Raw genomic sequence first — 57428 nt, 5'->3', positions numbered from 1 at the left:
CAATGTAGACATACCCAGCATCCATCAAGGCCGACATGGAGTCAGCCAGCATGGTGATTTTGGAAGAAGCCGTAGGAATTTCTGTGGATGAAATACGGCGCTGAGGCTTGAAGCGCTCTGGCAGATGAGCATAGGCGTAAAGCGCTATGCGATCTGGCCTGAGTTGATTGACTTGGGCGAGGGTGCGCTTGACCGACTCTGGTGTTTGCTCTGGGAGACCGTAAATCAAATCAACGTTGATGGATTCGAATCCGCGCTGGCGAGCTGCATCGACCAACGCAAAAACCTGTTCGGCAGGTTGCACGCGGTGGACAGCTTTTTGAACAGCCGGATCAAAGTCTTGCACGCCAAAGCTCAAACGGTTAAAGCCTAAGTCTGCCAAAGTGTCTAACCGGTTGGCGTCAATCGTGCGAGGGTCAATCTCTATCGAATACTCGCCCCCTGGCGTGAAACTGAAGTTTTGCTTGAGCAGCGCCATAAGTTCGCACAATTCAGCATCCGACATGAAGGTGGGAGAGCCTCCACCCAAATGCAATTGCGAAACCACCTGACCAAGTCCCATGTGCTTCGTGTGCAAAGCAACCTCAAGCGCCAAATATTTCAAATAGGCGGCCGAGCGATCATGGTGCTTGGTGATGATTTTGTTGCAAGCGCAGTAATAGCAAAGTGATTCGCAAAACGGGATATGAATGTAAAGCGACAACGGAAGCACCATGGCAGCAGCCCCAGAGCGGCGTTGCTCAAGCGCTTGAATGTAGTCCTCAGAGGTGAAGGCTTCTACAAAACGGTCTGCTGTTGGATAAGACGTGTACCTGGGGCCGGAAACATCGTACTGTCGAATAAGACTCTCAGAGATGGGCTCGGCTGTACTCTCGATCATGAATGTTCCTTAACAATGCGTATCACTGTGCCTAAACGACAAAATATGAGTCTTGATCTTAATCAACTAAATCAAGAAATGTAGCCAAGCAAAATTGACTTAAATCAGATGATGCTGAAAAACAATGTCAAAATCTAAAGCATGAACCATGAAACGATCAAAATTGCCTGTACAGACTGCAACATGCGAGAGATTTGCATGCCCGTGGGCTTGTCCAATGAAGAACTCAATCGAATTGACAACATCATCGGTTCACGTCGAAAAATCAAACGTGGCGAGCGAGTTTTTCATAATGGCGATAGGTTCACTAACCTTTATGCCATTCGAACCGGTTTTTTCAAAACCTGCATCACCTCTGAGGATGGAAGAGATCAGGTGACAGGTTTCCAGATGGCCGGTGAGATCATTGGACTCGATGGCATAGTCCATGACCACCACACCTGCGATGCCATTGCGCTTGAAGACGGTGAAATTTGCGCGATGCCTTTTGCACAAATTGAAAATTTGTCAAGAGAAGTCAACGCGCTGCAACACCATGTTCACAAAATCATGAGTCGTGAAATTGTGCGTGAGCATGGTGTCATGCTGTTGCTGGGTAGCATGCGCGCTGAAGAACGCCTAGCTGCTTTCCTTTTGAATCTGGCTCAAAGACTTCATGCGCGAGGTTTTTCACAATCTGAACTTATTTTGCGAATGACCCGTGAGGAAATTGGCAGCTACTTAGGCCTGAAACTAGAAACCATCAGTCGCACTTTTTCAAAATTTGTCGATGATGGCGTGGTAGATGTCAAGCAAAGGCATGTTCACATCCTCAACACCGATGCCTTGCAAGCCATTGTCAACCCACGATAAGTTCAAATCCTATTTGGTTACTGGCACCACACCAGTGGTCGCATGATTACGACCCTCTAGCGCAGGAGCTTCGCCACTTTCCCTGCGTCGAGCTTCAATGCTCTGATCAGATTGCCTTTGAGGTTTGTAGGCATCATTGCTGACAATCTCGTTGGGGCGACTCGTCGCCAAATAATAGGTCACAAAACTAGCTACCACCACAATGGCAGGACCGGCAATGACCATCCAGACGAAACCATGCTTCCACCAAGGAGTAGATGATTCGTTGATCGTTTCGGTTGAAATGCTCATGAGTTTCTCTTAGTTTCTCTTAGTTTCTCGGGACGATAAATGTAGATTTTTCGGAATCATGATCTTCCATGTCAATCGAAAAAATACGGAATTTGATTCTATGTGAGCCAGGTTCTGCGGCATCTGCTGGCAACAATGCACGCAACACCATCCAACGCGATTCAGCTGGACCGACTTCCAAATGATTGTCTGAAACGACTTCTAAACCATCCAAACCAGATACTGTCACGCTGTAATGCTGGATTTGTTCGGTTGCGTTCATGATCTGCAATCTGTAAACATTTTCGATTTTCCCGCCTTCAACAACCCGTGCCATTACACCACGGTCGCGAACAACATCCACTTTGAAAGGCTTGCGATCATTCAAGCTGTAAATTAATCCACCGACGATAAGCGCCAGTAGCCCGGTATAAATCAAAACTCTAGGTCTGAAGATTCTTTTCCAAATTTGCTGTTTAGACCAACCACTCAACATGGAGTTTTCAGTAGCGTATTTAATTAAACCACGCTCATAACCCATTTTGTCCATCACAGTGTCACAAACATCAGCGCAAGCACCGCAACCAATACACTCGTACTGCAAGCCGTTTCTGATATCAATGCCAGTTGGACACACCTGAACACACAAATTGCAATCAACACAGGAACCTAAATTCAATTGCGCAGGATCAGCCTTCCGTGAACGAGCACCTCTTGGGTCGCCGCGTGCTAGGTCATACGCCACTACCAGCGTATCTTTGTCAAACATGGCACTTTGAAACCGTGCATAAGGGCACATGTGTTTGCAAATTTGTTCACGCAAAAAACCAGCATTGCCGTAAGTTGCGAGTCCGTAAAAGAACACCCAAAAAACTTCCCATGCACCTAAATTTAACTGATAGATTTCAATAGTAAGCTCTTTGATGGGTGTGAAGTACCCTACAAAAGTAAACCCGGTGTACAAAGAAAAAGAAATCCAAAGAAAATGTTTGAGTCCTTTTCGCGATATTTTCTTAAATGACCAGGATTCAGCATCGTTGCGCATGTGCGCTGATCGATCCCCACAAACTTGTTTTTCTATCCAAAGAAAAATTTCAGTGTAGACAGTTTGCGGGCATGAATATCCACACCACAAACGACCAGCTACAGCAGTAAATAAAAATAATGAAAAAGCTGAAATGATCAATAACGATGCGAAATAAATCAAATCTTGTGGGTATAAAACCAAACCAAAAATGTAAAAACGACGCGTACCCAAATCAAACAAAACGGCCTGACGCTGCCCCCACGCCAACCAAGGTAAACCATAAAAAATGATTTGTGTCACCCAAACCATGATCCATCTGATATTAGAAAAATAACCTGATACGCTGCGTGGATAGATTTTTTTTTCAGGCGCATACATGGCAATCGTCTCCCTATCATCCTCTATGGGTGTGATGGGAATGATTTTTTTCTCAGATGAATCTTTGTTGGTCACAACATCTCCAATGATAAAAACGAAAAAAGACCTGATCTCAGCTTTCGCGAGACCAAGTCTTTAACCAGTCAAAACAAAATTATTTGTTTGACAAACCCCAAATGTAAGAAGTCAACACGTGAATTTGAGCTTCAGTCAAACGCTGACCTTGAGCGGGCATTACATTCACTTTGCCATTGTTGACCATTTCAAGAATGGCTTTTTCTCCAAAACCATGCAACCAAATGTTGTCAGTCAGATTAGCAGAACCCACCACTTGCATCCCCTTGCCATCTGCACCATGGCAGGCTGCACAGACTGCAAATTTTTCTTGACCAAGTGCTGCACGAGCTGAGTCATGTGGGCTACCAGAGAGACTCAAGACGTATTGAGCTACGTTTTTAACATCTTCAGCAGTGCCTACAGCTGCCGCCATCGGTGGCATGTTGCCATTTCGACCACCCGTAATGGTTTCTTTGATTTTCTCTGGGGTGCCGCCGTGGAGCCAATCACCATCAGTTAAGTTGGGGAAACCTTTGTTACCGCGTGCATCGGATGCGTGGCATTGCGCACAATTGTTGCCATACAACCGCTCACCAATTGCCATCGCTTGCGCATCTTTGGCCACCTCTTCAGGTTTCATTGACATGAACTTGGCATAAATCGGTGCAATTTCAGCATTTCCCTTTGCAACTTCATCCGCATGCAGTTTTGCAGAAGTCCAGCCTAAAGTGCCTTTGTTGCTACCTAACCCGGGATACAACACGAGGTAAGCCAATGCAAAAATAACAGTAAACACAAACATGAAACTCCACCACCGTGGCAGCGGGTTGTTCATTTCACGCAGGTCACCATCCCACACGTGACCAGTCGTGTTGTCCGCCGCTGTGGAAGCTTTCATTTTCCCAGTGATGATCAACAAGACCAAGCAAGCAATGATGCCAACCAATGAAATGCCGGAAATGTATATTTCCCAAAAATTACTAGTGAAATCACTCATTTTTTTTCCAATCAGGTGAGAGGGTCAATCTTGCTCAAATGGCAAATTGGCAGCTTTATCAAAGTCAGCAGAATTTTTTCGGGAAAAAGCCCAAACAATAATGCCAATAAAACTAACAAAGCTCACCAATGTAGACACAGAACGAAGTGTGTTGACATCAAACTCCATGAATGTCTCCTGTTTATTTTGATGTAGTTCCCAAAACCTGCAGGTAAGCCACGACAGCCTCCATTTCGGTCTTGCCTTTGAGCTCTTCAACAGAAGCTGCAATTTCAGCATCCGTGTAAGGCACACCCACTTTGCGCAAAGCTGTCATGTGTGATGGCATCGTGGCAGCGTCAACTGGCGTGTTCATCAACCATGGATAGGCTGGCATGATCGACTCAGGCACCAAATCACGCGGGTTATTCAAGTGAGTAATTTGCCACTGGTCACTGTATTTACCACCAACACGGTGCAGGTCTGGACCTGTGCGCTTGCTACCCCATTGAAACGGGTGGTCATACACAAACTCATTGGCCTTGGAGTAGGGGCCATAACGCAAAGTTTCAGCACGGAATGGACGAATCATTTGTGAGTGACAGTTGTAGCAACCCTCACGCGTGTAAATGTCGCGACCAGCAAGCTGCAACGATGTGTAAGGTTTCAGACCAGGTGCAGGAATCGTGGTTGATTTTTGAAAAAACAAAGGCACGATTTCAACCAACCCACCAAACAACAACACGATAAGCATCAGCACAATCATCAGACCGTTGTTGGTCTCAATGGTGGCGTGCGACAGACCGCCGCTTTGATTAGATGTAGACATAGTGATTTACCTCAAGCGTGAGCAGCAACAGCTGGGATGTTGACTGTGACAGAGCGTCCAGCAGTAGCGGTTTTGATTGTGTTCCACAGCATGATGATCATGCCAGAGAGATACAACAAACCACCAGCCAAGCGAAGCACATAGAAGGGATAGCTGGCCTTGACCGATTCCACAAAGGTGTATGTCAAAGTACCATCTGCATTGATAGACCTCCACATCAAACCTTGCATGACACCGGCAATCCACAACGCAGCGATGTACAACACAATACCAATGGTTGCCATGTAGAAATGAACCTCGATGGCTTTCACGCTGAACATTGCCTTTTGACCAAACAGACGTGGAATGAGGTAGTACATGGAGCCCATGGTGACCAACCCAACCCAACCCAAAGCGCCTGAGTGAACGTGACCCACTGTCCAGTCAGTGTAGTGAGACAAAGCGTTCACTGTCTTGATTGCCATCATGGGGCCTTCGAAGGTAGACATACCGTAGAAGGACAACGACACAATCAAGAAACGCAAAATAGGGTCATCACGGAGTTTGTGCCATGCGCCAGACAAGGTCATGATGCCGTTGATCATGCCACCCCAACTCGGTGCCAACAAAATCAAAGAAAACACCATACCAATAGACTGAGTCCAGTCAGGCAGAGCGGTGTAGTGCAAATGGTGAGGCCCCGCCCACATGTAAGTAAAGATCAATGCCCAAAAGTGAACAATGGACAGACGGTAAGAGTAAACCGGTCGACCCGCTTGCTTAGGAATGAAGTAATACATCATGCCCAAAAAGCCTGCAGTCAAAAAGAAACCCACTGCATTGTGTCCGTACCACCATTGAACCATGGCATCTTGCACACCGGCGTAAGCTGAATAAGACTTCATGCTCATAAGACCAACAGGAATAGCTGCACTATTGACAATGTGCAACAAAGCCACGGCAAGAATAAAAGCGCCAAAGAACCAATTCGCCACATAAATGTGCTTAACTTTTCGTGTTCCGACGGTGCCAAAAAAGTTGATTGCGTAAGCCACCCAAACCACTGTGATCAGGATGTCAATAGGCCATTCCAACTCGGCGTATTCCTTACTTTCAGTAAAACCCATAGGCAACGAAACCGCAGCAGACAAAATAACCAACTGCCAAGCCCAAAAAGTGAATGCGGCCAACTTATCGCTGAACAAACGTACTTGGCAAGTTCGCTGAACTACGTAGTAAGAAGTGGCAAACAAACCGCAACCACCAAAGGCAAAAATCACGGCATTGGTGTGCAAAGGGCGCAATCGACCAAATGACAAAAATGAGATGCCCATATTGAGCTCCGGCCAAGCCAGCTGGGCGGCAATGATTACGCCGACCAGCATGCCGACCACCCCCCAAACCACAGTCATGATGGCAAACTGCCTTACAACCTTGTCGTTGTAAGTTGTTGCCTGCGAATTTGAAAATGCCATATTCACCTCGTTTTAAAGTTAGACCTTACAAGTGTGCATGATGCCACTGTGTCACCATTTGATACAAATCAAATCAGCCGCGAAAATTCTTATCCATCCTTAAGAATTCGCTCGCCCTCTTGCTCCAAATCATCAAATTGTCCACTGTCGATTGCCCACCACACGCCACCGATGATAAAGAAAACCAATACCACTGACAGCGGCACAAGCATGTAAAGAATGTCCATCAAAAATCCCGATCAAATTGTGTTTGTTTCGACAATCTCAAAGCATTGAGCACCACCAGCAATGAACTGCTGGCCATGCCCAAACCCGCAGCCCAAGCGGGTAGCCAACCGAGCACTGCCAATGGCACACAAACCGAGTTGTAAACGGCTGCCCAAGTCAAGTTTTGTCGAACCACCGCCAACGTGCGTTTTGACAGTAAATAGGCATCCAGCACATGCGTCAGACGGCCGCTTGGCACCAAAAAATCGGCCTGGGCTTGTGCCAGTGGCACAGCCTGACCAAATGCAAAAGAAGCATGTGCACCAGCCAACACCGGTCCATCATTCAAGCCGTCTCCCACCACCGCCACTTTTCTGCCCTGCAACTGCGCGTTTTTAAGAAAATCAAGTTTTTCTTGTGGTGAGCAATGTCCACGCACTTCAGTGATGCCAACGCTGGCCGCCACCCTTGCTGCAGCGTCGCTGGCATCACCTGAAAGCAAGTGCACGGCTATCCCATGGCGCTTTAAATCTGCCACTGTTTGCGCCGCATCTTGACGGATGTCTTCTTGCAACTCAAAACTGGCTAACCAACCATTCTGATCGGCCAGGTAGACCCGAAGCGTGTCAGTCACAGGTTCTGATACATGACAAAAACTGGCCGAGCCCAGGCGAACACTCAGCGGATCAGCAGAAAAAGTGCTTTCATGCAAAACACCTTTCACGCCCTGTCCGGCCAACTCAGTGACTTGCGTTACTAGCCAAAGTGGCTGCAATTGCTGCAATTGAGCCGCCGCCACAATGGCTTTAGACACCGGATGCAAAGACTGGCTTGCCAATGCAGCCGCCGCACTCAACGCCTGTTGCTCACTCACCCCTTGCCTCACCTGCATCCGCCCCAACACCATGGCATCGCGCGTGAGCGTGCCGGTTTTATCAAACATCACCGTGTCAATGGCAGCCAATGATTCAAAGGCATCCAGTCGGCGCACCAAGACGCCGCGTGCAGCCAATGCCCCGGCCGCAGACAACATGGCTGCCGGTGTGGCCAAAGACAACGCACAGGGGCAGGTCACCACCAACACTGACACAGCCACCATCAACGCTTTTTCAGGGTCGGTGCTCCACCCATAGGCACAGGCCAGCCCTGCGGCCAGCAACACTCCTATCAAAAAGGGTTTGGCAATGGTGTCAGCCAAGTGCGCAAGAGAAGGCTTTGTGGTGGATGCGCTCTCCATCAGCTTCACAATTTGTGCAAATCGAGTGTCATCTCCCACCTGCATGACTTTGATTTGCACCCTTGCAGACAAATTGTGACTGCCTGAGATGACTTCATCCCCCACACCGCGAGAGATTGGCCTGGACTCTCCGGTCAACAAAGACTCATCCACCGAGGTGACACCTTGCACCACCACACCGTCTGCCGCAAACGCCTCACCAGGCAACACCCGAATGACATCATCCACCTTCAGTCTGCGCACAGGCACACGCTCATAATTGCCATCAGTTTTAAGTCGGTCAACACCCTCTGGAAGCCGATTCATGAGCGCATCCAGCGCACCTGCCGTCTTGTCACGCAAGCGCAATTCCAACCACCGACCAGTCAGCAAGAAAAACACAAACATGGTGAAAGAGTCGAAATAAACCTCTGCCCCAAACATGCCGGTGGGCTCAAATGTGCCTGCAGTACTGACCGCAAATGTGATCAACATGCCCAATGCCACAGGCAAGTCCATGCTCACGCGTCGGTGAAGCACATCACGCCAAGCATTCTTGAAAAACGGTCCGCAAGAAAACAGCAAAACTGGCAAGCTCAATACCCAAGAAGCCCAGCGAAGCAATTGCTCCATTTCGCCGGACAAATCACCCGGCTGGGCGGTGTAGGCGGGGTAGGCATACATCATGACCTGCATCATGCACAGCCCAGCCACCATCATTCGCCACAACGCTTTGCGCGCTTCCACCTTGCGCCGCTCACGCGCAAAGGCATCATTGGCTGGCAACGCGCGGTAGCCTGCATCTTGCACGGCATGCATCCAGCCCGAGGGTGCCACTTGCTGCTCTACCCAGACCACTTTGGCACGGTGACTGCCCGCACTGACCTCGGCCTTGAGCACACCGGGCACCGCTTTGAGTGCATCTTCAATGGTCAAAGCGCATGCAGCGCAATGCATGCCTTCAATCAAGACATTGGATTCCCAGCAACCTGGTTGTTGCTGAGCCGGCCGGCTGAACGCACTCCACTCTTGCGCATCGTCAAGCAGCTGCAGCGTGCCAAGTGGGTCTGTCTTCACACGCAATTCGTTGGCGCTTGATGTTGTTGGTGCAGACATAGGATACAAAGAGGCGTTCAAATGGATCAAAGATGAAAAATATTGAATGAGGTTATCTTAGACAAGTTGAAATGAACCTGACTTAAATCAAGAATGGCCTTGAGTGTAGGGATATGCTGATGTTTTTTAAACTACGGAGAGATTCACATGTACGACAAAATTCTGGTTGCCACTGATGGTTCCGCTCTGTCTAAAAAAGCCGTGAACAGCGCCATTGCCTTGGCTGCTCTGGCCGGCGCAAGCTTGGTTGCCTTAAAGGTGGTGCCGCGCTATCCGCAAAGTTATTTTGAAGGTGGCTTGGCCTTGCAAGCCGCTGAAGTGGGTCGCATTGAAAAACAATGGGCTGAAGAAGGCCAGGCTGTGGTGGATGAGGTCAAAAAAACAGCTGAGTTGCAAGGTGTCAAAACCCGCGCCCTCACCATCAAATCAGACGTGGTGTCTGACGCCGTCATTGCGACAGCCAAAAAACACAAATGCGATTTGATTGTGATGGCTTCACACGGCCGTCGTGGTGTCAAGCGCTTGCTGTTGGGCAGCGAAACGCAGCAAGTATTGACCCACTCACACATTCCTGTGCTGGTCTTGCGTTAAATATGGCTCTAGCACCCTTCATACAAGCGCTGACAGCTATTTAATGTGTAGCGTTACGCGCTTCTTCCTGATCTTGAAAGCGATGCCTGATTTCAAGCACCTGATCCCAATGCGCCATGAAAACATCCACACAGCGTGGGTCAAAATGGCTGCCTGCACTCTCTTTGATGTGTTCTGCCGCCCGCTCCAGCGGCCAAGCTTTTTTGTAGGGTCGCTCAGAAGTCAGTGCGTCAAACACATCAGCCACCGCCACAATGCGGCTGAAGATTGGAATATCTTCGCCACTCAACCCCCTGGGGTAGCCTGAACCATCAAATTTTTCATGGTGCGCGCGCGCAATCTCGGCACCGGCCTGCAGCACCTTGGATTCACTGCCTTTGAGAATTTCATAGCCATAAATGGCGTGCAGTTTCATCACCTCAAACTCTTCAGGGGTCAAGCGGCCTGGCTTGAGCAAAATTTGGTCAGCAATCCCCACCTTGCCAATGTCATGCATGGGTGCCGCTTGCAACAGCAATTCCTGGTCGGCCAGAGAAAGCCCCATGCCTTTGGCAATCAATTCTGAATAATGTGCCATGCGCAAGATGTGCGCCCCGGTCTCGGGGTCACGGTACTCAGCAGCTTTAGACAAACGGATCACGGTTTCACGCTCACGCTGCACGATCTCAGTGGTGGCTTTGCGCACCTCACTGGCCAGCCATTCGGCGCGGTTGGCCAAGGCTTTGCGGTTGGCACCCAAGAGCAGCATGTTGTTGGCACGCGCCATGAACTCAACTTTGTCGACTGGTTTGGTTAAAAAATCAGTCGCGCCCGCATCCAGCGCACGGTAGCGAACCTGCTTTTGATCATTGGCCGTGATCATCAAGATGGGCACATCTTCTTTGCCAGGTGTTTGGTGCAATTGGGTTATGAATTCAATGCCATCAAGCTCAGGCATCATGTAATCCACAATCACCAAATCAACCTCATGGCTCATGGCCCAAGCCAGTCCGTCTGGCGCACTGGCAAAAGTTTTTGATTCACTGTTGCCCATGCGTTTGACCAAAGCATCAAACAAAATCAAATTGATTTCCGCATCGTCGACGATCAACACTTTGTAAGTCATAACCTGATCATTTCATTTTTTTCAAACGCAGTCACTGTATCACTGCCCCGGCGGCGACTGATCTTCCAAAGCCAACATCAACTGCCCCACCTGGGCACTCAAGGCATCCAGCTTGTGCTGCAGCGCTGGTAGATCAATGGCCAAGGCATGTTGCGCATCTGCTGCCATTTTTTCAAGTTCAAGTGCCAGTTGCGTAGCTGGCTTAGCACCAAACAAGCCCAGTGTGCCTTTAAGAGCATGCGCGGTGTGCAGCAGCGGCGACATGTCGCCAGAGGTCAAGGCCGCAGTCATTTTGTCAAGGTCTACCGGCCACTGCGCCATGAACACCTCTTTGACAATGTCAACCACTTCTTGATCAGACTCAGTCAAGGCCTGCACGTAATCAAACGCAGGCTGAGCATGATCAAGCTCAGGCTGCCCACCCAAACCCAAAGTTGAGTTATCTAGTGTTTCAGCGTTTGGCAATTCAGGTGCAAAACGCTTCAGCACCCGCTGCAACTCAGCCATTTCAATCGGTTTGGAGATGTAGTCATCCATGCCAGCCTGTAAACAGCGCTCACGGTCACCCTGCATGGCATTGGCCGTCATGGCCACAATCGGCACATGTTGCTCGCCGGATTCCCCCGCACGAATAAGTGTAGTGGCCTCCAGGCCATCCATCACCGGCATCATCATGTCCATCAAAATCAGGTCAAAAGACTGCCGCGCCAACACCTCCAGCGCAGCTTGGCCGTCGCCAGCCACCGTCACCTTATGCCCCCAGCGCTCAATCAGCACTACCGCCAGCTTTTGATTGATGACATGGTCTTCTACCAGCAAAATGCTCAGCGCTACCTGCGCTTGCCTGATGCCGTGGCGGGTGATCAAGTCGCCCTGCTTGTCAGGTGACCGATTAACCACGCGCGTCAACACAAGTGCGAGTTCATCCCGGGTGAACGGTTTGGACAAATAAGCGGCAAAACCAACCTCTTTAGAGCGCTGGGCGTCGCCCTTTAACCCGGCTGAAGACAACATCACCAGGGTCATATCTGCACCATGTGGAGTGGCAAGTATTTTCTCGGCGGTGGTGAAGCCATCCATGTCAGGCATGTGCGCGTCCAGCAGCACCAGGTCAAATCCGCTGGCTTGCGTCGCAGGATGTTGCAACCGCTCCAAGGCCTGCGCACCAGAAGCAACTGCAGTGGGCAACATGCCCAAGCTTTCAAGCGTGCGTGAAATCACGGTGCGGTTGACCTCGTTGTCATCCACCAACAGCACTCGCAAACCATTCAATCCCAGCGCCAATTCGGTGGGTGTAGCGTTCACCGCATCCAGCGCCATGGCCACGGAAAAATCAAACTGACTACCCACCCCCAACTCACTAGACACCGAAATTTGCCCGCCCAAAGCCTCCACCAAACGTGACGAAATCGACAGCCCCAAGCCGGTGCCACCAAAGCGCCGGGTGATGCTGCTGTCTTCTTGGGAAAACGCCTCAAAAATACTGTGCAGCTTAGACGGCGCAATGCCTATGCCCGAGTCTTTCACTGAAAAGTTGAACATTTGCAAGGATTTCGCAGACAAATCACATGACACCCGCAGCAACACCTGCCCCTGCTCAGTGAATTTGATGGCGTTGCCAATCAGATTCATCAAAATCTGGCGCAACCTACCAGGGTCGCCCACTACCGCAGCAGGCACATCAGGCTCAATGTCGCAGACCAATTCAATCCCTTTGGCATGCGCACGCACGGCCAAAGCTTTCAATGTCTCGCTGACCATGCCATTGAGATTGAACGGAATTTTTTCGATCACCAGCTTGCCAGCTTCAATTTTTGAAAAATCAAGAATGTCGTTGATCACGCGCAGCAACGCATCAGACGATGACTTGACGATCTCCAGGTATTCGCGCTGCTCTGCCGTTAACTCGGTGTCCAGTGCCAGTTCGGTCATGCCAATGACACCATTCATGGGGGTGCGAATTTCATGGCTCATGTTGGCCAGAAAATCAGACTTGGCACGGTTGGCCACTTCCGCCGCTTCTTTGGCGCGGCGCAATTCTTCGCTGACCTGTTTCTGTTGAGAAATATCGGCCAAATAGCCATTCCAGATCAGCCCACCATCTGCCGCTGCTTTCGGCATGGACTCCCCATGCACCCAAATCACCTGCCCTGAAAGCTTGTGCAACACTCTGAAGTCAAGCGAGATGCGCGCCAATGTTTTGGCAGAGGTCACAAACGCCTGCTCAAACGCCGCCTGATCTTCGGGGTGAACCTGTTCAAAAAATACCGCCGAATCCGCCATGACGTCAGCCGCAGACAAGCCACACATGGACTCAGCCACACGACTGCAAAATGGAAAGTTTTGATGCCCATCAGCCCAGAGCCGGTACTGAAACACCACCACCGGAATGCTTTCACTGACCTCCATCAGCCGCTCGCCGGCCTCTTTGAGCTGGGTCATATCTTGCCAAATACCGGTGAAAACGGTGGTGCCTTGCGCTGAGAGCTCAGGGTCTGGGTTGATTTCAGAACGGATCCAGCGCAAGTTGCCGTTTGGCAAACGAATGCGGTAGTCGCCTTGCCAGGCTTTGCGTTGTTCGGCTGCTGCCAGCACCTCGGCCCAACACCGTGGCCGGTCTTCATCCACAACTTGGGCGTAAGCCACTTGCCCGTCTGCCATCAGCGCGGCACGATCCAGACCACGTATTTCATCCAGCCGTTCACTCACAAAGGTGTAGCGCACTTGGCCTGCACCCACCTCGCACTGATACACCACGCCAGGCACCGCATTGGCAATGCGCCGCACCCGGCTCTCGGCCTGCGCCACGGCCGTCTGCATGTGCTTGCGCGCGGTGATGTCGGTGCGAATGGCAATGAACTGCTCTGGGGCGTTGCGCTCATCAAGCAGCGGAACAATGGTGGCTTGCACCCAATACAGAGCGCCATTTTTAGCCCGGTTGCAGATCTCACCGTGCCACACCTGACCCGCCAAAATGGTTTGCCACAAGTTCGCAAAATAAGACGCAGGCTGAACACCGGCGTTGATCAAGCGGTGGTTTTGGCCAATCAATTCATCACGCCCGTAGCCGCTGATGCTGCAAAACTTGTCATTGGCGTAGGTGATGGCGCCTTGCACATCGGTCATGCTGACAATGGCATGCTGATCTAAGGCAAATTTTTGTTTGGCCAAATCTGCCAACGCATCGGTCAAGTCGCGCTGGCTAACTTCTCGTTGGCGCACCAGCTCAGACATCAGCAGCGACAGCGACTCCAGGCTGTCTTCTTGCGGGTCAGGCAGCGCCACACTATCGGTTTGCAGCAAGCTGTTGGCGGTTTGGCGCAAAGAGTCTATGGCGCGGGTGCGGCTATCGAGCTCTTGGCGCAACCTGTCATTGCTGTGCGACAGTTCCACCGAACTCAGCTGCAAACTGCGGGTTTTCAAGTCCAGATCGCGGTCACTTTGGGTGTAGGCCTCTTCCACGCGTGTCAAAAAATCGGGCAAACCTTTCAGCAGCTGTACCGCTTGGGCAGAAACACCTGCACCGCTGGCGAACTGCTGCAACTCTTGCAACACAGCGGGCAGTTGTTCTTCTTCCACGCCAAGCAGGCGGCGGGTTTGACGCGCAAGCAATTTATGCATGATTCAAACAGCGTTGTCAGTTGCAGCGGCATCCACCTCCATCACCCGCGTGATGGTCATGGTTTGGTTGTGCAGCTTGCACGCTGTCTCGCCCGTCATGGGGCTGATTTCGCCATAAGAGTAAAAACCGGCCGGCACGCTGGTTGGGCTCATCGCCTCTGCCACCGCCTCCACCTCTTCTTCAACCCGCCCCCCCATCACCAGCTTGCGCCCGACACAACTCACCAGCAAGGCCAGGCTTTGACCCAACTGCCCGTGCGCCAGTTTGGCAGCTTGCGCAGCAGACTCCGCACCATCCACCAACGCATCGGTGCTGGCGTGCATCAGTCGCAAGTAACCCGCCGGGTCAATGTCACCGGCCAACGTCAAAGAGCCTGCAGCCTCGTCCACCGCCAAAATGGTGCGAATCAAACCCGCGTCAGTCTGGTCTTGCCCCAGCATCGAAAACGGAAACAGCAAGCCCGAAGCAGGCAAGTCTTTGGCGTGCTCGCCCAGGTAACGTTTGTACACATCCAGAGCCGGCTCGCCGTCCAGCTCAAACAGCACATTGTTGTCGCAACGGGTCACTTTGCGTGCTGGGCCAAACGGCATCCAACCGCCAAAAGAGCCATGTGACACGCGCAAACCATGGCCATACAGCCCCACGCAGGCCACATGGTCGGCATGCACCCCCGTGTCATCCATCACCCAGGTTTGCTTGAATTGGGCGTCATCGCCCGCCAGACCGCCGGTGATGAGCACCGCCGCATCCAGACCCGCAGCCAGCCCCCCAATCAAGGCACTGCCATTGATGTTGACGCCCTGCCCCAGCACCCACACCGCACGCAAACCCGATGCGGGCAAGGCCTGCGCCAAACGCTGCCCGGCAGCAAATGAATCCGTCATGTCGCGCAACACAGTGTGTGCTGCGTGCACCTGCACTTGGTCGAAACGAATGGTCGTGACCACACAGGCTTGGTCGCTGACGCCCTTCCCAGAAATTTCGCCCGCGGTGCTGCAGCCCAAGCGTTTGGCCTGCGCAAAGCGCTCTGCCAACACCGGCTGCAACGCCTGCAGCCATGCGCCTGAGCCAAACACCAACAGCCAATCAGGCTCAATGGCTTGCAAAGGTGCCAGGGCTTGCGCCACATCGACCGGAAGGCGCAAAACAACTTGAGCAATTTTCATGGGCATCCTCTAAAAGAAAAGTATCCAAATACTAACGACTATCAGTTTGCCTTGGCCGCAAATTGTTGACGCAGCAGATTTTTTTGCACCTTGCCCATGGTGTTGCGCGGCAAATCTGGCACCACATGGCACTGTTTGGGCACTTTGTAGTTGGCCAAGGTGGCTTTGAGCTGGCTCAAAATGTGCTGTGCATCCAGTTGCACGCCTGGCCTAGGCACCACCAGCGCCACGCCCACCTCGCCAAAGTCAGGGTGCGGCACGCCCACCACCGCACTCTCAGCCACACCGGGCAGGTCGTTGATGAAGCCCTCCAGCTCGGCCGGGTAGACGTTGTAGCCGCCGCTGATGATCAGGTCTTTGCTGCGCCCCACAATGGTCACATAGCCATCTTCAGCTTGTTTGCCCACGTCACCGGTCTTGAAAAAGCCATCAAAGGTGAATTCTTCAGCCGTTTTCTCGGGCATGCGCCAGTAACCGGCAAACACATTAGCACCCTTGACCTGAATGTCGCCAATTTCACCGCAGGGCACAGGTGCGCCCTGGGCATCGACCACACGCAAACTCACGCTTGGCAGTGGCATGCCCACCGTGCCGCCACGGCGCTCCCCGTTGTAGGGGTTGGAGGTGAGCATGATGGTTTCACTCATGCCGTAGCGCTCCAGAATGGTGTGGCCGGTGCGTGCCTGCCAGGCGGTGAAAGTGTCCATCAGCAGCGGGGCTGAGCCCGAAATGAACAGCCGCATGTGCCGCACCACGGCTTCGTTCAGTCCCGGCTCGGCCAACAGGCGCACATACAGTGTGGGCACGCCCATGAACACCGTGGCCTGCGGCAAGTAGCGCAGCACGGTGCGCGGCTCAAATTTGGCCAGCCAGATCATTTTGCTGCCATTGATCAGGGCGCCGTGGATCGCCACAAACAAGCCATGCACATGAAAAATAGGCAGTGTGTGCAGCAGCACATCGCCACCTTGTGCTGCGCTGCGCCAGCTCCACGCCGCTTTGAGCACCAGCGCGTTGCTGAGCATGTTGCCGTGGGTCAGCATGGCGCCCTTGGAGCGCCCGGTGGTGCCACTGGTGTAAATGATGACGGCCAGGTCGTCCGCCTGGGAGACGGCCACCGAATGCTGGTCAGCGCACTGGGCCGCGCGCGCCAGCAAAGAGCCGGTTCGGTCGTCGTTCAAGGTGAACACCCAGCGCGTGCCGGCCTGAAACGCCAGTGTGCTGACCCAGCCAAAGTGCAGCGCGCTGCAGACCACCACATCAGGCTCGGCATTGCCTAAAAAATATGCAATTTCAGCGCTTTGGTAAGCCGTGTTCAGGGGCAAAAACACCAAGCCCGCCCGCAAGGTGGCAAGGTAAAGCATCAGGGCTTCGACCGATTTATCTACCTGCACGGCAATGCGCGCACCGGCTGGCAAATCAAGCGACTCCAAAAAGTTGGCCAACATGGCGCTGCCGCGCTCCAGGTCGGCCCAGCTGTAGATCTGACCCGCATCAGTTTCAACGGCGCAGGCCGTCAAGTCGGCCGGAAAAGCCTGGCGCAGGTGGGCATAAAGGTTGGCGTTGGGGGTGGATGAGAACGCGGTCATGATCAAAATTTGGGGGCACGTTTTTCCAGAAATGCAGTGATGCCTTCACGCTGCTCGGCGCCCTGCGCATAGGCATAAGCGCCAGCCAGCAGCGTGGCCAACGGCTCATCAGTTGATTCATTTTGTGTAGCAGCTTGCGCTTTATTGATAAGCGCTAGAGGCCTATTTAATGCTCTAAATGTCTGCTTGTTCAGGCGCGCCGCCTGGGGTGCCAGGCTCAAGATGCGCTGCACGCTGGCCTGCGCCACGGCGGGCAAGTCGGCGTCTGCCACCACCCGGCTCAAGAAACCGCGTTGCAGCATTTCAGGCGCGCCAAACACTGCGGCTTCCAGCAGCATGTGCCGCGCTGTGAGCTCACCCACCTGCTGCGACACCAGCGCGGCCTCACGCGGCGCCATCGGGAAACCCAGCTTGGCTATGGGCGCGCCAAACTGGGCCGACTCGGCACTCAGGCGAATGTCGCAACAGCTGGCCAACTCAACCCCAGCGCCCATGCAGTTGCCCGCAATTTGCGCCACCATCGGCACGTCGCAAGCCAGCATGGCGCTCAACGCACCCCACACATCTTGCTCATGAAACTCGCGCAAGCTGGCCTCTTCAAAGCGAAAACTGGCGTACTCAGAAATATCGCCCCCGGCACAAAAGTGTGCACCCGTACCGGAGACCAGCACACAACGCACATCTGGGCTGGTTTGAATGCGCTCAAACACGTCTCGCAGTTGTCGCCACATGACGCGGTTCATGGCGTTGAAGCGTTTGGGGTAATGCAAAGTAACCCGCGCCAGGCCGTCGTGTTGCGTGTATTGAATCGATGGTGACATCAGAAAAATTTTGTCAATAGCTATATTTTAAATAGCTGCTTGCGCTTATTCTATAAGCGCTAGAGCCTATTTTGTTATGTAAAAAGTCAACAACTCAGCGCGTCATGGCTGTCAAGCTATGCGCCTGGCTTGGCACCCTCAAGCCCCAAGGGGCTGGCGCGCACGCGCCCACAGCCACAGGGCAGCGCCGCCCACAATCATCGGCACACACAGCCATTGCCCCATGCTCATGCCCAACTGCAGCAGCCCCAAATGGGCATCGGGTTCACGGAAAAATTCAGCGGTAAACCTGAAGACACCGTAGCCCAGCACAAACACTGCAGCCACCTGCCCGGGCGCACGCGGCTTGCGGGCATAGAGCCACAAGATCACAAACAGCAGCAAGCCCTCCAGCAAAAACTGGTAAATCTGCGACGGGTGGCGCGGCAAGTCTCCCGCCCCCCGAAACACCATGCCCCAGGGCAAATCCGGACTGGCCACCCTGCCCCACAGTTCGCCGTTGATGAAGTTGCCCAACCGCCCCATGGCCAAACCGGTGGGCACGCAGGGCGCCACAAAGTCAGCCACTTGCAGCAGCGGGCGCTTGCGCGACCAGGCAAACCACATCTCAGCCACCACCACGCCCAGCAAGCCACCATGAAAACTCATGCCACCTTGCCACACTGCAAACACTTCCAAAGGGTGCGCCGCGTAGTAGCCAGGTTTGTAAAACAGGCAGTAGCCCAGGCGCCCGCCCAAGATCACCCCCATCACCCCCAAAAACAAAATGTCTTCCACGTCTTTGCGGCTCCAGGCCTGCGCGCCGGTCATTGAAGCAAAGGGTTGGTGGCGCAGGCGCAAGTTGCCCAGCCACATGAACAACCCAAAAGCTGCCAGATAAGTCAGCCCGTACCAATGCACGGCAAGCGGCCCCAGTTGCAGCGCCACTGGGTTGATGTCTGGGTGCAGCAGCATCAGTCTTCCAACAAAGACACGTCGCGCACGGCACCCTTGTCAGCTGACATCACCAGCTTGGCATAGGCCTTGAGGGCGCTAGAGACCTTGCGCGGGCGCGGTTTGGCAGGCTTCCAGCCCAGTGCATCTTGCTCGGTACGGCGGCGCGCCAACTCATCATCCGACACCAGCACGTTGATGGAGCGGTTGGGAATATCAATGCGGATGCGGTCGCCCTGGCGAATCAAACCAATCGCGCCACCACCGGCCGCTTCTGGCGAAGCGTGACCAATCGACAAGCCCGAAGTGCCGCCCGAAAAACGCCCGTCGGTAAGCAGCGCACAGGCTTTGCCCAGGCCTTTGGACTTGATGTAGCTGGTGGGGTAAAGCATCTCTTGCATGCCAGGGCCACCTTTGGGGCCTTCGTAGCGCACGATGACCACGTCACCGGCCTTGACCTTGTCGCCCAAAATGTCGGCCACCGCTTCGTCTTGCGACTCGGTCACGTAGGCTGGCCCCTCAAACACCAGCAGCGATTCATCCACGCCTGCGGTCTTGACCACACAGCCGTTGAGCGCAATGTTGCCCACCAGCACGGCCAGGCCACCTTCTTGCGAGTAGGCATGTGTGCCCGAGCGGATGCAACCCTCGGCCCGATCCACATCCAAACTTGGCCAGCGCGCTTTTTGGCTGAACGCCACTTGCGACGGCACACCCGCAGGACCGGCGCGGTAAAAAGTTTGCACCTCAGCACTGGGGTTGCGGGCAATGTCCCACACGTCCAGCGCGTCTTTGAGGGTTTTGGCGTGCACCGTGGGCACGTCGGTATGCAGCTTGCCTGCGCGGTCCAGCTCACCCAAAATGGCCATGATGCCGCCGGCACGGTGCACGTCTTCCAAGTGGTATTTCGGCGTGTTGGGGGCCACTTTGCAGAGCTGCGGCACGCTGCGCGAAACGCGATCAATGTCGGCCATGGTGAAGTCAATGCCCGCCTCTTGCGCCACCGCCAGAATGTGCAAGATGGTGTTGGTCGAGCCGCCCATGGCAATGTCGAGCGTGATGGCGTTCTCAAAAGCCTTGAAGCCGATGGCGCGTGGCAGCACCGTGGCATCGGCTTGCTCGTAATAGCGCTTGCACAAGTCCACAATCAAATGCCCGGCGCGTTTGAACAGTTGTTCGCGGTCGGCATGGGTGGCCACCACCGTGCCGTTGCCCGGCAGGGACAAGCCCAGCGCTTCGGTCAGGCAGTTCATGGAATTGGCGGTGAACATGCCAGAGCACGAACCGCAAGTGGGGCAGGCACTGCGCTCGACTTCAGCCACATCCGCATCAGACACTTTGTCGTCAGCGGCCATCACCATGGCATCGACCAAGTCAAGCTTGAACACGCTGAGTTTGGTTTTGCCCGCTTCCATGGGGCCACCCGAGACAAACACCACTGGAATATTCAGCCGCATGGCGGCCATCAGCATGCCGGGGGTGATCTTGTCGCAGTTGCTGATGCACACCATGGCATCAGCACAGTGCGCGTTGACCATGTATTCCACGCTGTCGGCAATGATGTCGCGGCTGGGCAGGCTGTAGAGCATGCCGTCGTGCCCCATGGCAATGCCGTCGTCCACCGCAATGGTGTTGAATTCTTTGGCCACGCCACCAGCGGCTTCAATCTCGCGCGCCACCAGTTGCCCCAGGTCTTTCAGGTGCACATGGCCGGGCACAAACTGGGTGAACGAATTGACCACGGCGATGATGGGTTTGTCAAAGTCGCCATCTTTCATGCCGGTGGCACGCCAGAGCGAACGGGCACCTGCCATGTTGCGGCCAGCAGTGGTGGTTTTGGAGCGGTAAATGGGCATGGTCAGTGAGCTTGGGTTAAGGGTGGAAAGCGAAAAAAGTGTGCTGAATTATGGCGCAGGTGTCTGCTGAGATGCGCTGCAAGTGGGTAGTGACTTGGCTGCTGTTGTGGTGACTCTGACACGGCGCGGCGGCTGGGTCAGGGGACCGGGCTTTGGGGTGAAATGCGCGCGAAGAAGGTTTCAGCACACTGAACCGTCAGCCCCGCGCGTGCTTTCACCCCAAAACCGCACGCCTCTGACCCAGTCGCCCAGCCGGGTTAAACCCTCAACTCAACTCACCACAGTACATTGACTTAGCGGCGGCGGTTGATGGTGCCCAGCGCTTCTTTGGTGCGCTCACGGCGGGCATCGCGTTTTTGGTTTTCACGATCCATGGCCTTGCGCTTGGTGTAGCCGGAGCTGTCCGCCCACGCCCACCAGGCTACTGCCATCACGTAAGGCAGTGCCACCCACCACCAAGACAAGCTTGCCACCGGCTCCCAAGCCAGCACTTTGAGCACCAGCAACATCACGCCTAAACCTAAGAAATACATCGCCAACCTTTCGAACCAAAATCACACAGTGAAGCAAGACACTCCAAAAACCGCATTACCTACAATCAGTCACCAACAACTCTACCCCACTTTTCAAGGACAACCCACCATGAAACTGCCCCTTTTACCCATGCTTGTCTGTGCCTTGGTCAGCGCCCCTGCGCTGGCAGACACTGCCCTGGCGCAAAAGAAAAACTGCATGGCTTGCCACACGGTTGAGAAAAAAGTGGTGGGGCCAGCTTATAAAGATGTTGCCAAAAAATACGCGGGGCAAGACGCCGCCACTGCCATGCTGGCCGACAAAGTGATCAAAGGGGGCAAGGGTGCGTGGGGCGTCATCCCTATGCCCGCCAACCCCCAAGTCAGTCCAGCCGAAGCGCAAACGCTGGTGAAGTGGATTTTGTCGCTGAAGTAGCGCCGCCCTTTTCAGGCACCCACAAAAAAGCCCGCAACAGCGGGCTTTTTTTATATACCAAATAGGGCTCTAGCGCTTATGAATCAAGCGCTAGTAGCTCTACTTACAATAGCATCAGTAGGTTTGACCCAACTGTCCCAAGATGGCTGGGTTTTCCAGCGTGGAGGTGTCTTGGGTGATGGTTTCACCCTTGGCCAGCGAGCGCAGCAAGCGGCGCATGATCTTGCCAGAACGGGTCTTGGGCAAGTTTTCACCAAAGCGGATGTCTTTGGGCTTGGCAATCGGGCCAATCTCTTTGGCCACCCAGTCGCGCAGCTCTTTGGCAATTTGCTTAGCTTCGTCGCCGGTAGGCACGCCGCGTTTCAACACCACAAAGGCGCAAATGGCTTCACCGGTGAGGTCATCTGGGCGACCCACCACAGCAGCTTCAGCCACCAGGTCGGTCTTGGCGACCAAAGCCGATTCAATTTCCATGGTGCCCATGCGGTGACCCGACACGTTCAACACGTCGTCAATCCGGCCGGTGATGCGGAAATAGCCTCGGTCAGCACTGCGCACCGCGCCGTCACCAGCCAGGTAATAAGTGCCGCCCATTTCTGCCGGGAAATAGCCGCTCTTGAAGCGCTCTGGGTCGTTCCAGATGGTGCGAATCATCGACGGCCAGGGGCGTTTGATGACCAGCATGCCGCCTGAACCATTGGGCACATCAGCGCCCACTTCGTCGACGATGGCGGCCATGATGCCGGGCAGTGGCAAGGTGCAGCTGCCAGGAACCAATGGGGTAGCGCCAGGCAACGGGGTGATCATGTGACCACCGGTTTCCGTTTGCCAGAAGGTGTCCACAATCGGGCATTTTTCATGGCCAATGTTTTTGTAGTACCACATCCAGGCTTCGGGGTTGATGGGTTCACCCACCGAGCCCAAGATGCGCAGGCTGGTCAGGTCAGAGCGGTCTGGATGCACTTTTTCGTCAGACTCAGCCGACTTGATCAGTGAGCGAATGGCAGTGGGTGCGGTGTAGAAAATGGAGCACTTGTGGCGCTCAATCATCTGCCAGAAGCGACCGGCGTTGGGGTAGGTGGGGATGCCTTCAAAAATGATTTGGGTGGCACCTGCAGCCAATGGGCCGTAAGCCACGTAGGCGTGGCCGGTGATCCAGCCGATGTCGGCCGTGCACCAGAACACGTCATCTTGCTTCAGGTCAAACGTCCAGTCCATGGTCAGCTTGGCCCACAGCAAGAAGCCGCCAGTGGAGTGCTGCACGCCCTTGGGTTTGCCAGTGGAACCTGAGGTAAACAAGATGAACAACGGGTGCTCTGCGCCCACCATCACGGGTGCGCATTCGGTGCTTTGACCGGCCAGCGCTTCGGTGAAGGTAATGTCGCGGCCAGCGACCATGTTGCACTTGGACGGGGTGCGCTCAAACACAAACACGGTTTTGATGGACTCGCAACCGCCCAGGCCCAGACCTTCGTCCACAATGCCTTTGAGGGGCAATTCTTTGCCGCCGCGCAATTGGTAGTTGGCGGTGACCACGGCCACAGCGCCTGCGTCAATGATGCGCTCTTGCAGTGCCTTGGCCGAGAAGCCACCAAACACCACGCTGTGGGTCGCGCCAATGCGGGCACAGGCTTGCATGGCGACCACGCCTTCCAGACCCATGGGCATGTAGACCAGCACGCGGTCGCCTTTGTTGATGCCACGGGCTTTGAGCGCGTTGGCAAATTGGCTGACCTTGGCCAAGAGTTCTTTGTAAGTGGTTTTGGTGACTTCGCCGCCATCGGCTTCAAAAATCACAGCCACCTTGTTTTCATTGGGGGTGCCAATGTGCTTGTCTAGGCAGTTGGCAGAAGCATTGAGCTCGCCGTCTTGGAACCATTTGTAAAACGGTGCATTGGACTCGTCAAGGGTTTGGGTAAAAGGCTTGTTCCAAACCACGTTTTCACGTGCCAAACGAGCCCAAAAGCCCTCAAAATCTTTTTCAGCTTCAGCGCACAAGGCGTTGTAGCCTTCCATGCCCTGAATGCGCGCCGCCTTGACGGTGGCCTCGCTGGGTGGGAATACGCGGTTTTCAACCAATGTGGATTCAACAGCAGTTTTAGGTGTAGTCACAGATAAGTCTCCTCTAGATAAACAAAGTTCGCCCGGTAATGTCATGCGTGGCACTTACATGCTACTGACTGTCACCCGACTGACACGCGCCTCGGTAAAATGGCTTTTCTTAACTTTCTGAATTTTTAAAAATACATTGCTTCATGTCTGAACACCACACCAAACCACTGGCCATGCGCCCGATTCCACGCTTGATTTTTGCCAGCCGCTGGTTGCAATTGCCTTTGTACCTGGGTCTGATTGCCGCGCAATGCGTGTATGTATTTCACTTTTGGGTGGAACTGGTGCACCTGCTTGAAGCCGCTTTTGGCAGCCAGACGGCGCTGGCCGCATTGATCGACGGCATTGGCTACAAAACCAGTGAGCCAGTGACCCACCTGAATGAAACCATCATCATGCTGGTGGTGCTGGCACTGATTGACGTGGTGATGATCTCGAACCTGCTGATCATGGTGATTGTGGGCGGGTATGAAACCTTTGTGAGCCGCATCAACCTGGAAGGCCATCCCGATCAGCCCGAATGGCTCGACCACGTGAATGCCTCCACGCTCAAGGTCAAGCTGGCCATGTCCATCATCGGCATCAGCTCGATTCACCTGCTCAAGACCTTCATCAATGCCGACAACTACAGCGACAAGGTGCTGATTGCCCAAACCGGCATCCATATTGCGTTTTTGCTCTCGGCCATGGCGATTGCCTACACCGACCGGCTGATGAGCCACGCTAGCGCCAAGTCACACTGAAATTAACGCGCTGGCGTGCTGCGCACAAACAGCAGCACGGCCAGCGTTGCGCTGGCCACAGACCCCAGCAACACACCTATCTTGACCTGCGCTGCGTAAGCCGCGCCAGCGCCCTCAAAGGCCAGTGAACCAATGAACAGGCTCATGGTAAAGCCAACCCCACACAATACCGCCACTGCGGCAAACTGCAGCCAGCTGCACCCCTCAGGCAATTGACTGCCGCCAAACCGAATCATCACCCAGGCGGCGCCCAGCACGCCCAATGGCTTGCCGAGCAACAAGCCCGCAGCAATGCCCAGCGGCACGCTTTTCAGCAAGCTGCCCAGTGTCGCGTCGCCCAAATAAACACCAGCATTGGCAAAGGCAAACACCGGCAACACCAGGTAGGCCACCCAAGGGTGCAAAGCGTGCTCGGCCGTTTGCAGGGGCGAGCCGCCCTTGCCATCGGTCATGGGAATCGCCAGCGCTGTGATCACCCCGGCCAGCGTGGCATGGATGCCCGACTTGAGCACACATACCCAAATCACCAGCCCCACCACCACATAGGGGCCAATGGCGACCACACGCCAACGGTTCAACGTGAACAACACCCCCACACCGGCAGCGCCCGCCAGCAACATGGGCAACGACAAATTGGCGGTGTAAAAGAAAGCGATGACCAAAATGGCACCCAGGTCGTCAATGATGGCCACCGCTGTCAAAAAAATCTTCAACGACACCGGCACGCGGCTGCCCAGCAACACCAAAATACCCAAAGCAAATGCAATGTCGGTGGCCATTGGAATACCCCAGCCCTGCAAGGCCACTGGGTCGGCACTGTTGATGGTCGCAAAAATCAGCGCCGGCACCACCATGCCACCCAGCGCGGCAACCGCAGGCAACAGCACTTGGCGAAATGAGGCCAGCTCGCCGTCGATCAATTCCCGTTTGATTTCCAGCCCCACCAAAAAGAAAAACACCGCCATCCACAGGTCGTTGATCCAAATCAGCATGGGCTTGGCCAACACCAAGGCGTCCACCCCAAAACGCAACGCCACCGGGAACTGCAGCAACTGCTCATACCCCCCGCGCCAGGCCGAGTTGCTCAGCAGCAAAGCCAGCATGGCCGCAACGGCCAACATCACACCACCCAGGGTTTGGCTGTTGATGAAAGGGGTGACATTGGAGAGCAGTTTTTTGATCATGTGCTGAAGGCAGGTGCGTCAGCCCGTGTTGGGGGGCTTGGTTAAACTGCCATATTAGCGTGACACTTGAAACCTCAACACCCTTAAGGCAACACCGACCATGAGCACCGCCATCCGCCAAAACGACCTGATTGAATCCATTGCCGCTGCGCTGCAATACATCAGCTACTACCACCCGGCCGACTACATTGCGCACCTGGCACGCGCTTATGAGCGCGAGCAAAGCCCGGCCGCCAAAGACGCCATTGCCCAAATTTTGACCAACAGCAAAATGAGCGCCACCGGCCACCGCCCGATTTGCCAAGACACCGGCATCGTCAACGTGTTCTTGAAAGTGGGCATGGACGTACGCTGGACAGATTTCACCGGCAGTCTGGATGACGCTATCAACGAAGGCGTGCGCCGTGCCTACACCTTGGCCGGCAACACCCTGCGTGCCAGCGTGGTGGCCGACCCTGAATTTGCCCGCAAAAACACGCGTGACAACACCCCAGCAGTGATCGTCACCGAAATCGTGCCCGGCAACACGGTTGAAGTCACCGTAGCAGCCAAAGGCGGCGGCAGCGAGAACAAAAGCAAGATGTACATGCTCAACCCCGGCGACAGCGTGGTTGACTGGGTGCTGAAAACCGTGCCGACCATGGGTGCGGGCTGGTGCCCACCGGGCATGTTGGGCATTGGCATTGGCGGCACGGCTGAAAAAGCCGTGTTGCTGGCCAAACAAAGCCTGATGGACGACCTGAACATGTACGAGCTGCAAGAAAAAGCTGCCAAAGGCGAGGCACTGACCCAAGTGGAAGCATTGCGCCTGGAGCTGTATGAAAAAGTCAACGCGTTGGGCATTGGCGCACAAGGCTTGGGCGGCCTGACCACCGTGCTGGACGTGAAAATTGCCATGTACCCCACCCACGCTGCCAGCAAACCCATTGCCATGATTCCCAACTGCGCCGCTACCCGCCACGCCCATTTTGTGATGGACGGCAGTGGCCCGGTGTACCTGACACCACCTTCGTTGGACACTTGGCCCAATGTGCAATGGGCACCCGACACAGAAAAGAGCAAGCGGGTCAACCTCAACACCTTGACGAAAGAAGAAGTGGCCAGCTGGAAACCCGGCGACACCCTGCTGCTCAACGGCAAGATGCTCACCGGCCGCGATGCCGCCCACAAGCGCATCAAAGACATGCTGGCCAAGGGCGAGCCACTGCCGGTGGACTTCACCAACCGCGTGATTTATTACGTCGGCCCCGTTGACCCGGTGGGCGACGAAGCGGTGGGCCCCGCCGGCCCCACCACCGCCACCCGCATGGATGGTTTCACCGAGATGATGCTGGCGCAAACCGGCCTGATTGCCATGGTTGGCAAGGCCGAACGTGGTCCGGTGGCCATTGAGGCCATCAAAAAACACCAAAGCGCCTATCTGATGGCGGTGGGCGGCGCAGCTTATCTGGTCTCCAAAGCCATCAAGACCTCCAAAGTGGTGGGCTTTGCTGACCTTGGCATGGAAGCCATTTACGAATTTGATGTGGTCGACATGCCTGTCACGGTGGCGGTAGATGCGGGCGGCACCAGCGCGCACATCACCGGCCCAGCCGAATGGCAGCAACGCATTGCCACCGGTGAATTCAAGGGCATTGCGGTTTCAGGCCGTTAAGTCAGCCAGCACGCAGCCGCCATGGGGAGCCTGTTGACAAGCCTCAGAGGGGCGTTGGGGTTGGACTTGCCGCCCCGTGCCGCCCCACTGGGCTTCAAATTCCCGGCGCTTTCACAACGGCTGCAGGCTCAAAGTGGACTGGGGTTGGCGTTTGATGCGAAGCTCAAACGCGCCCAAGAAGACCCCACCGCGGTCTTTGAGTTGATCAAAGACCGCGTCAAACACCTTAACCGCTGTGCCTTGAGCACCCGGCAAAGGCAACAATTGACCAACGAGGTTACTCAGTTATTTTTTGAACCTGCCTTGCAGGTGTGCCACCCCCAGCCCACAGCCGCCGCCGTGCCTGAACCAGCGGAGCGCCGCAAGCGGGTCTTGCTGGCGGCTGAGATCAGCCATATCCTGATGGTCTCCAACCAGATTTTGTTCAACAGCTACTACCAGTTGTCAAATTTTCAGTTTCAGCGCGCAAGAGCCAAGTTTCAACAAGCTGGCGTTCGGGTGATGGAATTGTTTCAACTCACGCAGCAACTCAAAGCCTTGCGCTACCAGTTGCCTGATCAAAACGATTGGCGAGCCCTGCACACCGTGCTGCATACGCTCCAGGCGCACGACCGCATTGACCAACCCCGGCGCACGCTCAAACACCAGTTGGGCCTGGAGTCGCCACAAAGCGTTGCCAGCTTGTTCATCGGCGCAGTCATTTTTGACTTCTTCAAGCCCCTGCAGTGGCCCACACAGTTGCAATGGGTCACTCTGAGCTACTTGAAAAGTGTGGCAAAGTCAGTGCGACTGGTGTTTCAACCCTGCCACCAGCCAGCGCGACGTGATGTCATTGCCACACCGGCACCACTTTCGGCCACACAACCTGAGTCATCGCAGGTGGTGCTTGACTGCGCGGTGCTCTTTACCCACATTCGCACTGACTGCCTGGCCTTGATCAAAGCCTTGCGCAGCAAGAAAATGGCAGATGTGCCGGCGCGCTTGGCCAAATTCAAAGAGCAAGAAAGGCTGGTGGTCGCTCACACCCTGCTGCATGCCCTGGATCAGACTGCACCTGAACCCGCCAGCGAGCACAGCCACCCGTTGCAAGACTTGCGACTGTTTGTAGGCTTCTCGGGAGTGTTTGCCCTGCTGCAACACCAGCAAGGTGAGTTTGCCCATGAGGAACGACTCGCCGACGCCTTGGCCAAACGCTCGGCCATCATGGCGCAAGACCACCACAGCGGACAAAGCACGCTGTGGACGCTGGTGCATGAAACGCCCAGCCGCATCCGACTCAGCACCCAGGAATCCAGCTACACCACGCCCTTGAGTGTGGGTTCCCTGCTAGCTTACGGGATGGGTGAAGCCATCAAGCACCCCTGTTTGGCGGTGGTCGCGCGGCTTGAACGCGTGAGCAGCAACACCGTGCTGCTGGACTTGGCAGTGCTGAGCCACTACGCCGAGCCGGTGGTCATTACCCTCCATCACCACCAACAAAACGTAGGGCACCGTGCCCTGCTGATCGCCAGTCAAAATATTTTTTGGCGCTGGGGGCTGCTCTTGCCCCCCATGGATGTGCTGCCTGGTGTAGATGAATTTGTCATGATTCGCCAAGGTCAACCCATGCCGCTTGACCTGGAAACCCTGCGCATGGCCACCCCAGATTTTTCATTGTTTTCAACCCAACTCAGCACCACTGAGCTCGGGTTCGATGCGGTGCCCAACCCCACGCAGCCAAGCCTGGGCAGCAACCTTTAGCCCTGCCATGACCGCCCCAGATCAGAGCGCGCGCCCGATTGGGGTGTTTGACAGCGGTGTCGGTGGCTTGAGTGTGCTCAAGGCATTGCGCGCCGAGCTGCCCACTGAAAACTTTGTCTACGTGGCCGACAGTGGCTTCGCACCCTATGGTGAACGCGATGAAGCGTTTGTGATTGAACGTGCGCGCACCTTGACGCAGCATTTGCAAAGCCAAGCGCACCTCAATATCAAAGCGCTGGTGGTGGCGTGCAACACCGCCACAGCTGCAGCGGTGCATGTGTTGCGGCAAGAGCACCCCCAACTGCCCATCATCGGGGTCGAACCGGCGCTCAAACCCGCAGCCGCCTTGAGCCACACCAAGCGCATTGGGGTGCTGGCCACGCGCAGCACCTTGAACAGCCAAAAATTCAAAACATTGCTCCATGGCCTGACCGGGCAAGCAGAATTCATCTGTCAACCTTGTGACGGTCTGGCGGATGCCATTGAGCGTGACGACACTCCAAAAATCAGAGCGCTTTGCGCACAATACACCGGCTCTACAGGCCAATTTGGCATAAAAAATGGTCTGATCGACTGCCTTGTGCTGGGGTGCACCCACTACCCGTTTGCCAGTGACCACTTTCGCCAACTGGTGGGGCCTGAGGTGCATTTGGTAGACAACGGTGAACCCGTGGCGCGGCACACGCGCCGCATGCTGCATCAACTCAATGCCAGCAGCCAACCCGGGTCATTGCGCTTGCTTTCCACCGGGCAACCCGGCGCACTGAGCTTGGCTGTTGAGCGCTGGCTGGGTGAGCGCGCTTGCCAAGCCGAACGGCTTGATTCAATCACCCGTTGAGCTGGGCTGCTACGCCGTCAACACGCCACGTGGAATCAACTTGAGCATGTGTTCCATGTTCAGATTCACTTTAACAGCCGTGGCCGCCAAGGTGCTTTGAATGCCAAACCCCTCGCGTGAGGTATCGCGCAATTTGGGCTCAGCAATCAACTGTCCAGCACGGTTGAGCACCACCGCCACCCAGGGCTCGGCCGGTTTCAGGCCACGGCGCACGACCACCGCGGTCTCGCCGTTGGCCAACAACACATAGGTGCCAGGTGGGCTTAACCCCAGCAACTTGACCAAAGCGGTGCCCACTTCGTCGTGCTTGGTTTCACCCAACGGCAGCACCACGCAGCGCACCGAGTCACGCGCGGTGCGACCTGCGCGCGACTTGCGTGGGCTCATGGCCGCGGTGTAGCGATCCACCGTTTGCAAAATTTTCACCAGCCGCGGCACGCGCGGCCAGTCAAGCAGTTTGTCAGCGCCGGTTTGCGTGCAGTGGTGCAAAGCCACCACTTCCAGCCAATCGGCATCCGTCACCCCCACTTGGCGCAGTTGCGTGTGGCTGTCTTGGGCATGGGTGTCGATCTGCTTGCGTTGCACCGGGCTGGGGGCAGCTTTTTGTTGCGCCAGCAGGTCTTGCAGGTGTGTCATGGCCAAATTCATGGTCAACGCAGCGCAGGCCAGACTGCGGCGCTCTTCATTGGTCAAGCCAAAGGTGGTGGCCAGGTCGTTGACCAACGCTGCGCAGAGCAAGGCATGCATCACGCTGTAGCCTTCAAAATGGGTGATGGCGCGGTTGAACAGCAAAAACTGCGAGCCGGTGGCGTCTTGATTGAGCAGACGCACGATGACCTGATCCAGCGCATAAATTTTGTCTTGAAAGTCGCTGGTGGTGGCATAGCTGGCCAGCAGCCCACCCAGTTTGGACTCGACATCGCCCCAGCGTTGGCTCAAGGTGCCCACCTCTTTGTCTGCGGCTTTGTTCGGCTCTTTGATATTTAAAAACTTGTAGAAGTCTTTGATGGGGGCACCAGCGCGGTTCAGCTCGGTGATGCCAGACATCATGGCACGCACGCCGGCATCGGTTTCATCAATTTCTACAAAGAGCTTGGGGCGGCTTTGAATGCCGGTCAGCTGCAGCTTGGTCTCAATTTTTTGGCCTTTGGCCAGCAAAATCAAACCGTTGTCGTCTCGCAAAGTGAAAGGCAAAGACATGCCGATGAACAGCAACTCGGGGCGAAATTCAATCAAGTCCATGGCCATGGTTTTCAGTGCACTGCAGAGGTAGGGGTAAGCGCCCTACTCTACCGGATAATGACAGCCATGAATCCCCTTCTTTCTTTGTTAAAACCTTACCCATTTGAGCGTCTGCGCCAGCTCTTTGCAGACCTCACCCCCAACCCCGCCTACACACCGATCAGCTTGGGGCTGGGCGAACCCCGCCACGCCACGCCAGCCCTGATTCAGCAGGCCATGGTCAAGGCCATTGAGCGCCGACCAAGCGGTCTGGCCAGCTACCCCGCCACCGCGGGAGAGCCAGCACTGCGCGAGGCTTTTGCCAGCTGGCTGCAACGCCGTTATGGTCTCAGCCTCGACCCCACCAGCCAAATGTTGCCGGTGCTGGGCTCGCGCGAAGCCTTGTTTGCCTTGACGCAAACCGTGGTCAACCGCCCGACCCATGCGGCTGAGCCCAAACCGCTGGTGGTGTGCCCCAACCCTTTTTATCAAATCTACGAAGGCGCCGCCCTGCTGGCTGGGGCTGACCCTTATTTTGTGGCCAGTGACCCGGCGCGCAACTTTGCCCCTGACTGGGCTAGCGTGCCTGACGCGGTGTGGGCGCGCACCCAGTTGCTCATCGTCTGCTCGCCCGGCAACCCCACCGGTGCGGTGATGCCGCTGTCAGAGTGGCAGATGCTGTTTGAACTCAGTGACAAGTTTGGCTTTGTGATTGGCTCAGACGAGTGTTACAGCGAGATTTATTTCCGCGACGAACCCCCGCTGGGGGGGCTGGAAGCGGCTGCCAAGCTGGGGCGCACTGACTTTAAAAACCTGATCTCACTCACCAGCCTGTCCAAGCGCAGCAATGTGCCGGGCATGCGCAGTGGCTTTGTGGCCGGTGATGCGGCGCTGATCAAGCCGTTTTTACTCTACCGCACCTACCACGGCAGCGCCATGAGCCCGGTGGTGCAAGCCGCCAGCATCGCCGCCTGGCAAGACGAAGCGCATGTGGTCGACAACCGGGCGCTGTACCGCACCAAGTTTGCCCAGGTCACGCCACTGCTGGCCAGCGTACTGGACGTGGCTTTGCCCGACGCAGGGTTTTATTTGTGGGCGGATGTGGCCGGTGACGACACCGTTTTTGCGCGTGAGCTGTACGCTAACTACAATGTGACGGTGCTGCCGGGCAGCTATTTGGCGCGCACGGCACAAGGGCAAAACCCTGGCTTGGGGCGCATTCGGATGGCTTTGGTGGCAGATACCGCTGAGTGTGTAGAGGCTGCACAACGCATTGTTGAATTTGTTAAAACCCGCGTTTGAAGTCTGGCGCTCTTTGCTGTACCCGCGCAATGGCCGGTTTTGGCGGCCTCCTCATACTGGGGTACCAGAAATCGTCGGCAGCCAAAACCGGCCATTGCGCTAGGCGCTACTGAATGCACCGTCTTATCATTCTTTTTCCACTGAATTACCCTCCAATTTTTATATGACCCAACAACTGCAAACCATTCTTGACAACGCCTGGGAAAACCGTGCCAGCATTTCTGCCGCCTCTGCCCCCAAAGAGGTGGTGGATGCGGTTGAACATGTGATTCAAGCGCTCAACACCGGCCACCTGCGTGTGGCCACGCGCGACGGCGTGGGTCAGTGGACGACGCACCAGTGGATCAAAAAAGCCGTGCTGCTGAGCTTTCGCCTCAATGACAACGAGGTCATCAAAGGCGGCGACCTGGCTTTTTACGACAAAGTGCCCACCAAATTTGCTCACATGACCGCCTCTGGTTTGCAAGCCACCGGCGTGCGCATCGTGCCGCCGGCTGTGGCGCGCCGTGGCAGCTACCTGGCGAAAGGCGTGATCTTGATGCCCTCGTTTGTCAACATTGGCGCGTTTGTCGATGAAGGCACCATGGTGGACACCTGGGCGGCGGTAGGTTCATGTGCGCAGATTGGCAAAAACGTGCATTTGAGCGGCGGTGTCGGCATTGGCGGCGTGCTCGAACCCATGCAGGCCAACCCCACCATCATCGAGGACAACTGCTTCATTGGCGCCCGCTCAGAAATTGTGGAAGGCGTCATCGTGGAGGAAAACTCGGTCATTTCGATGGGCGTCTACATTGGCCAAAGCACCCCCATTTACGACCGTGCCACAGACACGGTGAGTTATGGCCGCATCCCGGCTGGCTCGGTGGTGATCAGCGGCAACCTGCCCAAAGACGGTGGCAAATACAGCCTGTATGCTGCCATCATCGTCAAGCACGTCGACGCCCAAACCCGCGCCAAGACCAGCTTGAACGATTTGTTGCGAGACTAAGCACCGCCCGCCGCGCAGAAGTAAAAACCCAGCGCCTTGGGCAAATGCCCCCTTAAACACACCTTCACCATGGCCACCAGCAATCTCCCATCAGGCACCATGGAGCGCATCTTGCGGCTGATGGCCGACAAGCGCGCCTCAGATGTGTATTTGTCTGCCCACTCCCCGGCCTTGATTCGCATCAACGGCCAGTGCGTGCCAGTCAACAGTCAGGTGTTGCCGCCTGACGCACCCATGAACTTGCTCAGTGAAATTTTGCCGCCTGACCGCATTGAAGAGCTGCAAGACCTGGGTGAACTCAACATGGGCTGGTCTCTGCCCGGCGTGGGGCGCTTTCGCATCAGCGGCATGCGCCAGCGGGGGTCGGTGGCGGCGGTGATTCGCTACATTGCCAATGACATTCCGGCCTTGGCATCGCTCTCATTGCCGCCTATTTTGTCTGACCTGATGTTGGAAAAACGGGGTTTGGTGCTGATGGTGGGCGCCACTGGCGCGGGCAAAAGCACCACCCTGGCCTCGATGATTGACCACCGCAACGCCAGCATGTCTGGCCACATCCTGACCATTGAAGACCCGGTCGAGTATTTATTTAAAAACAAGCGAGCAATCGTCAACCAGCGTGAAGTGGGCAGCGACACCCAGTCCACCCAAATTGCCCTGAAAAACGCCCTGCGCCAAGCGCCTGACGTGATTTTTATCGGTGAAATTCGCGACCGCGAAACCATGACCGCGGCCATTGCCTATTCGCAAACCGGTCACCTGTGCCTGGCCACCATGCACGCCAACAACAGCTACCAGGCGCTCAACCGGATTTTGTCGTTTTACCCAGTGGAAGTGCGCCAAACCATGCTGGGCGACCTGGCCAGTGCGCTCAAAGCCATCATTTCCCAGCGCCTGCTGCGCACCATTGCCGACACTCGCGCGCCCGCGGTCGAGATCATGATGAACACCAAGCTGGTGGCCGAAATGATCGAAAAGGGCAACTTCTCAGGCATTTTGGATGCCATGGAAAACGCCATGGCCGAAGGCAGCCAAACCTTTGAGCAAGACATTGCCCGCCTCATCACTGCGGGCATGGTCGACCGCAAAGAAGGCCTGGCCAACGCCGACTCGCCCACCAACCTGATGTGGCGGCTGCAAAACGACTTTGCCGCGCGTGCCAAAGCGCAATCGCAGGTCAAGGCAGAAGACCCCGACGACCAACCCACTTTCACCGAAATCACGCTTGACATCGACCACCAGGCCTAGCCCCTTATGACCCCTACCCTCACGCTGGCCAAACAACTCATTGCCTGCCGCTCTGAAACCCCGCAAGATGCTCAATGCCAGCAACTCATTGCCCAGCGCTTGAGCGCCATTGGCTTCCAGCACCACACCCTCAGCAGCGGCCCGGCCGATGGCGTGGTCACAAATTTATGGTCAAAAAGGCCTGCAACGCTTATAGATAGTGCGCGAACAGCTACAAAAATAATTGTGTTTGCTGGCCATACCGATGTCGTGCCCACCGGCCCCTTAGGGCAATGGGACAGCGCCCCGTTCACTCCCACCGAGCGCGATGGCAAGCTCTTTGGTCGGGGTGCAGCCGACATGAAAACATCGCTGGCAGCGTTTGTGGTGGCCACCGAGCGGTTTGTGGCAGCCCACCCGGCCACACCTTTGTCGATTGGTTTTTTACTCACCAGCGACGAAGAAGGTCCGGCGCTGGACGGCACCGTCAAAGTCTGCGAGTGGCTGACCCAGCAGGGCGAACGGCTTGACTACTGCATTGTGGGCGAACCCACCTCGGTGACCCGCACCGGTGACATGATCAAAAACGGCCGCCGCGGCACCTTGAGCGGCAAGCTCACAGTCAAAGGCGTGCAAGGCCACATTGCCTACCCGCACCTGGCCAAAAACCCCATTCACATGCTGACCCCCGCGCTGGCTGAGCTGGTGGGCATGCGCTGGGACGAGGGCAACGCCTTTTTTCCCCCCACCTCCTGGCAGGTCAGCAACATCCATGGCGGCACCGGCGCCAGCAATGTCATTCCTGGCAGTGTGGTGGTGGACTTCAACTTCCGCTTTTCCACCGAGTCCAGCCCCGAGTCTTTGCAACAACGCTTGCAAGCCGTGCTAGACCGCTTTGAGCTGGCTTACGACCTGACCTGGACGCTAGGTGGACGGCCATTTTTAACCACTCCTGGCACCCTGGTCAAAGCGGTGGTCGCAGCCATTGAAACCGAAGTCGGCATCACCCCGGAGCTCTCCACCAGCGGCGGCACCTCTGATGGCCGCTTCATTGCCAACATCTGCCCTGAAGTGATCGAGTTGGGCCCCCCCAACGCCAGCATCCACAAGGTCAACGAGCACATTGCCCTGACCGACATCGAGCCCCTGACCCGCATCTACCAGCGCGTGCTGCAAAACCTGCATGAGCAACTGACCCCATGACCCTGCTTGAACTCATTCAAACCAGCGCGCAGCAGCTTGAAGCAGCTGGGGTTAGTTTTGGCCACGGCACCACCAACGCTTTTGACGAGGCCGCCTGGCTCGTGCTGTGGCAACTGGGCTTGCCATTGGATACACCGCTTGAGGGTGAAAGTTCAATGGCAAATCGGCCTGTAGCCCAGGCAGAACAAGCGCAGGTAGCTACACTTTTAGATGCACGCATCAGCACCCGCAAACCAGCCGCCTACCTCACCCACGAGGCCTGGTTGCAAGGGGTGGCGTTTTATGTGGACGAGCGCACCATCGTGCCGCGCTCGCTGATAGCCGAAGTGCTGATGGAAGGCAGTTTGGACTATTGGCTCAACGAAGACACCCACCGCGTGCTGGACCTGTGCACCGGCAACGGCAGCCTGGCAGTGATTGCCGCCATGGTCTACCCCGATGTCAAAGTGCAGGCCAGCGACATCAGCGTCGAGGCGCTGGAAGTGGCTCGCATCAACATCGACCGCCATGGCCTGCATGAGCGCATCACCCTGCGCCAGTGCGACGGCATCCCCACCATGGGCAGCCATTACGACCTGATTTTGTGCAACCCACCCTACGTCAACGCCCAAAGCATGGCCGCCCTGCCACCCGAATTCCAAGCCGAGCCGGCACTGGCGCTGGACGGCAACACGGCCGGCGGCAGCGACGGCATGGACTTCATTCGCCAGCTGTTGCACGACGCCCCGGCGCAAATGACGCCTGACGCGGTGCTGGTGTTAGAAATTGGCCATGAGCGCAACCACTTCGAGGCCGCTTTTCCAAGGCTTGAGGTGATCTGGCTGGAAACCAGCGCGGGTGAAGACCAGGTGCTGCTGGTCACCCGAGAGGCGCTGCTGGCCTTGGCGGACTGAAGTCCGCCCTACACCATTTGGTGAGTAGCCCAACCCATGACATTGCCCTATCGCCTGATCTTGCCAAACCTTCGAACACTGCCATCGTCCCTTGACATTGCCGTATCTTCAAACTTTGGTATCGACCCCTGACCACCCCCTTTGTCTAACTTTGTCATCGCTCCCTGTAGGGCAGGTTTCAACCCGCCATGACTGATTAAAACCAAAAGCCACACTTGATTACCTTAAAAAACATCACCCTGCGCCGCGGCGCCAAAGTCTTGCTCGACGGCGCATCTGTCACCCTCAACCCCGGCGAAAAAGTGGGGCTGGTGGGGCGCAATGGCGCTGGCAAATCCAGCTTGTTTGCGCTGTTCAACGGCAACCTGCACGAAGACGGTGGCGAATATTTCATTCCCGCCCAATGGCGCATGGGTCAGGTGGCGCAAGACATGCCCGAAACCGAGCAGTCCGCCACCGACTTTGTGGTCGATGGCGACACCACCTTGCTGGCCGCCCAGCAAGAAGTCACCGCCGCCGAGGCCACCGAAGACTATGACCGCATGGCACACGCCTACATGGCGCTGCAAGATGCAGGTGCGCACGATGCACCCGCACGGGCACAGGCGCTGATTCAAGGCCTGGGCTTCAAAACCACCGAACTCACCAATCCAGTCAACAGCTTCTCGGGCGGCTGGCGCATGCGCTTGCAACTCGCCCGCGCGCTGATGTGCCCGAGCGACTTGCTGCTGCTGGACGAACCCACCAACCACCTGGACTTGGACGCGCTGGTCTGGCTAGAAGCCTGGCTGAAAAAGTACGAAGGCACGATGATTGTCATCAGCCATGACCGCGAGTTTCTGGATGCCATTACCAACGTCACCCTGCACATCGACACAGCCAAATTGGTGCGCTACGGCGGCAACTACAGCAAGTTCGAGGACATGCGCGCTGAAAAAATGGAGCTGCAACAAGCCGCCTATTCCAAACAGCAAGACAAGATTGCCCACTTAAAGAAGTTCATTGACCGTTTCAAAGCCAAAGCCAGCAAGGCCAAACAGGCGCAAAGCCGCGTCAAGGCGCTGGACCGCATGGAGAAAATCGGTCCATTGCTGTCCGAGGCCGACTTCACCTTCGAATTCAAGGAACCGGCCAACCTGCCCAACCCCATGTTGTCGATGAGTGGGGTGAGTTTTGGCTACCCAGCGCCCGATGACGCACCCGAGGGCACGCCGCCCACGGTGATTGTGCGCAACGTCAGCAAGTCGGTACTGGCCGGCCAACGCATTGGCATTTTGGGTGCCAACGGCCAGGGCAAATCCACCGTGGTGAAAACCATTGCACGTGACCTGCAAGCCATCGGCGGTGACATCACTGAGGGCAAAGGCTTGAACATTGGCTACTTTGCCCAGCAAGAGCTCGACGTGCTGCGCCCTGACGAAACCCCGCTGGAGCACATGATTCGGCTGGTCAAAGACCTGACCGCTGCGGGCAAGATCATCGGTCAACAAACCCGCGAGCAAGACCTGCGCAGCTTTCTGGGAACCTTCAACTTCAGTGGCGACATGGTCAAGCAGGCCGTGGGCAGCATGAGCGGCGGTGAAAAAGCCCGGCTGGTGCTGTGCATGATCGTCTGGCAGCGCCCCAACCTGCTGCTGCTAGACGAGCCCACCAACCACCTGGACCTGGCCACCCGCGAAGCGCTGGCCATGGCGCTCAATGAGTTTGAAGGCACCGTGATGCTGGTCAGCCATGACCGGGCGTTGCTCAGATCGGTGTGTGACGAGTTCTGGATGGTGTCACGCGGTGGGGTTGACCCGTTTGATGGCGACCTGGACGACTACCAGCGTTATCTGCTGGATGAAGCCAAACGCCAGCGAGAGGCCATTCGCGAAGCCAGCAACGCGGCAGCCAAGGCCGAGCGCAAAGCCCAGGCCGAGGCGCTGGCAGCGACGTCCAAGGTCAAAGCCAAACCTGCGCCTACCGGGTCACTTAAACGCAAGCTCGCAGACATCGAAACTCGCATGGCGGCGCTGCAAGCGGAGGGCACGCAACTGGAAGGCCACCTGTGCCAAACACCCCCACCCGCTGACTTTGCCAACCAAGGCAAACGGCTCAAGCAAGTCAATGAAGAAATTCAGGCTCTCGAAGAGCAGTGGCTCGATTTGTCTGCCCAACTCGAAACTAACTGAAACGGTGCTCAATCGACCACGGGCGCATGAAACTTGAAACATCAACAGGTCTGATGTGCTGGCATGTGTCAACACTAGAATTTGGCCATTTAAAACGGGAGTTTGTATGATTTTGGTCACTGGTGGCGCTGGCTTTATTGGCGCAAATTTTGTGTTGGACTGGTTGGCTCTGCATGACGAACCGGTCATCAACCTTGACAAACTCACCTATGCCGGCAACCCCGAGACCCTGCAAAGCCTGCAAGGCAACCCGCTGCACACGCTGGTGCAAGGTGACATTGGCGACGTGGCACTGGTCTCTCAACTGCTGAAAACGCATCAACCGCGCGCTGTCATCAACTTTGCAGCTGAAAGCCATGTAGACCGCTCCATCCACGGCCCTGGTGAATTCATCCAAACCAACATTGTGGGCACGTTCAACCTGCTTGAATCAGTGCGAAGCTACTGGCAAAGCCTGCCCGACGAGCCGGCCAAGCAAGCAGCTAGTTCGGGCGCAACCGCCACCTCGGCAATGCCTACCTCAGCCATGCCAGGCAAGCTAACCAAAGCCTCTTTCCGCTTTCTGCATGTCTCTACCGACGAGGTGTATGGCAGCCTGGCCAAAGACGACCCAGCCTTTACTGAGCGCAACCATATCGAGCCCAACAGCCCCTACAGCGCCAGCAAAGCAGCCAGCGACCACCTGGTGCGCGCCTGGCACCACACCTACGGCCTGCCGGTGCTCACCACCAATTGCTCCAACAACTACGGCCCCTACCACTTTCCTGAAAAACTCATCCCGCTGCTGATCGTCAACGCCCTGGCTGGCAAGCCGCTGCCGGTGTATGGCGACGGTCAGCAGATTCGTGACTGGCTTTTTGTGAAAGACCACTGCAGCGCCATCCGCCGCGTGCTGGAAGCCGGCCGCCTGGGCGAAACCTACAACGTGGGCGGCTGGAACGAAAAAGCCAACCTGGACATCGTTCACACCGTCTGTGCACTGCTCGACGAGTTGCGTCCACGCACTGACGGCAAGCCCTACCAAGACCAAATCACTTTCGTCACCGACCGCCCCGGCCACGACCGCCGCTACGCCATCGACGCCCGCAAGCTCGAGAGCGAGCTTGGCTGGAGGCCCACCGAGACCTTTGAGACCGGCATCCGCAAAACCGTGCAGTGGTACCTGGACAACCCCGAGTGGGTGGCGCATGTGCAAAGCGGCGCTTACCGGGATTGGGTGCAAAAGCAGTACACCTGAAGACCCTCATGCGACTCACACCAGATCAACTCAACGCGATCCGATCTGCCAGCATTGCGGCGTTCAGCTCAAACGTGGGGGTTTGGTTGTTCGGATCCCGCGTGCATGACGATAAAAAGGGTGGTGATATCGACCTGCTGGTGCGACCCGATCAGGCAGCGGGTGATGGTCTTTTCTCGAGAAAAATACGCTTTCTCACCGAGCTGGAACGCCGTTTAGGCGAGCGCAAAATTGACGTTGTGATTGAAACCCCAAACGACACGCGCCCGATTGTCAACGTGGCCCACACCACAGGCTTGCGAATCGTATGAAAGACTCTCCCAACATGCTGGCTTTAAGCCAAAGCCTGGAGCAGTGCCAGCGGCATGCAGATGCCCTCAATGAAGCGCTGGATGACATCCGCTTGCATGTGTTCACCCCAGACACCATGGAGACATTGTCCAAACTCGACCGGCGCTTGCTCGATCAGTTTGCTTACCGATACACCCGCTTGCAAGACGACATGGGTGCGCGCTTGATGCCTGCTGTCCTGCGTGCGCTGGGCGAAGAAGTTGCTGCCATGCCAGCCATTGATCGCTTTGCGCGACTGGAGCAACTTGACTATTTGGCCAGTGCAGATGAGTGGAACGCCATGCGTCAAATTCGCAACCAATTTGCCCACGACTACCCGGATTCAACGCAGGAGCGTTTTGAACGGCTGATGGCCGCCATCGGTGCAGCCAAACAGGTCGTTGCAACGCTGGAACACATAGCGGCAAAACTCGAACACCGTTTTGGAAAATGATGAAACCAAAAATCCTCCTCCTCGGCAAAAACGGCCAAGTCGGCTGGGAACTGCAGCGCAGCTTGGCGCCTTTGGGCGAACTCATTGCGCTTGATCGCCACAGCACCGCATATTGCGGCGACCTGAGCAATTTGGCAGGTCTGGCTAACACGGTTCAAGCCATTCGGCCAGACGTCATCGTCAACGCGGCTGCCCACACTGCTGTCGACAAGGCAGAAAGCGAGCATGATCTGGCGCGCACCCTCAACACCCTGGCCCCCGAAGTGCTGGCGCGTGAGGCCGCCACACTGGGTGCCTGGCTGGTGCACTACAGCACCGACTACGTCTTTGACGGCAGTGGCGACACGCCCTGGACAGAAACAGATGCCACTGGCCCCTTGAGTGTGTACGGTGCCAGCAAGCTCGAAGGCGAACGGCTGATTGCACAGCATTGCCCGCGTCACCTGATTTTCAGAACCAGCTGGGTCTATGCCGCACGTGGTGGCAACTTTGCCAAAACCATGCTGCGCTTGGCGCAAGAGCGCGACAAACTCACTGTCATCAACGACCAGTTTGGCGCACCCACCGGCGCCGATTTGATTGCAGACATCACCGCCCATGCCATCCGCCAAGTCACGCAAGAACAGGTCAATACCACCCAACGAGCCGGCATCTACCACCTGGTCGCCAGTGGCCAAACCACCTGGTTTGACTATGCAAAACACGTTCTAGCCCAAGCAGAAATTGTGCAACCAGCTATTAAATTAAAAGTAACCGAAGTGTTGCCCGTGCGCACCAGCGCCTTCCCCACACCTGCCAAGCGCCCGCACAACTCGCGCCTGAACACCCATAAACTGCAAATCACCTTCAACCTAACCCTGCCGCCCTGGCAAGCTGGGGTGAACCGCATGCTGGCTGAAATTATTTAACACTCAACGGACTCCGCATGACAAATCAAACAACTAGACGCAAAGGCATCATCCTCGCTGGCGGCTCCGGCACTCGGCTTTACCCTGTGACCCAAGCGGTCAGCAAGCAGCTGATGCCGGTGTATGACAAGCCAATGATTTACTACCCCTTAAGCACCCTGATGCTCGCAGGCATCCGCGAGGTGTTGATCATCTCCACGCCGCAAGACACGCCGCGCTTTGCAGATTTATTGGGTGATGGCAGCCGCTGGGGCATGAATATCAGCTACGCAGTGCAACCCAGCCCGGACGGCCTGGCGCAAGCCTTCATCATTGGCCGTGACTTTGTGGCTGGCCAACCCAGCGCTCTGGTGCTGGGCGACAACATCTTTTACGGCCACGATCTGGTCAAACAACTGGCCCACGCCAACGCCCGTCAAACCGGTGCCAGCGTGTTTGCCTACCATGTGACCGACCCCGAGCGTTACGGTGTGGTGGCGTTCGATGCGCAAAAACGCGCCATCAGCATCGAAGAAAAACCCAAGCAACCCAAAAGCAACTACGCCGTCACCGGCCTGTATTTTTACGACAGCCAGGTGTGCGACATTGCCGCCAACATCAAGCCATCTGCCCGTGGCGAGCTTGAAATCACCGATGTCAACCGCGTTTACCTTGAAAAAGGTCAGCTCAGCGTCGAGATAATGGGTCGTGGCTACGCCTGGCTCGACACTGGCACCCACGACAGCCTGCTGGAAGCTGCCAGCTTTATTGCCACCCTGCAAAAACGTCAGGGCCTGCAAGTGGCCTGCCCGGAAGAAATCGCCTTTGGTCAAAAATGGATTGACGCTGCCCAAGTGCAAAAACTGGCCGCACCGTTGGCTAAAAACGGCTATGGGCAATATTTGCTGGGTTTACTGAAATAGGCTTGCCCCGCCCTTTGATAAAACAACCACCATGCCCTATACCGTTACCCCCACCACACTGCCCGAAGTTTTGATCCTTGAACCCAAAGTCTTCGGCGATGCGCGTGGCTTTTTCTTCGAGAGCTTCAACGCGCGCGACTTCGCCCAGGCCACCGGCCTGGCTGTGCAGTTTGTGCAAGACAACCACAGCAAATCTGCCAAAGGCGTGCTGCGTGGTCTGCACTACCAAATCAAGCACCCCCAAGGCAAGCTGGTGCGCGTGACCCAAGGTGAGGTGTTTGACGTGGCAGTAGACCTGCGCCGCAGTTCCTCCACTTTTGGCCAATGGGCTGGCGTGATGCTGTCTGCAGACAACAAACGCCAACTCTGGGTGCCACCAGGCTTTGCTCACGGCTTTTTAGTCACCAGCGAGAGTGCCGAGTTTTTGTACAAAACCACCGACTATTACCATCCAGAGTTTGAACGCAGCTTGCTGTGGAATGACCCGAGGGTGGGCATTAAGTGGCCGCTGCAAACCGAACCACTGTTGGCGGCCAAGGACAAGGCCGCGACAACTCTGGTCGAAGCCGAAGTATTTCCGTAACAACGAAACACACCCGCAACCGGCCAACTGCGATCCCAGCATCAATAAAAAAACCCGCTTGAAGCGGGTTTTTTTGCTACAACATGACAGCGAGTCACATCACCCCATGTGCAAACCACCGTTGACCGAGAACTCGGCACCCGTGGCATAACCGCCTTCATCAGACGCCAGCCAGGCGATGATGGAGGCAATCTCTGAGGGCTCACCGAGGCGCTTGACTGGCACAGTGCCAATGATTTTGTCGAGCACTTCTTGGCGAATGGCTTTGACCATGTCGGTGCCAATGTAGCCCGGGCTCACGGTGTTGACCGTGACGCCTTTGGTGGCCAGCTCTTGTGCCAAGGCCATGGAAAAGCCGTGCATGCCAGCTTTGGCCGCTGAGTAGTTGGTTTGACCCGCTTGACCCTTGACACCGTTCACGCTGGAAATGTTAATGATGCGACCCCAGCCTTTTTCAACCATATCGCCCACCACTTGCTTGGTGACGTTGAACATGGAGTTGAGGTTGGTTTCGATCACAGCGTCCCAGTCTTCACGGCTCATCTTCAGGAACATGCGGTCACGAGTGATACCGGCGTTGTTGACCAGCAGGTCAATCGTGCCGTGCTCGGCCTTGGCTTTGGTGAAGGCTTCCACGGTGGAGTCCCAATCGCCCACATTGCCCGCTGACGCGTAAAACGTGTAGCCCAGGGCGGCTTGTTCGGCCAGCCACTTGGCGTAATCACGGGTTGGACCGCAGCCGGCGATGACCTTGAAACCTTCTTTGCTCAAACGTTGGCAGATGGCGGTTCCGATGCCACCCATGCCACCGGTGACGTATGCTACTTTTTGACTCATGCAATGCTCCTCTTTGTTAAATTGAAATGATAACGGCTGGCTTAGCGCTCAATGGTTAGGGCAACCCCCATGCCGCCACCAATACACAAGCTGGCAATGCCTTTTTTGGCGTCGCGGCGTTGCATTTCGTGCAGCAAGGTCACCAAAATGCGGCAACCGGACGCACCAATGGGGTGGCCAATGGCAATGGCACCGCCATTGACATTGATCTTGCTGGTGTCCCAGCCCATTTCCTGGTTCACAGCACAGGCTTGGGCGGCAAAAGCTTCGTTAATTTCCATCAGGTCGAGGTCAGCAGCGCTCCAGCCGGCGCGTGCCAAGGCTTTGCGTGAGGCTGACACCGGGCCCATGCCCATGATGGCGGGGTCCAAACCACTGGTGGCAAAGCTGGCAATGCGCCCCATGGGGGTCAAGCCCAGGGAGGCTGCTTTTTTGGCAGTCATCACCATCACGGCAGCGGCGCCGTCGTTGATGCCAGAGGCGTTACCAGCAGTCACGCTACCGGCTTTGTCAAACGCGGGGCGCAGGCCTGCCAAGGCTTCGGCATTCGTTTTGCGGTTCAAAAATTCGTCGGTATTGAACACCAGCGGGTCACCCTTGCGTTGGGGGATCAGGATGTCGATGATTTCGTCTTTGAACTTACCCGCGTCTTGGGCTGCAGCGGCTTTGAGTTGGCTGTTCAAAGCCAAGGCGTCTTGCATTTCACGGGTGATGCCGTATTGCTTGTTGACGTTTTCAGCAGTCACACCCATGTGGTAGTTGTTGTAAACGTCCCACAAGCCGTCGTTGATCATGGTGTCGACCATTTTCCAGTCGCCCATGCGCATGCCGTCGCGTGAGCCGTTCAGCACGTGCGGTGCGGCGCTCATGTTTTCTTGACCGCCGGCGATGACGATGTCGCTGTCACCAGTGGCTACAGCTTGGTAAGCCAGCGCCACAGCCTTCAAGCCAGAGCCACACACGCAGTTGACGGTGAGCGCAGGGGCTTCTTTGGCAATGCCAGCCTTGAGCAAGGCTTGGCGCGCCGGGTTTTGACCCAAACCTGCCGTGAGCACGTTGCCCATGATGACTTCACCAATTTGGTCAGCACCGACACCGGTTTTGGCCAGAATGGACTTGATGACGGCGGCACCCAGGTCAGGTGCCGGAATTTTGGCCAATGAGCCACCAAACTTGCCCACTGCTGTGCGTGCTGCTGAAACGATAACGATCTCTTCCATGTTGTCTCCTGTGACTTAGATAAAAAAACTGACTAAAAAATTATGCTTTGGCTTTGACGTAGCTGCCTGGTGCCGGCTCGATGACCTTGTATTTGCCCTTGCCGTAGGTTTTAGGTGCGGCAATTTGCTTGCCTGCCTGGCTGGCAAGCCAGTTGGACCAATCCGTCCACCAACTGCCTTTGTGCTCAGTGGCACCCGCCACCCATTGGTCGATGCTGGCTGGCAGTTGGCCGTCTTCACGCGTCCAATGGCTGCGTTTGCCCTTGGCAGGCGGGTTGATCACACCGGCAATGTGACCCGATGCACCCATGACAAAACGCTTTTTGCCTGGCAAATATTGCGTAGACGCATAAGCACCGCCAATCGGCACGATGTGGTCTTCACGCGAGCCATAGATGTAGACCGGCATGTCCACCAGGTTCAAGTCGATTTGTTCACCGCACACCGTGGCTTGGCCGGGCTTGGTCAAGCGGTTTTCAAGGTAGGTGTTGCGCAGGTACCAGGCGTAAAAAGGGCCAGGCAGATTGGTGCTGTCGCTATTCCAGTAAAGCAGGTCAAACGGGGGTGGGGTTTCACCCTTGAGGTAGTTGCCCACCACATAGTTCCACACCAAGTCATTGGGGCGCAAGAAGCTGAACGTCATGGCCAGGTCTTTGCCCTTCATCAGGCCGCCGGCACCCATTTCTTTCTCGCGGTAAGCCACAAAGGCTTCGTCAATGAACACGTCAAGCACGCCGGTGTCAGCAAAGTCGAGCATCGAGGTCAGGAAGGTGGCGCTGGCCACGGGTTTCTCACCACGCGCGGCCAACACCGCCAAGGCTGAGCCCAACATGGTGCCGCCCACGCAAAAGCCCAAGGCGTTGATGGTTTTGGCGGCAGTGATGTCTTGGGTCACGTGGATGGCTTTGATGACCGCATCTTCCACGTAGTTGTCCCACGTGGCTTTGGCCAGCGACGCATCGGGGTTGCGCCAGCTCACCACAAAGGTGCGGTGCCCTTGCTCAGAGGCATAGCGAATGAGCGAGTTATCAGGCTGCAGGTCAAGAATGTAAAACTTGTTGATGCAAGGAGGCACCAACAAAAACGGTTTTTCATAGACCTTGTCGGTCAAGGGTTTGTATTCGATGAGCTGAAAGTAATCGTTTTGGAACACCACGGCGCCTTCGGTGGTGGCCACGTTTTTGCCAACCTCAAACACACTCTCATCGGTCATGGAGACATGGCCTTGCTGAATGTCGTGCAGCAGGTTTTGAATGCCCTTGGCAAGGCTTTCGCCTTGGGTGTCGAGGGCTTTCTTTTGTGCTTCGGCGTTGAGTGCCAAGAAATTACTGGGGGCGGCGGCGGCCGTCATTTGCTCAACGGCAAATTGAATGCGGGCACGGGTTTTGGCATCGGTCTCAACCGCGGTGACCATGTCGGTCAGGGTTTTGGCATTGAGCAAATACGCCGCCGCAGTGAAAGAAGCCAGCGGGTTGGCGGCCCAGGCCTCACTTGCGAAACGCCGGTCATTGACCTTGGGCGCACCTTGCAAACATTGGCTCCACAGCTCCGTGGCGGCAGCCATGTACTGCTGCTGCAACGTTTGCAGTTTTTCAGGTGAAAACTTGATGTCTGGGGGGGCGGAGGTGGTGGGCGCCATCAGCTTGGTGCTGACCGAGCCGATGTCCATGTTTTGAAATGACGCAAAAGTCTTGCTCAGACTCTCGGTCATGGTTTGCTGAAATTGCTGGGCGGTTTGAAGCCAAAGTTCCTGCGCGTTGTCTGCCATGCTGTCCCCTCTCGTAGGTATTGTTTCGTGAGTCAGGGTAGTATCTTATGGAAAGCCCTTCGAAATGCTGACAGTTTTCCCCGACCTTTTGCAAATAATTTCATGTACATCGTTCCCATTGCCTGGCTTTACGTGGCTGTCATGATGGCTGTGGCGGAAGCCACCAACACCACCGGCACAGTGCTCGGTGGTGTCATCACCTTTGTGTTGTATGGCTTGTTGCCAGTGGTTTTGGTGGTGTATGTGATGGGGGCGCCGGCACGCAAACGTGCCATCAAGGCCAAAGAAAAAGCCGAGTGGCTGGCGGCGCAAAATGAAACCCGCTCAACGCTCAAGCCAGATGCTGCAGCCCAAGCGCCCACTGACCCGGTCACGCCGGTGCGAGAAAAACCTTGAGGCGTTGCCCACGGTGCACCAGGCTGCGCTACTGTCGTTGCCATCAATCTGGGTAAGTCCCAAAGCCTGCAGTCGCAAACGCGCCATTCCGGCCAGATCTGCCAGCCATTTCCCATGGGGCAGCGGCACAAAGCAACTGGCTGCATTGGCGTGCTGCAACACGCATGCCGCACGCACTTCAGACCCCACCTCAAAAGCTTTTGGGCCAATGCACGGCCCTAACCAAGCTATTATTTCAGTAGCTTCTTGCGCTCTATTCATATGCGCTAGAGCACTAAAAGCCTTGTAAGTTTGCGCCAGCACCCCCACCCCATCCTGCCCAGCCAAACCACGCCAGCCAGCATGTGCTGCGGCAACGGCGCGGCCGTCACGGGTGGTCAAAAGCACCGGCAGGCAATCGGCCACCATGATGGTGCAGGCCAGCTGGCGTTGATCGGTCAAGCAGGCGTCGGCCACCGTGCCGTCAGGTGTGTGGTGGTTGAGTTGAACCACATCGCAGCCATGCACCTGGTTCAAAAACACCGGGCGCGCGCCCAAGGCAGATTGCAACGCAGCGCGGTTGGCTGCCACATGCGCGGGGTTGTCGCCCACATGGTCGCCCAGGTTGAAACTGTCATATGGCGCGGCCGACACACCGCCTGAGCGCGTGGTGCAGACGGCGCGAACATGTGCCGGTGCCGGCCAGTCTGGCCTCAACCAATCAGCGTGCATGGGCAAGAAGCTTTAGGCAAAGGCGTGAATCTTGTCGTAAGCCGCCCACAGCTTGTGGTGCATTTCGCAGCCCTCCAGCGCCAGGCCAGGCGCGCTCAAGCCCATGAAGCGGTCTTCTTGCATGATGAGCGCGTGGGCTTGCGCCAGCGGGCCGGCACCATAGAGCAGCGCCAGCGTGTCAAGGTAGGGTCCGCTGTCGCCCATGTCGGCCAGGCGAATCAGGTTTTGGATGCAGGCGTAAACGCGTTTGCGCTCGGGGTTACATTGGTCAAAGTTCAAAATCCATTCACAGCCTTCCAATGTGGCTGCCTCGTCGCCCACGGCCAACGCCAGCAAGGTTTTGAGCTCGCCCAGGCGCAAGTCGCTCCAAAAGCTGCCCGCATCTGCCGCCAGGCCAATCAACCCCGCTACCGGGCGATGGTCAGCCAGGTTGCTGTCGTTGAGGGTGTCAAGCAAGTCTTCGCATTCTTCATCGTCCAGATCAGACAGGTTCAAGATCGCCTCGCGGATCGGGTTGGCAATACTGTTGTTCTCAAACTCCAAGTCGTCCACCGGGTAAATTTCTGACAAGCCCGGCACCAGCACGCGGCAGGTGTACACGCCCAACTGGGTGAAGTCAGCCACGTAGACCTGGTGGCCATCTTGGTGCAGGCGGTTCAGGCAAAAAGCGTAGTCTTCAGCGGTGCTGGTGGCAAAGTTCCAGTCGGCAAACTCAAAGTCGGGTTCGTCGCCCAAAAACTTCCAGTGAATGACACCACTGGAGTCGACAAAGTGGATTTCGATGTTGGTCGAGCTGGCGGTTTCTTCCAGATCAAACCCCGGCGCGGGAAAGCCTGCCAAGGCATCCAACGCGCGCCCCTGCAGCAGCTCGGTCAGTGCCCGCTCCAGCGCCACTTCAAAACGCGGGTGTGCGCCAAAGCTGGCAAAGCAACCTTGGTCGACTGGGTTAAGCAAGGTGACGTTCATCACCGGGTATTGGCCGCCCAACGAAGCATCTTTCACCAAAATGCCGAAACCGGCTTCGCGCAGCGCGGCAATGCCTCGAACAATGCGCGGGTAACGCGCCAGCACAGCCTCGGGCACATCCGGCAAACACAGGCCTTCGCTGATGATGCGGGCTTTGATAGAGCGTTCAAAAATCTCAGACAAGGCTTGCGTGCGCGCCTCCATGGGCGTGTTGCCCGCCGACATGCCGTTGCTCACAAACAGGTTGCCAATGATGTTGACCGGGAAATACACCGTTTGCTGGTCGCTTTGGCGCACATAAGGCAAGGCGCAAATACCGCGCTCAGTGGCGCCGGAGTTGAAGTCCACCAGGCTGCTGGCATCAATGCTGCCCTCGGGGTTGTAGAGCTGATGCAGCTCAGGGGTCAATAGCTCTTGAGGCCAGGACTCATCTGCAGGCACAGCAAACCAGCGCTCTTGCGGAAAATGCACGTGACTGCGTTGCGCCACCTCAGCGCCCAGGTAAAAGTGGGTCCAGAAATAGTGTGTGGACAAGCGTTCAAAAAACTCGCCCAAGGCGCTGGCCAGACAGGCCAGGCGGGTGGCGCCCTTGCCGTTGGTGAACAGCAGCGGGCAGTCGCGGTCGCGGATGTGCACCGACCAGATGCCTTCGACCGGGTTGAGCCAGCTGCGCTCTTCAATGTGAAAGCCCAGCGCCTGCAATTTGCCCTGCAGGGTTTGAATGGTGGTCTCAAGGGCGGCATCTTTGCCAGGGATAAAAGTAGTGTGCGTCATCGCCCCAGCATACCTCATGGCTCAAGGGTGTTGGTGAACCCGCTAGACTTCACGCCATTGATTCACACACCCATTTGGAGACGATTGATGATTTTGGAGCTTGCCGATTTTTCTATCCAGCCCAGCCAAAACGCCGCTTTTGAAGCCGCCATGACGCTGGGCTTGACCACCGTGATTGCCCAAGCCAAAGGGTTTGAGGGCTACAAGCTCAACCACGGCATTGAAAACCCCAACCGTTATGTGTTGCAAATTTTCTGGACCACGTTGGAAGACCACACCGTGGGTTTTCGGGGCTCACCCGCGTTTACCCAATGGCGCGCCATTGTGGGACCGTTTTTTGCCACGCCACCGGTGGTGGAGCATTTCAATTTGGTCGCCAAGTCCAAATAAAAGCGCCGTTCATCCCCACCGCCCCCCAACATGCATCGCCCGCCCCTGAAACACTGCCGCAGCTGCGGCACCGCCGTGGTCTACCGCCTGCCCGATGATGGCGACACCAAGCAGCGCGCCGTGTGCCCCGCCTGCCACACCGTGCACTACGAAAACCCCTTGAATGTGGTGGGCACCATTCCGGTGTGGGGCGACAAAGTGCTGCTGTGCAAGCGCAACATTGAGCCCCGTTTTGGCAAGTGGACGCTGCCGGCGGGTTTCATGGAGCTCCATGAAACGGTCAGCGAAGGCGCCGCCCGCGAAACCGTTGAAGAAGCCGGGGCGCAATTTGAAATGGGCGAATTTTTCTCCCTGGTCAACATTCCCCGTGTGGGGCAAGTGCACATGTTTTACCGCGCCCAGTTGCTCAGCGACCAATTTGCGCCCGGCTTTGAAACCATCGAAGCCCGCTTGTTTGATGAGCAAGACATCCCGTGGGACGAGATTGCCTTTAAAACCGTGGCAGAAACCCTGAAGCATTTTTTTGCCGACCGTCGCGCAGGTCACTACCGCACCCATGTCCTTGACATTCAGTAACTTCTGGCCAAGCCTCAAACTGCCGAGCCGGGTTGAGTTCTGGAGTTACCGTGTGGGCGCTTACTTGCTGCTCAATGTGCTGGACGACCCCGCTTGGCTGGCCTTGATGTTTTGCTAAAGGCTGGTTTATCCCCCTCTGGCTTGAATAGATGGCGCGCCCAGCAAGCTTAAAAGTTATGTATGTTTTTGGCCTCTAGCCCTTATCAAATAAGCGCAAGCAGCTCTTCTTTTTAATATTACCCCCTGCCCTATGTTGCCTTGCTATGTGCTGCTAGACCTTGAAACCACGGGCGGCAATGCCACGCGTGACCGCATCACCGAAATCGCCGCGGTGCGCATGGAAGGCGGCCTGGAAGTGGCGCGCTGGAGCACGCTGGTCAACCCTGAGGCACCTATTTCAGGCTTCATTGAGCAGCTGACCGGCATCAGCAACGCCATGGGGGCCAACGCCCCTTGCTTTGGCGACGTGGCCAACCAACTGATGACGCTGCTCAAAGGTGCCGTGCTGGTGGCGCACAACGTGCGGTTTGACCATGGCTTTTTGCTGCATGAGTTTGAGCGCGCGGGCACCCCGTTGCGCATCAAAACCCTGTGCACGGTGCGCTTGTCTCGGCTGCTTTACCCCCAATTCAAAAGCCATGGGCTCGATGCCATCATGCAGCGCCACGGCATCAACACCAGCGCCCGGCACCGCGCCATGGGCGATGTGGAAGTAATGCAGAGCTGGCTCACGCAAGCACAAGCCGAGCTGGGCGCAGACACGGTGCAGCGCCACGCCCAAACCCTGCTGCAAAGCAGTGCGGCGCTGCCGCCCCAGCTGGAAACGCCAGTGGCCGACATTCCCGACACACCCGGGGTGTACCTGTTTTACGGCGAGAGCAAACTGCCGCTGTATGTGGGCAAAAGCATCAAGCTGCGCAGCCGCATCATGTCGCACTTTCAGGCAGCGGGGCGCAACCCGCGCGAAATGCGCATTGCGCAAGACATTCGCCGCATTGAATGGCAGCCCACCGCTGGCGAGCTGGGTGCGCTGCTGCTGGAGGCGCGCTTGGTGAAAGAACTTCAACCCCTGCACAACCGCCAATTGCGCCGCGAATCGGCCTTGTGTGCCTGGCGGCTCGATGCCAACCCAGCCGCTCGCCCCCTGCTGACCCTGGTGCGCGGCAAAGACCTGCAGCCGCAAGCCTTTGGCTCACTTTACGGCCCTTACCGCTCCAAAAACCAGGCCTTGCTGCACCTGCGCGAGCTGGCGCAAGCGCAAGGGCTGTGCCTGCAAGCGCTGGGGCTTGAGTCTGGCAAGGGGCGCTGTTTTGGCCACCAAACCGGGCACTGCCAAGGCGTGTGCTGCGGCGAAGAAGCGCCACAGCGCCACCACTTGCGCCTGCAACTGGCCTTGACCAGCCACAAACTGCAGGTCTGGCCTTACGCTGGCGTGGTAGGACTGCGAGAGCATGACCCACGCACCGAGCGCACCGACATCCACCTGTTTGACCAATGGTGCCACTTGGCCACCGTGCATTCAGATGACGAGTTGGCAGACGCCCTGCACACCCGCACCCACGCCGCCCTAGCGTTTGACCTGGACACCTATCGCCTGGCGTTAAAACACTTGGCACCCGGCAGCCGCAGTGGGGTGCAGCGGGTGCTGCTGGGGTGAACTGAGGGGAAAGCAGTCAATCAAGCAGCCGCATCGGCTGCGGGGCAAAGCTGTGGTTCAAGGGGCCGCTGCCGTGGCCGGTCTTCACCTGGGCACCGGCTTGCAAGGCGTACCGCACAAACTGGTGCGCGCTTTGAACCGCTTGCGGCAAGTCTGCCCCCAGCGCCAGGTAAGCGGCAATGGCGCTGGACAGCGTGCACCCGGTGCCATGGGTGTTGGCCGTGTGAATGCGCGGGGCTTGCAGCCACAGCGGCGCGGCGTGGGGTTGCAGCAGCACATCTGCCACGGTGTTGCCAGCCAAATGCCCGCCTTTGAGCAGCACCGCACGCGCACCGCGCGCCAGCAGTTCAGCACCGGCCTGCGCCATGTCTTGCGGGGTGTGCAGCGCACGCCCCACCAGCAACGCCGCCTCGTCCAGATTGGGCGTGATCAACAAGGCACGGGGAAACAGCTCGGCCACCAGCACCGCCACGGCGCCGTCGTCCATCAGCTTGGCACCGCTGGTGGCGACCATCACCGGGTCAAACACCACGCGCTGCAGCTGGTGGCGGTCGATGGCTAGGGCTACGGTGCGCACAATGTCAGGCGAGTGCAGCATGCCCACCTTGACGGCGTCTGCGCCAATGTCTTCCAACACCGCGTCGATTTGGTCGCGCAGCATCTCAGGCGGCACGGCGTGAATGCGGCGCACGCCACAGGTATTTTGGGCGGTGATCGCGGTGATGGCGGTCATGCCAAAACAACCCAACGCACTGAAGGTTTTTATGTCAGCCTGAATGCCGGCACCGCCGCCGCTGTCAGACCCGGCAATGGTTAAGACTCTGGGGTAGCGCAAGTTTCTCTCAAAAGTCATAGCTGCTCACGCTTATTCCACGGGCGCTATGGCCCTATTTTTCTTGTAAAGTGCACCAATGAAGCGGATGCCAGCCAGGCACTTAAGCCGTTGCCAACGTGCGCCAAACGGTTTTGCCTTTGCTTTCTTTGTCAATTTGCAGCAACACCGCTTCGTGCTCGGCCAGCTCTTGCTCGGTGGCGGTAATCACGGGCAGCACAAAGCCGCTCAAGTCCATGGCGGCGGGTTTGTGGCCGCTGGCGTCAAGGGCACTGGCGTCGTCCATCAGCAGCGCATCTTGGCCGCGGGTGAGGTTGATGTAAACGTCGGCCAGCAGCTCGGCGTCGAGCAGCGCGCCATGCAGGGTGCGGCCCGAGTTATCAACTTCAAGTCGGTCACACAGCGCGTCGAGTGAATTGCGTTTGCCGGGGTACAGCTCTTTGGCCATGACCAGGGTGTCGGTCACGCTGGCCACCACGTCTTTCACGGGCGGCTGGCCCAGCAGCGCCAGCTCCATGTTCAAAAAACCCAAATCAAACGGCGCGTTGTGAATGACCACATGCGCGCCCTTCAGGTATTCCAACAGGTCTTGGGCAATCTCGGCAAACTTGGGCTTGTCTTGCAAAAATTCGCTGGTGATGCCGTGCACCTTGAGCGCTTCTTCGTGGCTGTCGCGCCCAGGGTTGACGTAAATGTGGCGGTTGTTGCCGGTGAGCTTGCGGTGCAGCATCTCGACACAGCCAATCTCAATGATGCGATCGCCGTTGTCTGCCGCCAGGCCGGTGGTTTCGGTGTCTAGAAATATTTGGCGCATGGCGCGGTTTCTCGCAGGCTCAGTGGTTTTCTTTGGCGTGGTTGATGCTGTATTTGGGGATTTCTATCACCAAATTTTTCTGCGCCAGAAGAGCCTGACAGCTCAGACGCGAGTTGGGTTGCAGACCCCAGGCGCGATCGAGCAAATCGTCTTCTTCTTCCTCGCTGGGCGCCAGCGACTCAAAGCCTTCTTTGACGATCACATGACATGTGGTGCAGGCGCAACTCATCTCACAGGCGTGCTCGATGTTGATGTGGTGCTCCAGCAAGGCTTCGCAAATGGAGGTGCCAGCGGGAGCAGACACTTCTGCGCCTTGCGGGCAGTATTCGGCATGGGGCAGGATTTTGATGACGGGCATGGTGCGTGGTGGGGTCGGTTAAATCGTGGCAATGTTCTGACCAGCCAGGGCTTTCTGGATGCCGCGGTTCATGCGCAGAGCGGCAAAGGCTTCGGTGGCTTTGGCCAGGGTTTGGGTGGCGGCCTCAATTTCTTGCGCTTGGGAGCTGTCGCAAATGCTGCGCAACAGACGCACTTGGCGCTCAATTTCGCTGCGCTGCGCTGCGTCCAACAGATCGCCATCGGCCTCCAAGGCGTTCAAGGTGGCCAGCATGGTGCGGTCGGCATCGACCCGGGCTTCGACCACGGCACGCACATGCATGTCGTGTTCAGCGGTGGCAAAACTCTCTTGCAGCATGTGGGCAATTTGGTCGTCGGCCAGGCCGTAAGAGGGCTTGACGGCAATTTCAGCCTCGACACCACTGCCTTGCTCACGCGCCGACACGCTCAACAGCCCATCGGCATCGATGGTGAAGGTGACGCGAATGCGCGCTGCCCCCGCCGCCATGGGCGGTATGCCGCGCAGGGTGAAGCGCGCCAAGCTGCGGCAGTCAGCCACCAGGTCGCGCTCGCCTTGCACCACATGCAGCGCCAGCGCGGTTTGGCCGTCCATGTAGGTGGTGAAGTCTTGGGCACGGGCGCAGGGGATGGTTTCGTTGCGCTGCACGATGCGCTCGGCCAGGCCACCCATGGTTTCAATGCCCAGTGAGAGCGGTATCACATCCAGCAGCAGCAACTCGCCGCCTGGGTTGTTGCCAGCGAGTTGGTTGGCCTGAATGGCAGCACCCAGCGCCACCACTTCGTCGGGGTTGAGGTTGGTCAAAGGGGTTTGGCCAAAGAAATCACCCACGGCTTTTTGGACGTGGGGCATGCGTGTGGAGCCGCCCACCATGACCACGCCTTTGATGTCGGCCACGGACAGTTTGGCATCGCGCAACACCTTGCGCACGGCGTTCAGGGTACGGGCGGTCAAGCCTTGAGTGGCAGACTCGAAGTCTGAGCACTTCACATCAAAATTGACTCTAGCCCAGGTGGATGTTGCATCGAACGCTGCACAATCAGTAGCAGATAAACACTCTTTGCAGTTTTTGGCCACAGCTTTCAGGGTAGCCTTGTCGGTAGGGCTGGCGCTGTCCATGGAGCCTGAGCCGGTTTGCGTCAGCACCCAGTCGGCCAGCGCGTGGTCGTAATCATCACCCCCCAAAGCCGAGTCGCCACCGGTGGCTACCACTTCAAACACACCTTGTGTCAGGCGCAAGATAGAGATGTCAAAGGTGCCGCCACCCAGATCGTAAATGGCATACACACCCTCTGAGGCGTTGTCCAGCCCGTAAGCAATGGCCGCTGCCGTGGGCTCGTTGATGAGGCGCAACACGTTCAGGCCCGCCAATTGCGCGGCGTCTTTGGTGGCTTGGCGCTGGGCATCGTCAAAATACGCCGGCACGGTGATGACGGCGCCATACAGGTCGGCATTGAAGGTGTCTTCAGCGCGGTAGCGCAGCGTGGCCAAAATGTCAGCGCTCACCTCTACCGGAGATTTTTCGCCCTGCACCGTAGCAATGCCCAGCATGCCGGGGTGGTCGACAAACTGGTAAGGCAACTTGCCCGCCAGCGCCACATCTTTCAAACCACGCCCCATGAAGCGCTTGACCGAGGCAATGGTGTTTTCAGGGTCCAGGGCAGCGTGCGCCAGCGCCTCGTCACCGATTTGACGGCCACCACCGGGCAAGTAACGCACGACCGAGGGCAAGATCACCCGGCCTGCGGCGTCCGGCAAGCACTCGCTCACGCCATGGCGCACGCACGCCACCAGCGAATGGGTGGTGCCCAGGTCGATGCCTACCGCAATGCGCCGCTCATGCGGGTTGGGCGTTTGCCCGGGTTCGGAAATTTGAAGTAAAGCCATGCTGAGTGTTGATGCAAAGTGCGCCGCAAAATGCGCACACAGATTGATTAAAGTTCAAGTTGATCTAGCCGTGCGTTGACATCGGCCGCAAAGCGCTCCAAAAACATCAGCGCCCTGACCTGCCCCACAGCGCCGCTGTAGTCTTGCGACTGATCCAGAAGTTGCTCTATTTTAGAGAGCACCTCACACACAGCCTGCTTGCACTGGCGGCTGATTTCTTCTAAATCTTGTAGCGTGCTGGCATCGTCCAGCGCTTCACGCCATGCCATTTGCTGCATCAAAAATGCCGCAGGCATGGCGGTGTTGTTTTCGGCATTGACCGGCGCGCCATGCAGCTCGCACAGGTAGGCGGCGCGTTTGAGCGGGTCTTTCAGGCGCTGGTAGGCCTCGTTGATGCGCACCGACCATTGCATGGCCAAGCGCTGCGCCGCAGACCCCTGGTCAGCAAATTTGTCTGGGTGCATTTGGCGCTGCAAGTCTTTCCAGCGTGCATCCAGCACCGCCCGGTCTTGCGCAAAGCCTTGCGCCAGACCAAACAGCTCAAAGTCGTTGGATTGGAGAGATTTCATGATCTTTTCGTGATTAAAAGCGTAGCGAGCGGATGTCAGGCTAGGCGCCCGGAGCGCAGAAACCGGAACGTACTTCGGTACGTGAGGATTTCG

At 56.5% G+C, this 57428-nt stretch carries 54 protein-coding genes (1 of these 54 running past the window's edge); 24 read left to right on the top strand and 30 right to left on the bottom strand.

The genetic code is table 11. The features are described from left to right. Positions 1 to 880, bottom strand: partial view of an oxygen-independent coproporphyrinogen III oxidase gene (hemN, locus tag PHT20_RS03805; protein WP_301019507.1) — the 5' portion only. 518 nt of this gene lie to the left of the window's left edge; only the first 880 of its 1398 coding nucleotides appear in the window; its start codon is at positions 878 to 880; the stop codon falls past the left edge of the window. A gap of 141 nt (positions 881 to 1021) precedes the next feature. Here hemN and fnr point away from each other — a divergent pair, with 141 nt between their 5' ends. Next, positions 1022 to 1732, top strand: a complete 711-nt coding sequence (fnr, locus tag PHT20_RS03800) for a fumarate/nitrate reduction transcriptional regulator Fnr (protein ID WP_301019506.1) — start codon at positions 1022 to 1024, stop codon at positions 1730 to 1732. 9 nt (positions 1733 to 1741) lie between these two features. Here fnr and PHT20_RS03795 read toward each other — a convergent pair whose 3' ends face one another. The 8 genes from PHT20_RS03795 to PHT20_RS03760 form a co-directional block, all read right to left on the bottom strand. Then, positions 1742 to 2023 carry a FixH family protein gene (locus PHT20_RS03795; RefSeq protein WP_301019505.1) on the bottom strand — a complete coding sequence of 94 codons (282 nt, stop codon included), beginning with the start codon at positions 2021 to 2023 and terminating at the stop codon, positions 1742 to 1744. 19 nt (positions 2024 to 2042) lie between these two features. Further along, complete coding sequence (gene ccoG / locus PHT20_RS03790; protein ID WP_301019504.1) at positions 2043 to 3482, bottom strand: cytochrome c oxidase accessory protein CcoG; 1440 nt, start codon at positions 3480 to 3482, stop codon at positions 2043 to 2045. A gap of 79 nt (positions 3483 to 3561) precedes the next feature. Then, the gene (gene ccoP / locus PHT20_RS03785) at positions 3562 to 4461 is read right to left on the bottom strand and encodes a cytochrome-c oxidase, cbb3-type subunit III (RefSeq protein ID WP_301019503.1); all 900 of its coding nucleotides are present in this window, start codon (positions 4459 to 4461) and stop codon (positions 3562 to 3564) included. A 24-nt stretch (positions 4462 to 4485) separates the two neighbouring features. Next, positions 4486 to 4629 (bottom strand): cbb3-type cytochrome c oxidase subunit 3, encoded by a 144-nt coding sequence (locus PHT20_RS03780; RefSeq protein WP_301019502.1) that lies wholly within the window; start codon positions 4627 to 4629, stop codon positions 4486 to 4488. 13 nt (positions 4630 to 4642) lie between these two features. Further along, positions 4643 to 5269, bottom strand: coding sequence for a cytochrome-c oxidase, cbb3-type subunit II (gene ccoO, locus PHT20_RS03775; protein WP_301019501.1), 627 nt, complete (start codon positions 5267 to 5269; stop codon positions 4643 to 4645). An 11-nt stretch (positions 5270 to 5280) separates the two neighbouring features. Then, entirely contained in the window at positions 5281 to 6723 is a 1443-nt protein-coding gene (ccoN, locus tag PHT20_RS03770; RefSeq protein ID WP_301019500.1) for a cytochrome-c oxidase, cbb3-type subunit I, read from the bottom strand. Positions 6724 to 6812: 89 nt separating this feature from the next. Beyond that, the gene (ccoS, locus tag PHT20_RS03765) at positions 6813 to 6950 is read right to left on the bottom strand and encodes a cbb3-type cytochrome oxidase assembly protein CcoS (RefSeq protein ID WP_300083216.1); all 138 of its coding nucleotides are present in this window, start codon (positions 6948 to 6950) and stop codon (positions 6813 to 6815) included. Continuing rightward, a complete protein-coding gene (locus tag PHT20_RS03760) occupies positions 6950 to 9262 on the bottom strand; it encodes a cation-translocating P-type ATPase (RefSeq protein ID WP_301019499.1) in 2313 nt (770 codons plus the stop codon). The genes ccoS and PHT20_RS03760 overlap by 1 nt, the downstream gene beginning before the upstream one ends. 147 nt (positions 9263 to 9409) lie before the next feature. On the opposite strand from PHT20_RS03760, the gene PHT20_RS03755 reads away from it, so the two are divergent. Further along, on the top strand, positions 9410 to 9853 hold the full coding sequence (locus PHT20_RS03755; RefSeq protein ID WP_301019498.1) for a universal stress protein: 444 nt from the start codon (positions 9410 to 9412) through the stop codon (positions 9851 to 9853). Positions 9854 to 9893: 40 nt separating this feature from the next. Here the strand turns inward: PHT20_RS03755 and PHT20_RS03750 are convergent, their stop codons facing one another. From PHT20_RS03750 to PHT20_RS03715, 8 genes are all read right to left on the bottom strand, one after another. Continuing rightward, positions 9894 to 10958 (bottom strand): two-component system response regulator, encoded by a 1065-nt coding sequence (locus PHT20_RS03750; protein WP_301019497.1) that lies wholly within the window; start codon positions 10956 to 10958, stop codon positions 9894 to 9896. Between the two features lie 39 nt (positions 10959 to 10997). Continuing rightward, positions 10998 to 14579 (bottom strand): response regulator, encoded by a 3582-nt coding sequence (locus PHT20_RS03745; RefSeq protein ID WP_301019496.1) that lies wholly within the window; start codon positions 14577 to 14579, stop codon positions 10998 to 11000. A gap of 3 nt (positions 14580 to 14582) precedes the next feature. After that, positions 14583 to 15746, bottom strand: a complete 1164-nt coding sequence (locus tag PHT20_RS03740; protein ID WP_301019495.1) for an FIST N-terminal domain-containing protein — start codon at positions 15744 to 15746, stop codon at positions 14583 to 14585. A gap of 41 nt (positions 15747 to 15787) precedes the next feature. Further along, positions 15788 to 17335 carry a malonyl-CoA synthase gene (locus PHT20_RS03735; RefSeq protein ID WP_301019494.1) on the bottom strand — a complete coding sequence of 516 codons (1548 nt, stop codon included), beginning with the start codon at positions 17333 to 17335 and terminating at the stop codon, positions 15788 to 15790. 2 nt (positions 17336 to 17337) lie between these two features. Then, positions 17338 to 18156, bottom strand: a complete 819-nt coding sequence (locus PHT20_RS03730; protein WP_301019493.1) for an enoyl-CoA hydratase/isomerase family protein — start codon at positions 18154 to 18156, stop codon at positions 17338 to 17340. Positions 18157 to 18294: 138 nt separating this feature from the next. After that, entirely contained in the window at positions 18295 to 19110 is an 816-nt protein-coding gene (gene lgt / locus PHT20_RS03725) for a prolipoprotein diacylglyceryl transferase (RefSeq protein ID WP_301019492.1), read from the bottom strand. Next, positions 19110 to 20945, bottom strand: a complete 1836-nt coding sequence (ilvD, locus tag PHT20_RS03720) for a dihydroxy-acid dehydratase (RefSeq protein ID WP_301019491.1) — start codon at positions 20943 to 20945, stop codon at positions 19110 to 19112. Before ilvD ends, lgt begins: the two co-directional genes overlap by 1 nt. Before the next feature lie 293 nt (positions 20946 to 21238). Further along, positions 21239 to 21478 (bottom strand): TIGR04438 family Trp-rich protein, encoded by a 240-nt coding sequence (locus PHT20_RS03715; RefSeq protein WP_301019490.1) that lies wholly within the window; start codon positions 21476 to 21478, stop codon positions 21239 to 21241. A gap of 109 nt (positions 21479 to 21587) precedes the next feature. Here PHT20_RS03715 and PHT20_RS03710 point away from each other — a divergent pair, with 109 nt between their 5' ends. Continuing rightward, positions 21588 to 21893 (top strand): c-type cytochrome, encoded by a 306-nt coding sequence (locus PHT20_RS03710; protein WP_301019489.1) that lies wholly within the window; start codon positions 21588 to 21590, stop codon positions 21891 to 21893. Between the two features lie 114 nt (positions 21894 to 22007). Here the strand turns inward: PHT20_RS03710 and acs are convergent, their stop codons facing one another. After that, entirely contained in the window at positions 22008 to 24005 is a 1998-nt protein-coding gene (acs, locus tag PHT20_RS03705) for an acetate--CoA ligase (RefSeq protein WP_301019488.1), read from the bottom strand. Positions 24006 to 24148: 143 nt separating this feature from the next. Between acs and PHT20_RS03700 the strand changes: the two genes are divergently transcribed. Then, complete coding sequence (locus PHT20_RS03700) at positions 24149 to 24748, top strand: YqhA family protein (protein WP_301019487.1); 600 nt, start codon at positions 24149 to 24151, stop codon at positions 24746 to 24748. Positions 24749 to 24750: 2 nt separating this feature from the next. On the opposite strand, the gene nhaA is transcribed toward PHT20_RS03700, so the two are convergent. After that, positions 24751 to 25932, bottom strand: coding sequence for a Na+/H+ antiporter NhaA (gene nhaA, locus PHT20_RS03695; protein ID WP_301019486.1), 1182 nt, complete (start codon positions 25930 to 25932; stop codon positions 24751 to 24753). Positions 25933 to 26032: 100 nt separating this feature from the next. Here nhaA and PHT20_RS03690 point away from each other — a divergent pair, with 100 nt between their 5' ends. The 3 genes from PHT20_RS03690 to murI are packed head-to-tail and all read left to right on the top strand — an operon-like array spanning position 26033 to position 30164. Beyond that, a complete protein-coding gene (locus PHT20_RS03690) occupies positions 26033 to 27586 on the top strand; it encodes a fumarate hydratase (RefSeq protein WP_301019485.1) in 1554 nt (517 codons plus the stop codon). Positions 27587 to 27619: 33 nt separating this feature from the next. After that, positions 27620 to 29326 carry a hypothetical protein gene (locus tag PHT20_RS03685; RefSeq protein WP_301019484.1) on the top strand — a complete coding sequence of 569 codons (1707 nt, stop codon included), beginning with the start codon at positions 27620 to 27622 and terminating at the stop codon, positions 29324 to 29326. Positions 29327 to 29333: 7 nt separating this feature from the next. Beyond that, positions 29334 to 30164 (top strand): glutamate racemase, encoded by an 831-nt coding sequence (gene murI / locus PHT20_RS03680; RefSeq protein ID WP_301019483.1) that lies wholly within the window; start codon positions 29334 to 29336, stop codon positions 30162 to 30164. 9 nt (positions 30165 to 30173) lie between these two features. Here the strand turns inward: murI and PHT20_RS03675 are convergent, their stop codons facing one another. Continuing rightward, entirely contained in the window at positions 30174 to 31412 is a 1239-nt protein-coding gene (locus tag PHT20_RS03675) for a phosphodiesterase (RefSeq protein ID WP_301019482.1), read from the bottom strand. A gap of 60 nt (positions 31413 to 31472) precedes the next feature. Here PHT20_RS03675 and dapC point away from each other — a divergent pair, with 60 nt between their 5' ends. From dapC to rfbC, 12 genes are all read left to right on the top strand, one after another. Beyond that, the gene (gene dapC, locus PHT20_RS03670) at positions 31473 to 32687 is read left to right on the top strand and encodes a succinyldiaminopimelate transaminase (RefSeq protein ID WP_301019481.1); all 1215 of its coding nucleotides are present in this window, start codon (positions 31473 to 31475) and stop codon (positions 32685 to 32687) included. 163 nt (positions 32688 to 32850) lie between these two features. Further along, positions 32851 to 33675 carry a 2,3,4,5-tetrahydropyridine-2,6-dicarboxylate N-succinyltransferase gene (gene dapD, locus PHT20_RS03665; RefSeq protein ID WP_301019480.1) on the top strand — a complete coding sequence of 275 codons (825 nt, stop codon included), beginning with the start codon at positions 32851 to 32853 and terminating at the stop codon, positions 33673 to 33675. A gap of 69 nt (positions 33676 to 33744) precedes the next feature. Continuing rightward, entirely contained in the window at positions 33745 to 34923 is a 1179-nt protein-coding gene (locus PHT20_RS03660) for a PilT/PilU family type 4a pilus ATPase (protein WP_301019479.1), read from the top strand. A 6-nt stretch (positions 34924 to 34929) separates the two neighbouring features. After that, positions 34930 to 36105 (top strand): succinyl-diaminopimelate desuccinylase, encoded by a 1176-nt coding sequence (gene dapE, locus PHT20_RS03655; protein WP_301019478.1) that lies wholly within the window; start codon positions 34930 to 34932, stop codon positions 36103 to 36105. Next, the gene (prmB, locus tag PHT20_RS03650; RefSeq protein WP_301019477.1) at positions 36102 to 36998 is read left to right on the top strand and encodes a 50S ribosomal protein L3 N(5)-glutamine methyltransferase; all 897 of its coding nucleotides are present in this window, start codon (positions 36102 to 36104) and stop codon (positions 36996 to 36998) included. The genes dapE and prmB overlap by 4 nt, the downstream gene beginning before the upstream one ends. Positions 36999 to 37213: 215 nt before the next feature. Continuing rightward, positions 37214 to 39169, top strand: coding sequence for an ATP-binding cassette domain-containing protein (locus PHT20_RS03645; RefSeq protein WP_301019476.1), 1956 nt, complete (start codon positions 37214 to 37216; stop codon positions 39167 to 39169). Positions 39170 to 39275: 106 nt separating this feature from the next. Then, positions 39276 to 40406 carry a dTDP-glucose 4,6-dehydratase gene (rfbB, locus tag PHT20_RS03640; protein ID WP_301019475.1) on the top strand — a complete coding sequence of 377 codons (1131 nt, stop codon included), beginning with the start codon at positions 39276 to 39278 and terminating at the stop codon, positions 40404 to 40406. An 8-nt stretch (positions 40407 to 40414) separates the two neighbouring features. Beyond that, the gene (locus PHT20_RS03635; protein ID WP_301019474.1) at positions 40415 to 40717 is read left to right on the top strand and encodes a nucleotidyltransferase domain-containing protein; all 303 of its coding nucleotides are present in this window, start codon (positions 40415 to 40417) and stop codon (positions 40715 to 40717) included. Beyond that, positions 40714 to 41190, top strand: a complete 477-nt coding sequence (locus PHT20_RS03630; protein ID WP_301019473.1) for a hypothetical protein — start codon at positions 40714 to 40716, stop codon at positions 41188 to 41190. Before PHT20_RS03635 ends, PHT20_RS03630 begins: the two co-directional genes overlap by 4 nt. Then, complete coding sequence (gene rfbD, locus PHT20_RS03625) at positions 41190 to 42098, top strand: dTDP-4-dehydrorhamnose reductase (RefSeq protein WP_301019472.1); 909 nt, start codon at positions 41190 to 41192, stop codon at positions 42096 to 42098. The genes PHT20_RS03630 and rfbD overlap by 1 nt, the downstream gene beginning before the upstream one ends. A 17-nt stretch (positions 42099 to 42115) precedes the next feature. Beyond that, entirely contained in the window at positions 42116 to 43000 is an 885-nt protein-coding gene (rfbA, locus tag PHT20_RS03620; RefSeq protein ID WP_301019471.1) for a glucose-1-phosphate thymidylyltransferase RfbA, read from the top strand. Positions 43001 to 43031: 31 nt separating this feature from the next. Then, a complete protein-coding gene (rfbC, locus tag PHT20_RS03615; RefSeq protein ID WP_301019470.1) occupies positions 43032 to 43583 on the top strand; it encodes a dTDP-4-dehydrorhamnose 3,5-epimerase in 552 nt (183 codons plus the stop codon). Positions 43584 to 43682: 99 nt separating this feature from the next. Here the strand turns inward: rfbC and phbB are convergent, their stop codons facing one another. Genes phbB through phaC form a run of 3 tightly spaced genes read right to left on the bottom strand, consistent with a single transcriptional unit; the run spans position 43683 to position 47408 of the window. After that, a complete protein-coding gene (gene phbB, locus PHT20_RS03610; protein WP_300081145.1) occupies positions 43683 to 44420 on the bottom strand; it encodes an acetoacetyl-CoA reductase in 738 nt (245 codons plus the stop codon). 41 nt (positions 44421 to 44461) lie between these two features. Continuing rightward, on the bottom strand, positions 44462 to 45640 hold the full coding sequence (locus tag PHT20_RS03605; RefSeq protein ID WP_301019469.1) for an acetyl-CoA C-acetyltransferase: 1179 nt from the start codon (positions 45638 to 45640) through the stop codon (positions 44462 to 44464). 40 nt (positions 45641 to 45680) lie between these two features. Continuing rightward, complete coding sequence (gene phaC / locus PHT20_RS03600) at positions 45681 to 47408, bottom strand: class I poly(R)-hydroxyalkanoic acid synthase (protein ID WP_301019468.1); 1728 nt, start codon at positions 47406 to 47408, stop codon at positions 45681 to 45683. 102 nt (positions 47409 to 47510) lie between these two features. On the opposite strand from phaC, the gene PHT20_RS03595 reads away from it, so the two are divergent. Then, the gene (locus PHT20_RS03595) at positions 47511 to 47804 is read left to right on the top strand and encodes a hypothetical protein (RefSeq protein ID WP_301019467.1); all 294 of its coding nucleotides are present in this window, start codon (positions 47511 to 47513) and stop codon (positions 47802 to 47804) included. On the opposite strand, the gene pgeF is transcribed toward PHT20_RS03595, so the two are convergent. Together pgeF and ycaO are read right to left on the bottom strand one after the other, a co-directional pair. Further along, positions 47733 to 48515: a peptidoglycan editing factor PgeF gene (gene pgeF / locus PHT20_RS03590; protein ID WP_301019466.1), complete on the bottom strand. Its 783-nt coding sequence runs from the start codon at positions 48513 to 48515 to the stop codon at positions 47733 to 47735. The genes PHT20_RS03595 and pgeF overlap by 72 nt on opposite strands. A 12-nt stretch (positions 48516 to 48527) precedes the next feature. After that, entirely contained in the window at positions 48528 to 50255 is a 1728-nt protein-coding gene (gene ycaO, locus PHT20_RS03585) for a 30S ribosomal protein S12 methylthiotransferase accessory factor YcaO (RefSeq protein ID WP_301019465.1), read from the bottom strand. Between the two features lie 87 nt (positions 50256 to 50342). Here ycaO and PHT20_RS03580 point away from each other — a divergent pair, with 87 nt between their 5' ends. The 4 genes from PHT20_RS03580 (at position 50343) to PHT20_RS03565 (ending at position 52878) form a co-directional block, all read left to right on the top strand. Further along, complete coding sequence (locus PHT20_RS03580; RefSeq protein WP_301019464.1) at positions 50343 to 50645, top strand: antibiotic biosynthesis monooxygenase; 303 nt, start codon at positions 50343 to 50345, stop codon at positions 50643 to 50645. Positions 50646 to 50675: 30 nt separating this feature from the next. Continuing rightward, a complete protein-coding gene (locus tag PHT20_RS03575; RefSeq protein WP_300081166.1) occupies positions 50676 to 51221 on the top strand; it encodes an NUDIX hydrolase in 546 nt (181 codons plus the stop codon). Beyond that, positions 51202 to 51339, top strand: a complete 138-nt coding sequence (locus PHT20_RS03570; protein WP_301019463.1) for a hypothetical protein — start codon at positions 51202 to 51204, stop codon at positions 51337 to 51339. The genes PHT20_RS03575 and PHT20_RS03570 overlap by 20 nt, the downstream gene beginning before the upstream one ends. Before the next feature lie 132 nt (positions 51340 to 51471). Next, positions 51472 to 52878 (top strand): 3'-5' exonuclease family protein, encoded by a 1407-nt coding sequence (locus PHT20_RS03565; RefSeq protein ID WP_301019462.1) that lies wholly within the window; start codon positions 51472 to 51474, stop codon positions 52876 to 52878. 16 nt (positions 52879 to 52894) lie between these two features. Here PHT20_RS03565 and thiD read toward each other — a convergent pair whose 3' ends face one another. The 5 genes from thiD to hscB all read right to left on the bottom strand — a co-directional run bounded on the left by thiD (position 52895) and on the right by hscB (position 57335). After that, on the bottom strand, positions 52895 to 53731 hold the full coding sequence (thiD, locus tag PHT20_RS03560) for a bifunctional hydroxymethylpyrimidine kinase/phosphomethylpyrimidine kinase (RefSeq protein ID WP_301019461.1): 837 nt from the start codon (positions 53729 to 53731) through the stop codon (positions 52895 to 52897). A gap of 82 nt (positions 53732 to 53813) precedes the next feature. Beyond that, a complete protein-coding gene (gene dnaQ / locus PHT20_RS03555; protein WP_301019460.1) occupies positions 53814 to 54524 on the bottom strand; it encodes a DNA polymerase III subunit epsilon in 711 nt (236 codons plus the stop codon). Between the two features lie 19 nt (positions 54525 to 54543). Beyond that, entirely contained in the window at positions 54544 to 54882 is a 339-nt protein-coding gene (gene fdx / locus PHT20_RS03550) for an ISC system 2Fe-2S type ferredoxin (protein ID WP_301019459.1), read from the bottom strand. Between the two features lie 18 nt (positions 54883 to 54900). After that, positions 54901 to 56766 (bottom strand): Fe-S protein assembly chaperone HscA, encoded by a 1866-nt coding sequence (gene hscA, locus PHT20_RS03545; protein ID WP_301019458.1) that lies wholly within the window; start codon positions 56764 to 56766, stop codon positions 54901 to 54903. Positions 56767 to 56813: 47 nt separating this feature from the next. Next, positions 56814 to 57335, bottom strand: coding sequence for a Fe-S protein assembly co-chaperone HscB (gene hscB, locus PHT20_RS03540; protein ID WP_301019457.1), 522 nt, complete (start codon positions 57333 to 57335; stop codon positions 56814 to 56816). Between the last annotated feature and the right edge of the window lie 93 nt (positions 57336 to 57428).

It is taken from the genome of Rhodoferax sp. (assembly GCF_028715765.1).
Taxonomy (GTDB): domain Bacteria; phylum Pseudomonadota; class Gammaproteobacteria; order Burkholderiales; family Burkholderiaceae_C; genus Rhodoferax.
Note: the sequence above shows the minus strand (reverse complement) of the source record. Positions and strands in the feature narration are given on the sequence as shown.

Bases quoted from the DNA above. Each gene is read 5' to 3' on its own strand.
- fnr (WP_301019506.1), top strand. From the start codon at position 1,022: ATGAACCATGAAACGATCAAAATTGCCTGTACAGACTGCAACATGCGA.
- PHT20_RS03795 (WP_301019505.1), bottom strand. From the start codon at position 2,023: ATGAGCATTTCAACCGAAACGATCAACGAATCATCTACTCCTTGGTGG.
- ccoP (WP_301019503.1), bottom strand. From the start codon at position 4,461: ATGAGTGATTTCACTAGTAATTTTTGGGAAATATACATTTCCGGCATT.
- PHT20_RS03780 (WP_301019502.1), bottom strand. From the start codon at position 4,629: ATGGAGTTTGATGTCAACACACTTCGTTCTGTGTCTACATTGGTGAGC.
- ccoO (WP_301019501.1), bottom strand. From the start codon at position 5,269: ATGTCTACATCTAATCAAAGCGGCGGTCTGTCGCACGCCACCATTGAG.
- ccoN (WP_301019500.1), bottom strand. From the start codon at position 6,723: ATGGCATTTTCAAATTCGCAGGCAACAACTTACAACGACAAGGTTGTA.
- ccoS (WP_300083216.1), bottom strand. From the start codon at position 6,950: ATGGACATTCTTTACATGCTTGTGCCGCTGTCAGTGGTATTGGTTTTC.
- PHT20_RS03760 (WP_301019499.1), bottom strand. From the start codon at position 9,262: ATGTCTGCACCAACAACATCAAGCGCCAACGAATTGCGTGTGAAGACA.
- PHT20_RS03755 (WP_301019498.1), top strand. From the start codon at position 9,410: ATGTACGACAAAATTCTGGTTGCCACTGATGGTTCCGCTCTGTCTAAA.
- PHT20_RS03750 (WP_301019497.1), bottom strand. From the start codon at position 10,958: ATGACTTACAAAGTGTTGATCGTCGACGATGCGGAAATCAATTTGATT.
- PHT20_RS03745 (WP_301019496.1), bottom strand. From the start codon at position 14,579: ATGCATAAATTGCTTGCGCGTCAAACCCGCCGCCTGCTTGGCGTGGAA.
- PHT20_RS03740 (WP_301019495.1), bottom strand. From the start codon at position 15,746: ATGAAAATTGCTCAAGTTGTTTTGCGCCTTCCGGTCGATGTGGCGCAA.
- PHT20_RS03735 (WP_301019494.1), bottom strand. From the start codon at position 17,335: ATGACCGCGTTCTCATCCACCCCCAACGCCAACCTTTATGCCCACCTG.
- PHT20_RS03730 (WP_301019493.1), bottom strand. From the start codon at position 18,156: ATGTCACCATCGATTCAATACACGCAACACGACGGCCTGGCGCGGGTT.
- lgt (WP_301019492.1), bottom strand. From the start codon at position 19,110: ATGCTGCTGCACCCAGACATCAACCCAGTGGCGCTGCAACTGGGGCCG.
- ilvD (WP_301019491.1), bottom strand. From the start codon at position 20,945: ATGCCCATTTACCGCTCCAAAACCACCACTGCTGGCCGCAACATGGCA.
- PHT20_RS03715 (WP_301019490.1), bottom strand. From the start codon at position 21,478: ATGTATTTCTTAGGTTTAGGCGTGATGTTGCTGGTGCTCAAAGTGCTG.
- PHT20_RS03710 (WP_301019489.1), top strand. From the start codon at position 21,588: ATGAAACTGCCCCTTTTACCCATGCTTGTCTGTGCCTTGGTCAGCGCC.
- PHT20_RS03700 (WP_301019487.1), top strand. From the start codon at position 24,149: ATGTCTGAACACCACACCAAACCACTGGCCATGCGCCCGATTCCACGC.
- nhaA (WP_301019486.1), bottom strand. From the start codon at position 25,932: ATGATCAAAAAACTGCTCTCCAATGTCACCCCTTTCATCAACAGCCAA.
- PHT20_RS03690 (WP_301019485.1), top strand. From the start codon at position 26,033: ATGAGCACCGCCATCCGCCAAAACGACCTGATTGAATCCATTGCCGCT.
- murI (WP_301019483.1), top strand. From the start codon at position 29,334: ATGACCGCCCCAGATCAGAGCGCGCGCCCGATTGGGGTGTTTGACAGC.
- PHT20_RS03675 (WP_301019482.1), bottom strand. From the start codon at position 31,412: ATGGCCATGGACTTGATTGAATTTCGCCCCGAGTTGCTGTTCATCGGC.
- dapC (WP_301019481.1), top strand. From the start codon at position 31,473: ATGAATCCCCTTCTTTCTTTGTTAAAACCTTACCCATTTGAGCGTCTG.
- dapD (WP_301019480.1), top strand. From the start codon at position 32,851: ATGACCCAACAACTGCAAACCATTCTTGACAACGCCTGGGAAAACCGT.
- PHT20_RS03660 (WP_301019479.1), top strand. From the start codon at position 33,745: ATGGCCACCAGCAATCTCCCATCAGGCACCATGGAGCGCATCTTGCGG.
- dapE (WP_301019478.1), top strand. From the start codon at position 34,930: ATGACCCCTACCCTCACGCTGGCCAAACAACTCATTGCCTGCCGCTCT.
- prmB (WP_301019477.1), top strand. From the start codon at position 36,102: ATGACCCTGCTTGAACTCATTCAAACCAGCGCGCAGCAGCTTGAAGCA.
- rfbB (WP_301019475.1), top strand. From the start codon at position 39,276: ATGATTTTGGTCACTGGTGGCGCTGGCTTTATTGGCGCAAATTTTGTG.
- PHT20_RS03635 (WP_301019474.1), top strand. From the start codon at position 40,415: ATGCGACTCACACCAGATCAACTCAACGCGATCCGATCTGCCAGCATT.
- PHT20_RS03630 (WP_301019473.1), top strand. From the start codon at position 40,714: ATGAAAGACTCTCCCAACATGCTGGCTTTAAGCCAAAGCCTGGAGCAG.
- rfbD (WP_301019472.1), top strand. From the start codon at position 41,190: ATGAAACCAAAAATCCTCCTCCTCGGCAAAAACGGCCAAGTCGGCTGG.
- rfbA (WP_301019471.1), top strand. From the start codon at position 42,116: ATGACAAATCAAACAACTAGACGCAAAGGCATCATCCTCGCTGGCGGC.
- rfbC (WP_301019470.1), top strand. From the start codon at position 43,032: ATGCCCTATACCGTTACCCCCACCACACTGCCCGAAGTTTTGATCCTT.
- phbB (WP_300081145.1), bottom strand. From the start codon at position 44,420: ATGAGTCAAAAAGTAGCATACGTCACCGGTGGCATGGGTGGCATCGGA.
- PHT20_RS03605 (WP_301019469.1), bottom strand. From the start codon at position 45,640: ATGGAAGAGATCGTTATCGTTTCAGCAGCACGCACAGCAGTGGGCAAG.
- phaC (WP_301019468.1), bottom strand. From the start codon at position 47,408: ATGGCAGACAACGCGCAGGAACTTTGGCTTCAAACCGCCCAGCAATTT.
- PHT20_RS03595 (WP_301019467.1), top strand. From the start codon at position 47,511: ATGTACATCGTTCCCATTGCCTGGCTTTACGTGGCTGTCATGATGGCT.
- pgeF (WP_301019466.1), bottom strand. From the start codon at position 48,515: ATGCACGCTGATTGGTTGAGGCCAGACTGGCCGGCACCGGCACATGTT.
- ycaO (WP_301019465.1), bottom strand. From the start codon at position 50,255: ATGACGCACACTACTTTTATCCCTGGCAAAGATGCCGCCCTTGAGACC.
- PHT20_RS03580 (WP_301019464.1), top strand. From the start codon at position 50,343: ATGATTTTGGAGCTTGCCGATTTTTCTATCCAGCCCAGCCAAAACGCC.
- PHT20_RS03575 (WP_300081166.1), top strand. From the start codon at position 50,676: ATGCATCGCCCGCCCCTGAAACACTGCCGCAGCTGCGGCACCGCCGTG.
- PHT20_RS03570 (WP_301019463.1), top strand. From the start codon at position 51,202: ATGTCCTTGACATTCAGTAACTTCTGGCCAAGCCTCAAACTGCCGAGC.
- PHT20_RS03565 (WP_301019462.1), top strand. From the start codon at position 51,472: ATGTTGCCTTGCTATGTGCTGCTAGACCTTGAAACCACGGGCGGCAAT.
- thiD (WP_301019461.1), bottom strand. From the start codon at position 53,731: ATGACTTTTGAGAGAAACTTGCGCTACCCCAGAGTCTTAACCATTGCC.
- dnaQ (WP_301019460.1), bottom strand. From the start codon at position 54,524: ATGCGCCAAATATTTCTAGACACCGAAACCACCGGCCTGGCGGCAGAC.
- fdx (WP_301019459.1), bottom strand. From the start codon at position 54,882: ATGCCCGTCATCAAAATCCTGCCCCATGCCGAATACTGCCCGCAAGGC.
- hscA (WP_301019458.1), bottom strand. From the start codon at position 56,766: ATGGCTTTACTTCAAATTTCCGAACCCGGGCAAACGCCCAACCCGCAT.
- hscB (WP_301019457.1), bottom strand. From the start codon at position 57,335: ATGAAATCTCTCCAATCCAACGACTTTGAGCTGTTTGGTCTGGCGCAA.